The sequence below is a fragment of the Vagococcus fluvialis genome, from assembly GCF_003337315.1.
Taxonomy (GTDB): Bacteria; Bacillota; Bacilli; order Lactobacillales; family Vagococcaceae; genus Vagococcus; species Vagococcus fluvialis.
The window spans coordinates 115,343-170,775 of the sequence record NZ_QPJV01000006.1; the positions used below are offsets into that span (position 1 = coordinate 115,343).

Sequence of the window (55,433 nt, forward strand, 5' to 3'; positions counted from 1 at the left end):
CCATGAAGGGTTAATGAAATAGAAGTGAATCAAAAAGTTGAGATGAAAAAATCTCAACTTTTTTTCTGTTTTGTTTTAATAAATGACAAAAGCTTGATACAATAGGGAAGAATATGATTACTATTTAATAGTTATTTAAATTAAAATATAGAGAAAAGTAGGATTAAAATGGAACTACAATTTTTAGGGACTGGTGCTGGTGTACCGTCAAAACAAAGAAACGTAACAAGTATTGCATTAAAATTATTAGATGAGAGAAATGAAATTTGGTTATTTGATTGCGGGGAAGGAACACAACAACAAATTTTAGAAACAACTATCAAACCTCGAAAAATAGAGAAAATTTTTATTACCCACTTACATGGTGACCATATTTTTGGTTTACCTGGTTTACTTAGCAGTCGTTCATTTCAAGGGGGAGAAACTACTTTAGAAGTATACGGTCCAAAAGGAATTAAAAATTTTATCCAAACAAGTTTAAAAGTTTCAGAAAGTCATTTGAAATATCAATTAAATGTTATTGAAATTGAAGAAACTGGACTTATTTTAGAAGATGGTGGCTTTAAAGTTTATTGTGAAGAGCTAGATCACCGTATTAAATGCTACGGTTACCGAGTGGAAGAGCCAAATTTCCAAGGTGAGTTGCAAGTTGAGAAATTAAAAGAGTTAAATATTCCAGCTGGACCTGTTTATAAAAAAATCAAAGACGGTGAAATAGTAACGTTAAATGATGGTCGTGTGATTGATGGCAAAGATTTTATTGGTGAATCTAGAAAGGGACGCATTGTAACTATTTTAGGTGATACAAGATTCCATCCAAATAGTCAAAAATTAGCAAAAAATGCAGATGTTTTAGTTCATGAAAGTACATTTAGTGCTGATGAAGGGAAAATGGCTAAAAGTTATTTCCACAGTACATCAACTCAAGCAGGAACAGTTGCTAAGGAAGCTGGTGCTAAAAAATTAGTCTTAACTCATATTAGTGCAAGATATCTAGGGAAGGCTGTCTATGAGCTTGAAAAAGAAGCTAAATCTGTTTTTAAAAATACAAGAGTGGTCAAAGATTTTGATATTGTTGATATTCCTTTAAAGAAAGATGAGGTCGATTAATTCATGAGCAAGGTATTTTCTGATTTATCTGGTAAAACTGTCTTGATCACCGGTGCCTCTAGTGGCTTAGGAGAAAGTATTGCTTACGAAGTTTCTCGAAAAGGAGCTCGTGTTATATTGTGTTCAAGACGAGAAGAAGAACTTCTAGCTTGCTTAAAAAAATGTGAATCTATCTCGAATCAAAAAGGTGCTTTTTACCCAATGGATATTTCTAACTATGATGAAGTAGAGTTAGTTTTAGAAAAAATAAAGTCTGACTTTGAAGAAATTGATGTACTGGTTAACTGTGCAGGCATGGGATTGTTCCAACCCTTTTTAGAATCGAACTTTAAAGACACAGAAAAAATGTTTTCTGTTAACGTACTTGGGTTAATTTATTTAACACAGCGAATTGCGTTAATGATGGCTGAAAAAAATAGAGGTCATATTATTAATATTGCTTCTCAAGCTGGTAAAATGGCAACACCAAAATCTAGTATTTATGCCGCAACTAAATTTGCAGTGATTGGTTTTTCAAATAGTTTACGATTAGAAATGAAACCCTTAGGTATTTCTGTAACTACTGTTAATCCAGGGCCAATTAAAACACCTTTCTTTGATTTAGCAGATCCAACAGGTAATTACTTAGAGTCAGTTGGTAAGTTTGTTTTAGATCCAGAAGTGTTAGCTAAAAAAATAGTTAAAAGTATGGGAACTTATAAGCGAGAAATTAATTCACCTTATATAATGGAATTAGGTAGCAAATGTTATCACTTATTCCCTCACGTAGGAGATTATTTAGCAACCCATGTTTTTGATAAAAAATAGGAGTGAAATCGAATGAAAAACACAACTAAAATGTTCATCATTTTAATATTAGCCTTTATTGTTGTTTTATTTTCAGTTATTAATGCTCAACCAATTGATGTTAACTTTTTAGTAACAAAAGTATCATTACCACTTGCGGTTATTTTAATAGCAGCAGTTTTAGTTGGAGCTTTAATTGTCTTTATTGTTATGGCTAGTAGTATTTGGCAAAAGAAACGCCAGATTAAAGAATTAAACCAAAGTCTATACAACAAAAACAGTGAATTAGAAGAAGGACAAGCCACTGAAGTCATTGCTTTAAAAGAAGAATTAAGACAAAAAGAATTAGAATTATCAGATTTAAAACATCGATTAGTTAATGATATGATGTCAGATGATACTTTAAAAGTTAGTGATTGGTCTGATTTAATTGATGAAGATTAATAAAAATTAAATAAAAAAATAAAGGACTGTGACATAAGTATGGCCACAGTCCTTTATTTACAAACTAAACGATGTCACAGAAGTAGCTTCTTCGGAAATAAGCCGAAAATCACAAAAATTTGAAGAACAATTTTCGTGATTTCCTTCTTATTTCTTGAAGCTGAATACTTCTGTCACAACCTCTTTTTAAGAAATCGTAAGGATATAAGAAATCAAATTCAAATTGCTATACTAAGAGGTAAAATTTATTGTATAATGTTAGTTATATTTGAAAACACGTTAGAAAAGAGAGGAAACATGGAACGAATAAAAAAGCGACAAATTAAACAAATTGATTATGGTATTTTACTTCCTGTCTTTTTATTATCCGTCATTGGTATGATGTCTTTGTATGTGGCTCTTGATAAAGATGCTGGAGTAAAATCTATGGTCTCTCAAATGCTTCAACAAGGGTTGTGGTATGTTCTTGGAGGAGTGGCGATTTTTGTAGTTATGCAGTTTAAACCAAAAACACTGTGGAAATTAACACCATTTGGTTATGTATTAGGTTTAGGTGTAATGACGGCACTACTCTTTTTTTATGATGTCACTTTAGCCACAAGAACAGGTTCTAAAAACTGGTTTAGATTTGGTAGTTTAACCTTTCAACCAGCAGAACTAATGAAAATTGCTTATATATTAATTCTTGCCTATATTGTCACCAGTCATAATTTGAAAAACAAAAACCGAACCTTGAAGACAGACGGCATGCTAATCTTGAAATTATTTTTAGTTACTATACCTGTTGGTGTGTTGTTACAATTACAAAATGATTTTGGAACAATGTTAGTGTTTATCGCTATTTTAGGTGGCGTATTTATTATGTCAGGTATCTCTTGGCGTATTATTGTACCTGTAACAATTTCTTTTGTTGTACTTGGAGCGCTCGTTTTATACTTAGTTACAACAGATATGGGAAGAGAGTTGTTAAGTAAGATTGGTGTTGAAAGCTATCAATTTGCTCGAATTGATTCTTGGTTAGATCCTTTCCACGATGCAACAGGAAATTCTTACCAACAAGCTCAAGCCTTAAAAGCCATAGGTACAGGTGGCATTGCAGGTAAAGGGTTTAATGTTTCTGATGTGTATGTCCCTGTTAGAGAATCAGATATGATATTCTCAGTTATTGCGGAAAATTTTGGTTTTATTGGTAGTACATTTGTTATTATCTTGTACTTCATTTTGATTTACCGTATGATTCGTGTGTGTTTTGATACTAATAATGAATTTTTATCATATATTGCAACAGGTGTTATTATGATGATTTTGTTCCATGTTTTTGAAAACATTGGTGCAAACATTGGGTTACTTCCTCTAACAGGTATTCCGCTTCCTTTTATCAGCCAAGGAGGTTCGGCCTTAATGGGGAATATGATTGGTGTTGGATTAGTGATGTCAATGAGGTATCAGTACCAACCTGAAAGTAACTTTGAATATGAATTAAGCTATTAAAAAAATCTCGAAAGAATTACTTCTTTCGAGATTTTTTTTAATATGAAAAGATAATTTGTGCTTGTTTAAAGCTAATGTGATGGGTGTCAGTTTTATCGTTAATTGTAAATAACATTAACTCATTAAAATCATCAACTTCCGTAATATGAATCGTATCACCAATGTTCAAATCAATGGTGCTCATATAATTTAAAATACTTGTATCATCCATCACACGGCGAACTTCTGGAGATTCACCTTGTTTAAATTGAGCAATAGGTTTAACTGCTTTTTCAATAAATACCTCATCATTTGGAATAATACCTCCATGAGGACAAGTTTCTGGTTCACCTAAAAACTTATATAATCTTGCGAAAAAGACAGGGTCTTTCACATGCTCTAATTCTTCTGAGAGATTGTGTAAGTCATGTAATGAATAGTCTAATTTATCATATAAAAAGGTTTCAACAATGCGGTGGTTTCTAATGATGCCAGCAGTAATGTTGATGCCAGCTTCGGTTAATTTCACGCCAGTGTATGGTTTGTAATCAATTAAACCGTCATTTTGTAATTTTTCAACCATTTCAGTTACTGAGGCAGGAGAAAACCCTAAATGAGTTGCTAATGTTTTATTTGAGACAAACTCATCAATGCCATTATTTTCATAAATTGCCTTTAAATAGTCTTCTTTGTTGCTTGATGATTTTTTCATTGTTTTCCTCCTACAAATAATCAAGGGAAAAAATTTCCTTCTAACTAATATATTTTACCACATTTTTACCAATTTATAAAAAAAATTGCCAAACACTTTTTTTAAGGTATGCTATACTAAGAAAAGCATAATTGAAAGTGAGGCAAAATAATGGCAACTTTTTATTGGTACCCAAAATGTTCAACATGTAAGAAAGCGAAAATCTGGCTTGATGAGAACAATATTAGTTACGATATGATTGATATGATTAAAGAGCCACCAGCAAAAGATCTATTAATAACTTGGATGGAAAATAATGATTATCCAATTCGCCGTTTCTTCAATACAAGTGGAATTCGTTATAGAGAACAGGGACTAAAAGATTTAGTTGGAGAGTTCTCAATGGATGAAGCCGCAACTAGATTAACTGCTGATGGTATGTTAATCAAACGACCTATTATGGTTGTAGACAATAAAGTTTTATTAGGATTTAAAGAGGCTGAATACGTAGAGCTCTTTTTATAGGAGGAAATGAAAATGGCTGAAGAAAATTTATGGCTTAAAGAAGAAGATGGAGTTGTGACTGTAGGTTTAACAGCAGTTGCTCAAGATGATTTAGGCAGTATTAGTTTTGCTATGCTACCTAAAGTCGGAACAGTTGTTACAAAAGGTGACAGTGTAGTAGAACTTGAAGCTGAAAAAGCTGTAGTTGAATATGAAACACCTGTTTCTGGAACAGTTTCTGAAATTAATGAAGCTGGACAAAAAGATACTAAAATTTTAGATGAACCAGATGCTTGGTTATTTAAAGTAACGAAATAAAGAAAGATGTCATTATGGCATCTTTTTTATTTTGTTTTTAATTTATTAATAAATAACATTAAATCTTTTATATTTTTTTCACATTTTTACTAATAAGAGTTCATATTATATTAGTTTTATGTTAAAATCTAGATAAAATAATTTGTGAAAAATTTTATAAATTGAAAGATTAGGTGAATAAATAATGGCTTTAGCGAAAATAGTTTATGCAAGTATGACTGGAAATACTGAGGAAATATCAGATATTATTGAAGAAAAATTAGAAGATGAAGGTTTTGAAATAGAACGTGAAGAATGTTCAGATGTAGATTCCGATTTTTTTGAAGATGCAGATGTTTGTATTGTAGCAACTTACACATATGGTGATGGAGAACTACCATTTGAATTTGAAGATTTCTTTGAAGATTTAAAAGATGAAGATTTAAGTGGTAAATTATTTGGTGTTGTAGGCTCTGGTGATAAAGAATATGGTGAATATTACTGTCAATCGGCGAGAGATTTTGTGGAACAATTCAAGAAAACTGGTGCAATTCAAGGTGCAGAGTTAGTTTGTATTGAAAACAATGCTGAGGACGAAGATATTGATTTGCTACAAACATTTGTTGAAGAATTAAAATCAAATCTAGCTTAGTAAAGAGTTGTGACTTAACTTTGTCACAGCTCCTTTTAGTTACAAATTCAATATATAAAAGAGGGAAAATAAATGAGTAAGCAATATGTGACAATGGATGGAAATACAGCAGCAGCTTATATATCATATGCTTTTAGTGAAGTATCAGCTGTTTTTCCAATTACACCCAGTTCAACTATGGCAGAAGTAGTTGAAGAATGGTCAAGTAAATCAAGAAAAAATATGTTTGGTGAGCCACTTAAAGTAATTAACATGCAATCAGAAGCAGGAGCTGCAGGAGCAGTACACGGCTCTTTAAAATCTGGTGCTTTAACAACAACTTATACTGCCTCTCAAGGTCTATTATTAATGATTCCAAATATGTATAAAATAGCTGGCGAGTTATTGCCCACTGTTTTCCATGTGGCTTCACGTGCTGTAACTACGAATGCTTTAAGTATTTTTGGAGATCACGGGGACGTTATGGCAGCCAGACAAACTGGTTTTTGTATGTTAGCTGAAAGTTCAGTACAAGAGGTTATGGATTTATCCGCTGTTGCTCATTTAGCGTCATTAAAAGCAAGTTTACCATTTATGAATTTCTTTGATGGTTTTAGAACAAGCCATGAGTTACAAAAAATTGAATTAATTCCTTATGAAACACTAAAAGAATTAGTGCCTTTAAAAGAATTAGAGGCTTTTAGAAATAGAAGTATGAATCCAAATCATCCGACAGTATCTGGAACGGCTCAAAATCCAGATATTCATTTCCAACAGCGAGAAACAATTAATAGTCATTATGAACTTGTTCCAGAAATTGTTCAGTCTTATATGAAAGAGATTAATGAAATAAGAGGCACAGATTATGATTTAACTAATTATTATGGTGATAAAGAGGCAACAGAAGTTATTATTTCTATGGGGTCAGTTTCTCCAACAATAAGACAAACTGTTGATTACTTAAATCAAAATGGTCGTAAAGTAGGGCATATTAATATTCACTTGTATCGTCCTTTCCCAGTAAAAAATTTGTTGGAAAAATTACCTGAAACAGTTGAAAAAGTGGCTGTATTAGACAGAACTAAAGAACCAGGGGCAAATGGAGAACCATTATTATTAGATGTTCAAAGTGCCTTGTATCGTCATAAAAACCGACCTATTATCATTGGTGGAAGATACGGATTAGGTTCAAAAGATGTGCCACCAAATCAAATTAAAGCTATTTTTGATCATCTATTACTTGATGAGGAAGATCTTAAAGAACGTTTTACAGTCGGAATTATTGATGATGTAACTCATTTATCATTACCTGTGACTGAAGTTCTTGACTTAACACCAAGTTCAACATACCAAGCAAAATTTTGGGGTTTTGGTTCTGATGGAACAGTAGGTGCTAATAAACAAGCTATTAAAATTATTGGGAATCATACAGACATGTATGCCCAAGCTTATTTTTCTTATGATTCTAAAAAATCAGGTGGTTTAACTAACTCTCATTTAAGATTTGGTAAGGAACCCATTGATTCAACATATTTAATTGAACAAGCTGATTTTATCGGTTGTCATAATGCGTCTTATATTCATCAGTATGATTTATTAAAAGGCATTAAACCAAAGGGAATCTTTTTATTAAATACAACTTGGAATAAGGATCGTGTTTTAAAATTACTTCCTAAACATTTGAAAAAAGAATTAGCTCGTAAACAAGTAAAATTTTATATTATTAATGCTATGGAAATTGCTCAAGAAGTAGGATTAGGTCGTCGAATTAATACAGTTATGTCTACTGCCTTTTTTGAGTTGACAACTCTTTTAAAACGTGAAGAATTTGTAACTTATTTAAAAGAAGAAGTTTCAGCAGCATACGGGAAAAAATCTCAAGAAATTGTTAAAAGAAATCATCTAGCAATTGATCAAACATTTGATCATTTAATAGAAGTAGAGGTTCCAGCAGAGTGGGCAGAACTTGAATTAAAAGATAAAAAAGTTGATTTATCAAAACCACAATATGTTAGAGAAATTTTAGAACCAATTAATCGTCAAGAAGGAGACAGTTTAACTGTTAAAAATCTTGTTGATAATCAAATGACAGATGGTTCAGTCCCACTTGGAACAACAGCTTATGAAAAACGTGGTATTGCTCTTGAAGTTCCTGAGTGGCAAATGGATGCCTGTACAATGTGTAATGAGTGTGCTTTTGTTTGTCCACACGCAGCTATTAGACCGTTTTTAGCAGATTCAGAAGAATTGGAAAATGCACCAGAAGGTTATTTAGTAAGAGAAATGAAAGGTGCAGATGGTTTGATGTACCGTATTCAAGTATCATTAGAGGACTGTACTGGATGTGGTCTTTGTGTAGATGTTTGTCCTGCTAAAGAAAAAGCTTTGATTATGAAACCTTATGAAGAGCAAAAAGAGGAAGCTCTAAATTGGGCATTTGCTATGACACTAAAACAAAAAGTCAATCCAATTAAGAAAAAAGAAAGTATAAAAGGTTCACAATTTGAGAAACCATTACTTGAATTCTCAGGTGCTTGTTCAGGTTGCGGCGAAACTCCTTATATTAAGCTGCTAACTCAACTTTACGGAGACCGAATGTTAATTGCCAATGCAACAGGTTGTGCCTCAATTTGGGGTGGTTCTGCTCCGTCAACTCCTTATACAACAAATGAGGAAGGACAAGGGCCAGCTTGGAGTAACTCTTTATTTGAAGATAATGCTGAATTTGGATTTGGTATGTATTTAGCAAATCAAACGAAAAGAGAACACCTAGCTCATTTAATTGAAAAAGCTATTACAGATAAAATCGGTAGTTCAGACTTACAAGAATTAATGAAAGATTGGCTTGAAACTAAAGAAGTAGGAGAAGGCTCAAGACAACGTTCAACAAAACTTGAAGCGTTACTAAAAGAAGAAGCAACTACGAATTCTTTACTTGAAAGTATTTTAAGAGAAAAAGATTTATTTGTTAAACCAAGTCAATGGATCATTGGTGGTGATGGTTGGGCTTATGATATCGGATTTGGTGGAATTGACCATGTGTTATCAAGCGGAGAAGATGTTAATATTTTTGTTATGGATAACGAAGTATACTCTAATACAGGTGGACAAACATCAAAAGCAACACCAACTGCAGCTATTGCTAAATTTTCATCTAATGGTAAAAGAACAGCTAAAAAAGATTTAGGTTTGATTGCTATGACATATGGCAATGTTTACGTTGCACAAGTAGCGTTAAATGCTAACCCAATGCAAACAATCAAGGCTTTAGATGAAGCTGAAAAATTCCCTGGTCCCTCATTAATTATTGGTTACGTCCCTTGTATTAATCACGGGATTAAAGGTGGTATGAGCCAAGCTGTCCAAGTGACAAAAGAAGCTGTGGAATCTGGTTATTGGCCGCTTTATCGCTTTGACCCAAGATTAACTGAAAAACGAAAAGAACCACTTCGAATGGATTATAAAAAATCTGATTTTGATAAATTGCCAGAGTTCTTTAAAAATCAAACTCGTTTTTCTGCATTAGAAAATGTGTTAGAGGAAGAAGAAGCAAGTAGTTTGCTTGAAAAATCAGCTGATGAAATCATTGAAAAAGCTCAAACATATAAAGAGTTATCAGGAAAATAAAAAACATCGTTGACTAGGATTAAATCTAGTTAGCGATGTTTTTTACCATTGGAATAGCATAAGATTTTTGTATAATTTGATTCTTTCCATTTCTTTTGGCTTCATAAAGGGCTTCATCAGTGATTTTAAATAACTCTTTAACAGTTATAGCATTATTTTTTAAATTATCATCAAAAATTGGTTTGAAGTCAATAAGTCCGATTGAGAGACTCAGATAAGGTAATAAATCTTCTGGAACTTTTTCTTGACGTAATGTTGAGTAAAAAGTTTGAAACAAAAGAGAAGTATTATAATCATCATGTTTGAAAACAACTGCAAATTCATCTCCACCAAATCGACAAATCCTAGTTCGTGATTCGGGAGTTAGTGTTTCCTTTAGAGCGTTTGCTGTTTTTTCTAAAACTTTATCTCCAACTAGATGACCAAATGTATCATTTATACTTTTGAAGTCATCAATATCAATGATAGCAAGTGAAAAATGATTGCCTTCATAAATAGCTTCATTATAAGCTAAGTCAAGAAAAAAATAAAAAGATTCTTTATTATAAAGACCAGTTAAATTATCAAAAATAGAGGCTGTCTGATAGATCCGAATTTCTTGAGAAATTTTAATGACCCGATGAATTAACCATCCAGTAAATAAAAAGAAAACAGAGAAAATAGCAAAATTTATTAAAATTTGAATGATTAGTAACCAATCAAAAATTGAATGAAAAGCAATAATAAAGAATATACTTCGAATAATAATTGTTGAAATTAAACAGATGATAACTGAATTTCTTGCAGGAAACTTCTTTTTATAAATTATAATACTGACTGTAAGAATTAAAAGAGTTATGAATATATTGTTCATATATTCAGTAATTGAAGCTCCTCGTAGTTGATATTCTATACATTTCAGAATTATTAGAGACGAAGCAGAGAAGACACCAGTTAAAGGAGAACCATAGAAAACTGAAAAGAAGACTGGTAGATATCTAACATCAACTGGCCTAAAATTATAAATTGGTATACCATGTTTTGAAATAATAAATGACATAATACCAATAAAAATTCCTGCTCCAAATTCTGCTGATTTACTTAATTTGATGTTATTAGTAACAATTAGATGGTTTGAGTCAGTATCATTTTTTGATAGTGAATGTTTTAAAGAATAAAAATATAAACCTAAAGTAACAGCAACAATAATAGATAAATTAATAACAACAGCATTGATTGTTTGAAGTATCATAGTGTGTTCCTTTTCATGTTCATATTTTTAGAGAATCTAGAGACTTTGGATCAATACGATTAATATTGTTAATTGCTTTTCTTAAAATACCCCAATCGCCACTAGAAGGAATATCATCAATTACAACTAGTTTTTCAGTTGGTAATAACTCTGAGTTAAAGTTTGTTACTAGAATATCATAGTCATTCAAATTATCAGGCTTTTCTTCATCTAATAAAACAATAGAACCTTTGAAATAATCAATAGTTGCTTTACTACCAAAATTATTATGAATCATTTTAGCTAAAAACTCAGAATGTTCTTTACCAATATCGCTTAAAACAAATAGCTTAGCCTTTTCTTTTTTTTCTTGTAATATTGCTGGGAGATCACTCCATTTAATCATTAACCAATAAAGAATAACGTTATGATATGTATCCTCCCAAGGAAAGGCTGTTGCTTTTTGCATTTGAGTTAAAGAATGTTCCACTACTGTATTAAGAATTGGATAATCTTTTTTAATGGCATTACCATTATAGAAGTAACTATCATAAATAATATGATTTCTAAAAGGATAGATTCGATGGTACAAATAAAGTTGTTTCATTGTTCCTTCGATTTTATTAGAAATATCGTTACTTAACGTAATGTCAAAAAAATCCCGTAAATTTTTAATAAATTGATTAATTTCTTTAGTAACAAGTAGCTGCTCCTCAGCATCTTGCCAATTACTTTGATGAGCAAAAATAGTGAAAATTAAATCATTTAACATGTTGTCATCAACAGTCATTTTGTACTGAAATGCAATTTTTTCTAAGTCTTTTTTGTTTTGAGTAAGTTTATTATAGATTGGTTGTAAAAGCTCATCTTTAATTGTATGGCTCATATGGAAGCCTTGACTCTGTCTAATCATGCTAACATTAAAGATATAGTTCATATGAATCAGTTGATTATCATCTAATTCAAAATCAAAGTTTTCTGCTAGTTTTCGAATGAACATAACAGAATCTTTTTTATTAACTGGAAAAGGCCATTCTGTTGCGTTATAAGCTTCTCTAAAGAAACTAGTATAGAAACATCTAACAAAAAATTCGTTAGTGCCTACGACTCGACAAGGTTTTTTTTCAAGTATGAGTCCGTATTTAGCTAAGGATTCTGACATGGCACTTGTAATTCTATATAGGGAAGATTCACTTATAAAAAGTTTTTCTCCCCACTTCTCAATACTTAATGAAGTATCAAAAAACATAGACTCAAGTAATCTAAAGGCTTCAGAATTCTTTAGAACATAGCGATAAACAATTTCCACATGGCTACTTGGTTGGGTTCTAAGTCTAACGCCATTTTTTTTAGAAGTCTCAATTAGTAGATGGGGATACCAATTATCTTTTAAATAGCTAACATCATTATTAATGGTTCTTAGGGATGCATTATTTTCTTGGGCTAATTCATTAGAGCTAATCCAGTCAGAAACTTCATTTAAATGCTCTAAAATTTTTAAGCGTCTTTGGGTAGGGGTATCAAGCAGTTCTCTCAATCCTCTTACCTCCTTTATCTATTAATTCTATTAAAATTATTACGTTTTAAAAAACGTAGGTCATGAATGTTCAAATATCCTTACTTATTAAGATACATCATTTAGTCTAATAAATCTACCGAATTAAACAACAACTTTTTTTTATCGAACTTTTTAAAAATAAGGTTCTATTTTCGAAAATTCATAAAAGTTTCAAAATAAAAAGATACTTCTTATGAATATTTTTGTTAAACTAGAGTTAGAATAATTTAGGAGGAATGAATATGTTTATGCCGTATATGTTTTTTGACAAAACTTATATACTTGTTGTTATCGGCGTTTTAATCTCTGGTTGGGCGTCTAGTTACATTAATAGCACATACCGTAAATATGAAAAAGTCAGAAATAAAAAAGGATTAATGGCCTCAGATGTGGCGCGTTTAATTTTAAGAGATGCAGGTATTAATGATGTAGGAGTAACGCAGATTTCAGGAGATTTAACAGATAATTATAATTCGAAAACAAAAGTTTTAAGTTTATCTGAAAGAGTGTCAGAATCAAGATCAGTTTCTGCTATTGGAGTTGCTGCTCATGAGTGTGGTCACGCCATTCAAGATAAAGAAGGGTACGCTCCCTTAAAATTAAGATCTGCATTAGTACCTGTTGTTAATTTTGGAGCAAGTATTTCAATCCCACTAATTTTAATAGGGGCAATATTCTTCAGTAGTACACCTTGGTTAGTTACATTAGGTATATGGTGTTTTGCCTTAACTTTCATTTTCCAAATCGTAACACTACCAGTTGAATTTAATGCTTCAAGAAGAGCGTTAGCTGTGTTACAAGAAAATCAAGCTCTTGATTCAGAAGAATTAGTTATGGCTCGTAAAGTGCTAACAGCAGCAGCCTTAACTTATGTAGCTGCTGCTATCGCCTCATTATTACAATTAATTCGTTTAGTTATTCTTTTTGGTAATAGAAGAGATTAATCAATTAATAAGTAACAAAGAGTTAAATTTTTCATTTCTTTTAAAGATAAGCCGTAACGCTCGTAAAACTTATCTAGTCGATATTGTAGTGTGTTACGATGAATATAAAGCTCCTTAGAAGTTGAGGTAATATTACCTTGATTGAGCCATAATGTTTTGATGATTTCTTTGATTTCTTGATCTAAATCAAAAGCTTCTTTTAATGACGTCATAATCGGACTTTGACTGATTTTATCTTTAGTCAAATAATCTAGAGCAACATCTTGAAAAGAAAAGACTTTACGTTGTTCTTCATAGTAATCAGAAAAGATTTGTTTTTCTTCTGCAAAAAAAGAAGTAAAGTCATAAGATGATTCATTAAAGTTGCCAATATAAGCATTGGACTGAATTAAAAAATCATTCTCTAAGGTCAGTAACATTCCTTCAAGATCATCTTTTTGAGGAATAATTTTTGTTTTTTGTTCTATTAATAGAGCTGTCGTTTTATCAATGAAGAAAAAATCTTCCACTTGATTAAATAATCGAGATAAGTGAGTTAACCAATCCTTAGCATTGGTTGACTCTTTTTTTAATTTTAATTGAATAACTCGGTATGAGTGCTCAGTTGAAACAAGTGGTTTATGTTGAAATAAATACTGATACCAAAGATGTTTTTCCATAGATTGTCTTTCTTCAAAATCAGGAAAAAGAGATGTTAGTAATTTAATTTCAGACATTGCTAAATTATTTTTTGGTAAAAGAAACCAATTATTTTCAATAGGTAATGAAAGAATCTCTTCATCAATTGAGGCATGAGTTGAAAAAATACCTTGAGGGTAAATCTTAGTTAGTTGTTCCTTGTTCACAAAACATCCTATCCTCTCTAAAATAAAGCTATCTGTATTTTATCATAAGTATGACAGAAACTAATGAATTATGTTAAGATAAGCACAAATAATTAAACAATTAAGAGGTAGATTATGATAAATGATTCTGTCAAACTAACAGATGAAGAAAAAGAATATTTTATGAAAGAGGCTTTACTGGAAGCAAAAAAAGCTGAGATTATGGGAGAAGTCCCAATTGGTGCTGTAGTAGTCTTAGATGGTCGTATAATAGGTAGAGGACATAATGTGAGAGAATACTCTCAGGACGCGACAACTCATGCTGAAATGATTGCTATCAGGGAGGCAAATCGTCATGTTGAAAGTTGGCGACTTGAAAAGGCACAGCTCTTTGTCACTTTAGAGCCTTGTCCAATGTGTTGTGGTGGTATTATTTTATCTAGAGTAGAAGAAGTCTACTATGGTGCAAAAGATCCAAAAGGTGGAACAGCCGGGAGCTTACTTAATTTACTTGAAGACACAAGATTTAATCATACTTGTTATGTAGAAACAGGCATTCTAGAAGAAGAATGTGGTCAAATTTTAACTAGCTTTTTTAGAAATATTCGTCAAAAAAAGAAAGACGCAAAAAAGGCTAGCAATTTTAATTCGTTTGAAGTATAATAAATATTGCCGCAAGGCTAGGACAATGACGGGCGCACGAAGCGTGTCAGATCTGGAAGGAAGCAGCACTAAGTACGTGCCGTCATGTGTCTGATTAAATGTTGTAACATCAAGGCTTAGAGCCTTATTTTTTTTTGCTTAAAATTAAAAAGTAGTACAAAAAGACACCTGTTTAGAATGTTATTTCTAATAAACAGGTGTCTTTCATTAATCTCTTATCTTTTTTAGTTCAACTAAAACTTGTGCTACGACTTCTTTAGCCGCTTCGGGATTTTCGATAAAATCAAATTTATCTCCATCGATTTGCATCTTAGGGCTCTCATTATAATCTTCATACCATTTTTCATAACGAGAATTTAATTCTTTATAGTAGTCATAAAGACTAGAATCATAAGTAATTTGCTCAAAAGGTCGATTTCTTTTTTCAATTCGTTTTAGCATCGTTTCAAAAGAAACTTTAATATGAACCAATAAATCAGGTTGTTTTTTATGTGCTGCAAAGGGAAGTTCTTCCATCATATTATCTAAAAGTTCTTCATAAACAGTTACTTCTTGTGCAGTTGCACGACCAAGATCTGCATTTAAATGAAATAATAATGAATCCTCGTAAATCGAGCGGTCTAAAACATTATTATCATGAGCAAGAGCTTCTTTAATACTCTTAAAACGTTTATTTAAAAAATATATTTGTAACAGAAAAGCATATTTTTCTGGATCCTCATAAAATAAAGGTAAAATTTCATTATTATCAACACTTTCATAAAATACATCACTACCTAATTCCTCAGCAATCATTTTTGAAAGACTTGTTTTTCCTGCACCAATTGTTCCAGCTAATACTATCACACTCATATCCTCCTTAAACTCCTTAACTATATATAGTATTTTATTTTGTACTTATATATATTAATACACAATATATAGTTATTCAAGTCTGAAACTGAAAGTTGTTATTAAAAATAAATTTTAGTATAATGATTTCAAGCAATTAAGGGAGGAACAAGTAAATGAAGACAAAAGAAGAATGGATTAAAGAACTTAATTTAGAAGCTCATCCTGAAGGTGGTTTCTATTTAAGAACAGAAGAATCAGAAGAAACGATTACTCGTCAAAATAAAACGAGAAAACTATATACAAGTATTTATTTTGTTTTAACAGAAGAAAGTCCTTCTCATTTTCACCAGTTAACAGCAGATGAAATTTGGTATTACCATGACGGAGAACCATTGACAGTTCACTGTATATATGAAGATGGCACTTATGAGGCAGTTAAAGTTGGTAAAGATACTCAAAAAGGTGAGAGACTTCATTTTAATGTTCCAGCTGGTACTATCTTTGGGTCAACTGTAGAAAAAGATTACTCATTAGTAAGTTGCGTGGTTGTACCAGGATTTGATTTTGAGGATTTCAAACTTTTTACAAAAGAAGAACTACTAAAAGATTATCCAAAACATGAAGAAATTATTACAAGGTTAACTATTAAATAAAAAAAGTAGTGTGACTTGAACAAGTCACACTACTTTAATTACGAATAAACGATGTCACAGAAGTTGCTTCGGCGGAAATAAGCTGAACACTTTTGTGACAATCTTCTTTTTTATCAATTGTTTTGTTTAACTTCTTCAAATGATTTAAGTCCAGCATAAACCTCATCTTTAAGAACGTTTTTCTTCTGAGTTTTAATACGGTAAATATGATAAATGAAGACCGCTACGTTAATAGCTAAAGCTAAAAAGCTTAATGTGAATAGTGCTGTACTACTGTGAGAGCTTTGAACAGCAAATTTAGATTCACCAACAAATGCTGGGAATGTCATTGTAAACATCATCCAAAATGCTAGTGTTTGAGCTCTATGTTGTAACCAAGCACCTTTTTTAATGAAGAATGCAGGGATTGTACATGACATTAATAAACCAAGACCAGCATAGAATGAGTGGTCAGACACACAGTTGTAAACATAAGCAAAGTTCCAAACGTCATAAGCAATAATCCAGAACCACATTTGGTCAGCCCAAACCATGTCTTTTTGTTTGTCTTTACTAATTTGAATACCCATCCAACCAGAAATAGTTAAGATGTTTAAAATACCGGCTACACCGTTCATAATGTTCCAAACGCCACCGTTCATGAATACACCATCAACCATACCATGTAGTGAATAGACTTGGAAATCACGAATAACAGCTTCTAAAATGTTAAGTGCTAAAATAAAAGCAGGGAAAGCCATCATCCATTTTTTATCTTGAGCTCCTTTAATAAATCTTAAAGCTAAGAAACCTAAACAGCCGGCAAGAGCTGAATAAACTTTCACCCAGTGGAACCAAGTTCCTGTACTACTTCCAGCACCTGCTGTTGTAGGCCAGATGAAGATTGTTAAAAATACTGGTAAAACTGTAAATAAAATAAGTGCAACCCATTTATTTGCGCGGGCAAGTTCGTTCATTAACATTAAACCACCTACGACAACAAACCACATGACGATGGAATACCAGGGCATGCTTTCAAAGAAAAACATAAAAATACCTCCTATAAAGTGTTTAAATAATACATCCTTATCATACGAAGTTTAGAAAAAAATCATATAAACAAATGTGAGTATTTGCACAAAATTTGGGCATTTTTAATATTTTGTCCAAAGAATCAGTGGTTTTTAATAATTAATTCAATTGTTCCTTTTGTCACACCCTCAATTCTCTCAATTAACATATCTTTTGGTTCCTCTAATCTAGTAGTTAACCAATGAGTAACTTGAGCCACAATGGCACGTCCATAAAAGTCAGCAATCTCCATTTTTAATTTTTTAGAAAGAATTTTTTCATCATATGATTGGTCCATTATCGAGACTAGCATATGGTAAGTAATATTGTATAAAAAGATTTCAAGTCGATCTCGGTTAATCGAATGGAAAGTATTTAAACAAAATTTTCTATTTTCTTCGGTGTAGTTTAAAACACTTAATAAGCCGTTTTTCCAAGTATCTAAATCTTCATATGACTCTAAACCTTTAACAATTTCGTTATCAAAAGTCCATTCAAGTAGCTCATTAATATCTGAAAAATGATAATAAAAAGTATTTCTTGAAACACCAGCTGTTTGAGTTACATCATTAATAGTTATTTTTTCAAAAGGAATTGAAGCCATTAACTCTTTCAATGCTTGAGAGAGGGCTTTTTTGGTTAAATTCATCATTTAGCCTCCTATTATTAGTCATCCTCTATTATAATATAAAAGAGAGTAAATCACAGATAATATAATAAATAAATTAAAGGAGAGATGATAGCTGTGGCAACAATCAAAGACATTGCTAAATATACTGGTGTGAGTCCAACAACAGTTTCAAATGTAATTCACGGAAGAGATAGTAAAGTCTCTCAAGAAACGAAAGAGAAAGTAAAAAAGGCCTTAAAAGAATTAGACTACACAGCTAATATGGGAGGTAGACTCTTAGCAAAACATGGCTCTAAAATAATTGGCATGATTATCCAGGACACTGAAGCTGAAAAAGAAAGTTTTTATGACAATCCTTACTACGGAGAATTAATTCAAGCAGTTGAATCTCAAATTAAACAAATGGGATATTTTATGATGTTTCACCGAGTATCTGATTTTGAAGAAGGAGCCAAATTAGCTGAGATGTGGCATTTAGAAGGTCTAATCGTTTCAGGAGCTTCAAGTATGGAAATTTCAAAATGGGAAAAAAAAGTAACTGTTCCGATTGTGTTTGTTGATACGTATGGTTCGAAAAATCAGCAGCCAAAATTAAATGTAGGAATTGAGGATGCCAAAGGAGCTTACGAATTAACAACCTATTTACTAAATAAAAACCATAGAAAAATAATCTTTCTTGCTAAGGGTGAGGATAGTGAAAAATGGGTAGGAGCTGATTTTGAAAGAGCAAAAGGTGTTAAAGCTGCTATGAAAAAATGGGAGTTATCCCCATTATTGATGGGTATGCCAACAACTTATAAAAATTATCAACCATTTGTTCATGAGGTACTAGAGGATAAAATAAAAAACTATACTGCTATTTTTTGTGCATCCGATCTATTAGCTGTTCAAATTATTTCTGAGCTTTATAAAAGTAATATTCAAGTTCCAAGGGATATTTCTGTTGTTAGTTTTGATGGAACACTTTTATCCCAATATGCTATTCCACGTCTAACTACTATGTCCCAAGACATTTCAAAAAAAGCAACTATGATTGTTGAGTTAATAATTGAAGGAATTAAATCTAAAAATCAGTTAGAAAAAAAATTAATAATTCCGACTAAATTGATTGAAGGAGAGTCTGTTAAATTTATTGAATAGTTATTGGAACCGTTTTTATTTTTATTGACTACAAAAAGAATAAATGCTATATTTTATCCAAGGTGTGACGGAACACTTAGGTGGATAGCTTTTATTTTTTTGATTATAGGTGTTACGTAACACCTGAAAGGGGAATAACTAATGGTAAAGTTAAAAAGTGTGGGGTGCTTGATTTTAACACTTAGTTTGTTGAGCTTAAGTGGTTGTGGTACTGAAAAAGATAATACTCAAACAACTATTGAAGTTTTCAATAATAAATCTGAAAACCAACAAATTATGAAAACGTTTATTAAAGAATATGAGGAACTAAATCCAAATGTAAAAGTTGTCTTTAGTTCTCCGCCAGATGCAGGAACTGTACTTAGAACTAGATTAGTAAAAAATGATATCCCAAATATAATTTCCTTTGGTGGAGATATTACTTATACAGAACTTGCTGATGTTGGAATGTTAGAAGATTTATCAAATGAAACTTTTATTGAAAATATTGTTCCAGCATATAAAGATATGACAGTTGATTTACAGAAAGATAAAAATAAATTATTTGGTGTTCCTTACGCAACGAATGCCTCAGGTGTTATTTATAATGAAGAAATCTTTAAAAAACTAAATTTGGGAATTCCAAAAACATGGGATGAATTTGTAACTATCTGCCAAATTTTAGAAGAAAATAATATAACACCTATAGAAGCTACATATAAAGATGCTTGGACTTTAACAGCTGTATTTAATCCTTTAGCAGGAATTTTGGCAAAAGATAATTTAATGGTAGATCGAAAAAGTGGGAAGCAAAAATTTGAAGAAGGTTGGATAAAACCGCTAGAGCAATTATCTGAAGTGATGACATTTACTCAGAAAGATGCAATGGGGACAGGCTATGCAGATGGTGTACAGAATTTTGCTAAAGGAAAATCAGCTATGCTAATAAATGGTACATGGGCGATACCAGAAGTGCAAAAAGCTAATCCTGATATAAAAGTAAGTCTATTTGCCTTACCTGCAAGTAATGATGTCACTTCAAATAAAGTTACAAGTGGTGTTGATGTTATGTTTATGATAGGGAAAGACACTAAAAATCAGAAAGAATCTAAAGATTTTATTGAATTTTTACTTCAGAAAGAACAATCAGAGCGTTACGTAGAAGATCAATTTGCTTTCTCAGCTCAAAAAGGAGTTAAACAAGATAATCCATCTTTAGTTAATGTAAGCCCAATGATTGAATCTGGCCAAGTAAATGATTTTATTGATCATTTTTTACCAAATGGTTATGATTTAGCAGCATTATTATCAGAATTTGCTTTAGAGCAAAACAAAGAAAATGTAGATACTAATAAAAATATAAATCGAATTCTAAAAAAAATGGATAAAGCTTATGATGCTTCAAATATGGATTAAGGGGAGTTAATATGAAAAAAGTGAGAAAAATTCATCCAGCATTTTATGCAATGGTTATCCCAGTAGCTATTTTATTTTTTATCTTTCATACAATACCGTTCTTACAAGGGATTTTTTATAGCTTTACAGATTGGCGTGGATACGGGGAATGGAATTTTGTTGGGTTACGAAATTATTTACATATGTTTCAAGATGAAGATATTTTAAATAGTTATCTCTTTACGTTTAAGTTCGCTATTATATCGACCCTATTAGTGAATGTAATTGGCTTATTTTTAGCGATTGGTTTAAATGCTAAAATTAAATTTCAAAAATTTTTAAAAGCAGTTTATTTTTTACCTTACATGCTTGGAACATTGATAATTGGTTTTATTTTCAATTTTATCTTTGCTCATTTAGTACCAGAATTTGGAATAGGAGCAGGTATTGAAGCGTTAAGTGTTAATATATTAGGAACTGAATATGCTTGGGTAGGTATTGTTATTGTGACTGTTTGGCAGTCATTAGCATTTACGACTTTAATTTATTTATCAGGGTTACAAACAGTAGATCAAGATATTTATGAAGCCGCTGATATAGATGGAGCAAGAGGATTTACTCTTTTTAGAAAAGTGACTTTTCCTTTATTAGCCCCTTTCTTTACAATTAACATGGTATTATCGGCTAAAGGGTTCTTGATGGCCTTTGACCAAATTGTTGCTATGACAGGTGGAGGTCCAGGGACTTCAACAACTTCTATTTCCCTGCTTATCTATAAAAAAGGATTTACAGGTGGCCAATTTGCATATCAATCAGCTAACTCAGTTATTCTCTTTTTAGTTGTGGTGACTATTTCAATTCTACAATTAAGGATATTAGAGAAAAGGGAGGCTAATGTATAATGTTAGGTAAAAAAAATATATTTAAACGTTCAAACGGCTCAGTTAATTGGCCACTAACTATTCTATTGATGGGATTAGCGATATTTACTATTTTTGGACCACTTTATATGACATTAATGATTGCGGTAAAAGACCCAAGTCAAATGGATAGTATATTATCATGGCCTCAAACTTTTCATTGGAGTAATTTCAAAGAAGCGTGGGAATTAACTAACTATCCAGAAAAATTTAAAAATACTCTTATTATAACTAGTATAAACTTGGTATTTACAATCTTTACAAATAGTTTAGCGGCTTACGCTATTACTAGAAAAAGAGGATCATCTAAACTTTTTAATGCCCTATATTATTACTTTATAAGTGCTATGTTTATACCTTTCAATGTGATTATGTTACCACTTGTTAAACAGGCATCAATATTTAATTTAGATAATTTAGCGGGAATTACTTTTCTTTATATTATTTTTGGTTTACCGATGAATACATTTTTATATACTGGTTTTATTAAAAAGATTCCAGAGGCAATGGATGAAGCAGCTGAAATTGATGGAGCTAGTCCTTTACAAGTGTTTTATTATATTATTTTTCCAATGTTAAAACCTGTTCATGCAACTGTTGCAATTTTGAGCTTCATGTGGACTTGGAATGATTTCTTAATGCCTTTAATTTTTTTAAGTAAACCAGAGCAACAAACGTTGCAGTTATCACAATATATTTTTCAAGGACAATTTTCAACACAGTACAATTTAGCATTTGCTTCGTATTTACTGGTTATATTACCTGTTTTACTTATTTATATCTTTTTCCAAAAATGGATTATTGCAGGAGTAACTGACGGAGCAGTTAAATAGAAGACGGAGGAATTTCAATGACAATTAAACAAAATAAATGGTGGCAATCAGCAGTTCTATATCAAATTTATCCACGTAGTTTCCAAGACACAACAGGAACTGGAGTTGGTGACTTAAGAGGAATTATTAATCGTTTAGATTATTTAAATACATTGGGTATTAATGCAATTTGGTTAAGTCCAGTCTACAAATCGCCAAATGATGATAATGGTTACGATATTAGTGATTATGAAGATATTATGGATGAGTTTGGTACTATGGCTGATATGGATGAGTTAATAGCAGAAGCTAAAAAACGAGATATTCGTATTATTATGGATTTAGTGGTTAACCATACATCAGATGAACATGCCTGGTTTATTGAAGCTAAAAAAGGAAAAGATAATCCATATCGAGATTTTTACATTTGGCGTGATCCAGTTAACGGCGAAGCTCCAAATGATTTAGAATCAACATTTAGTGGAAGTGCTTGGGAATTTGATGAAGCAAGTGGACAATATTATTTACATTTATTTAGTAAAAAACAACCAGATTTAAACTGGGAAAATGAAACTGTCCGTCAAAAAGTTAATGAGATGATGAATTTTTGGCTTGAAAAAGGTGTTGGTGGTTTCCGTATGGATGTGATTGATTTAGTTGGTAAAATTCCAGATCAAAAAATTACAGGCAATGGACCTAAGCTACATGATTATTTAAAAGAAATGAATCAAGCAACTTTCGGTAATTATGATGTTATGACAGTTGGTGAGACATGGGGAGCGACGCCTGAAATTGCTAAATTATATTCAAATCCAGAAAGAGAAGAGTTATCTATGGTCTTTCAATTTGAACATGTTGGTTTAGATGAACAAGCAGGAAAACAAAAATGGGATTTAAAAAAGCTAGAAATGGAAGAGTTAAAGCAAGTTCTTTCAAAATGGCAAACCTCATTAGGTAATGAAGGCTGGAATAGTTTATTCTGGAATAACCATGACTTGCCACGTATTGTGTCGCGTTGGGGAAATGATAAAGAGTACCGTGTAGAAAGTGCTAAAGCATTTGCTATACTACTTCATATGATGAAAGGGACACCATATATCTATCAAGGTGAAGAAATAGGAATGACTAATTATCCTATTTCAACTATTGACGAAGTAGAGGATATTGAAAGTGTTAATATGTATCATGATCGTCTATCTCAAGGTTACTCTAAAGAAGAGATTATTAAGTCTATCAATACAAAGGGACGAGATAATGCGAGAACTCCGATGCAGTGGGACACAAGTCTTAATGCAGGATTTACAACAGGTAAACCTTGGCTACATGTTAACCCGAACTATACAGAAATTAATGTGGAAATAGCCTTAGAAGATAAAAATTCAATTTTTTATACGTATCAAAAATTGATTCAATTAAGAAAAGACAACCCACTAGTTATTTGGGGAGAATATGAATTACAAGAAACAGTAGCTAATATATTCTCTTATATTAGAGAGTATGAAGGTAAAAAATGGTTAGTAGTTGCGAACTTATCAGATGAAAAACAAAAATATTCAAGTGATGCAACAATTAAAGATATATTGATTGAAAATATGCCTACACCAAATGATTTAAAAGAGACAGAATTACTGCCTTGGCAAGCATTTGTTGTAGAAATTTAAAAAGATATAAAAAGTATTCAAAAATTTTTTGGATACTTTTTTATTTTTATCCTTTAAAAAACCTTATTCTGTAAGGGTTTTCTTATCCTATTAAAAAAACTAATAGATTGGATAATTTTTGTTAAGTTGAGTTAGGAAAAAAAGTGGCTTATGATTTGTTTGTAAATAAAAACGTTGAGGAGAGATTTTAAAATGGAAAGAACTCAAGAATTAAAAGATTTTTATCCTTTAGACCTATTCGCATATTCAAATGGATTAACAGAGGGTGAATTAACTGTCTTAAAAAACTTACGTGAAGTTTTAGAAACTAAAGTGAAACCTGTTGTTAATGAACACTGGGTAAAAGGTGAATTTCCTTTTGAAGCATTTGGAGAAGTTGCTAAAGTTGGTATTATGAATAGTCCATTATTATTTGAAGGGCGCGAAGGCGCAACAAAGCCAAGTGAATTATACAATGCTTTCCTATACTTAGAGTTAGCTAAATTAGATGCATCAATTGCAACATTCTACACAGTTCATGGTGGTTTATGTTACAACACAATTTTATTAGGTGGTAGTGAAGAGCAAATTGCTAAGTATGCACCAAAGATTGCTTCATTTGAATGGCAAGGTTGCTTTGGTTTAACTGAACCAGATCATGGATCAGATATTGCTGGTGGACTAGCTACAACTGCTGAGAAAAAAGGCGACAAATGGATTCTAAACGGGGAAAAACGTTGGATTGGTGGAGCTGATACTGCTGATGTGTTACCAATTTTTGCTCGTGATACAGAAGATGGTAAAATCAAATGTTTCATCGTTAAAGGTGGATCAGAAGGGCTTCATGTAGACGTTATTCAAGAAAAAATGTCATTACGTGCCATCCATAACGGTCATATCACATTAACAAACGTTGAAGTAGCTGATGAAGACCGCTTAGCAAACGTTAATGGATTTAAAGATGTAGCAAGAATTTTACGTTCTACAAGAGCTGACATCGCTCATTTAGCAATGGGAATGACTTATGGTTCATTAGAAGCTGCTGTAGCATATGTTAAACAACGTGATCAATTTGGTAAAAAATTATCTTCATTCCAATTAGTTCAAGAAAAATTAGCTCGTATGGAAGCAAACGTTGTCGCAACATTATCTTACTCAGTACAATTAGCAAATCTTCAAGAAGGTGAAAGTTTCCAAGAAGAAAACTCTGCTTTAGCTAAAATGCATAACGCTATGAAAATGCGTGAAACAGTTGCATTAGGACGTGAAGTTTGTGGAGGTAACGGAATTACTTTAGGTACTGATGTTGGTCGTTTCTTTGCTGATGGAGAAGCTATTTACTCTTATGAAGGAACTCATGAAATCAACGCACTTATTGTTGGTCGTTACTTAACTGGTGTAGGTGCTTTTGTTTAAAATTAATTAAACCTAAGATAGGGCTTGTTTCTATGGAAACAAGCTCCTATTTTGCATTTGTTTGGCTCTAAATCAGTATCTTATGATATGATTATTAAAAATAAAAAAAGAAATGAGTGTAACGATGGATATTCAGCAGTTGTATTATTTTATGAATATTGTAGAGTGTGGTTGTAACTTATCATTAGCAGCAAAAAAAATACATATTACTCAATCAGCCTTGAGTCAATTGATTATTAATTTTGAAACTAATGAGGAGTTAACACTATTTTATCGTAAAAATGGAAGACTTGATTCGTTAACATCAAGTGGAGAAAAGTTGTATACTTATGCCCAAGAAATTACAAAACTCCACGAACAAATGAACGAGATGGTTAGGAAAGAAGCAGCCAAACAAAAAGGAACTATTCGTATCGGCTTACCTTCACTAATTCTAAGAATTTTCTTTTCATCATTTTTCCCTAAATTTATGATGGATAACCCTAATATTCAAATTGAAATCGTAGAAGGCGGAAGTAACTATTTAAGAAAAATGTTATTTCAAAATGACTTAGATATGGCAATTTTAATTGAACCTACTAGTTTAGATACAAAAAGCTTTGAAGAACATGTGATTCAAATTGATGAGATGACTGCTTTTGTTTACCACGATCACCCTCTGAGTAAATATAAGATACTAGATTGGCATGATATAGAGCCGTACCCACTAGCTACATTTAATGAAAGTTATACAACAAATGAGTTAGTGAAAAACAAATTAAAAGAAGTAGATACAACAGCTAAAATTAAGTTCCAATCATCATCTTGGGATTATTTAGTAGAAGCTACTCAGGAATCTAAAATTGTTACTATTTTACCATCTCCAATTGAGCGAACTATGGATAAATCTTTATTCTCAGAGATTCCATTTAAAGATCCAATTCCTTTTAATGTGTTACTCTGTCGACCAATTAAGCCAAAGTATAGTGACATTGAAAGTTTAGTTTATGAGTCAATTTTGAGTTATTTTTATCAACCGATTATTTAAGGTAGCTTGTGGGCTATCTTTTTTTATTTGTTAAGTTTGTTTAAAGATATAAAATGAAACGTTGATATAACAAGGTTTTTAAATGTATTAGTTTAGCTAATAGATTAAATTACTATTACTTGTTAGATTTTTAAGATTTTAAGAAGTAGAATAAGAATGTAAAGATAAGGGTTTAAAATATATAGGAGGTTTTGTAAGTGAGAGAAGTCGTAATTGTATCTGCCAAACGTACTGCATTAGGAAGTTTTGGCGGAAGTTTAAAAGGTGTATCAGCAGTTGAGTTAGGAACTACAGTGGTGAGAGAATCTCTTAAAGGGATTAACTTAGACCCATCATTAGTTGACGAAGTTATTATGGGGAATGTTTTATCAGCAGGATTAGGTCAAAACGTTTCAAGACAAATAGCTATCAATGCTGGTGTTCCAAAAGAAGCTTCAGCATTTACAATTAATAAAGTCTGTGGATCAGGTTTAAAATCTGTTATCTTAGCAGCTCAATCTATTATGTTAGGTGATAATGAAATCGTTGTCGCTGGTGGTTCAGAAAGCATGAGTCAATCAGCTTACGTGTTACCAGATTACCGCTTTGGTGGGAAAATGGGAAATGGAACGATTGTTGATACAATGATGAAAGATGGCCTAACTGACGCCTTCGATGATATTGCAATGGGAATTACAGCAGAAAATATTGCTGAGTTATACAACTTTTCAAGAGAAGAGCAAGATGCATTTGCAGCAGGTAGTCAACAAAAAGCTGAAGCAGCCATTAAAGCTGGTAAATTTAAAGATGAGATTATTCCAGTTGAAATACCTCAAAGAAAAGGTGAACCAGTTATCTTTGATACAGATGAGTTCCCACGCTTTGGCTCAACAACTGAAAGTTTATCTAAATTACGTCCAGCCTTTAAAAAGGATGGTTCTGTAACAGCTGGAAATGCTTCAGGAATTAATGATGGAGCTGCAGCTTTAGTCTTAATGACTAGAGAAAAAGCTGAAGAATTAGGATTAGAAGTTTTAGGAAGCATTTCTTCATATGCAACAGGTGGAGTAGATCCAAAAATCATGGGAACAGGTCCAATTCCTTCAACTAAAAAAGCATTGAAAAAAGCTAATATTGAAGCAAAAGACTTAGACTTGATTGAAGCAAATGAAGCATTTGCAGCACAAGCTATGAGCGTGATGAAAGACTTAGAGCTAGATCCAGAAATTACTAACGTAAATGGTGGAGCTATTGCTTTAGGACATCCAATTGGAGCAAGTGGTGCTCGTGTGCTAGTTACCTTAATTAATGAGATGAGAAAAAGAGATGCTAAAAACGGCTTGGCTACACTATGTATTGGTGGGGGACAAGGAATTTCTGTTATAATTAAACGTGACTAATAAGGACAGGTGGTAATAAATATGAATAAACCAAATGAGTTAATTGAATGGATTTCTAATTACTCTGATACAGAATTAAGATCAGCGGCAGCCTATTATGATCGAATGGAAACTTTTCCAGACAATCACGTAAAAACATTATTTGAGTTAGATTTATTTAAAAAGCTTTACTCAGATAATCACGACTTACCGTACAAAGATTATTTAAGCGTTATCAGAAAAATTAGTAAAAATTTTCCAGCTTTAGGAAGTATCCTTTTAACTCAGGAAAGTCATTCTATTTGGCCACTTGTTACGTTTGGAACAACTAAACAAAAGGATAAGTACCTTGAAAAATTAATTTCTGGTGATATTTATGGTTCATTTGCTTTAAATGAACCAATCACTGGAAGTGAAGTATCTGACATGGATACATTAGCAATTGAAACTGAAACTGGCTGGTTGTTAAACGGGAAAAAAGAATACATTTCTAATTCACCAATTGCCTCTGTTTTTTTAGTGGCTGCTAAAATCCAAAGATTAGATAAAAGTGAGAGTGTGGGCATTTTTGTCATTGATAAAGAAATTGAAGGTTTAGCTGTTGGTGAAACAGAAAAGAAAATGGGAATTAAATCTCTTCCTGTAGCGGGAATAGATTTGACTGCAGTTTCCCTACCTAAAGATGCTTTATTAGGTGATAAAGACTCAGGACTTGAACAAATCCAATCAATTTTAAATAGAAATCGTTTATCAGTAGCTGCCCAATCTTTAGGGATTGCAGGAGGTGCTCTAGAAAGAGGTCTTCAATATGTTTCTTATGACCGAAACCTAGGTAAGCGCTTAATTGATATGCAATCAACTCAATTTAAGCTAGCAGAAATCGAAACAAATATATACGCTTCAAGAGCTTTATTGCTCTCAGTAATTGATGAAAATCAATTCGATTCAAGGTTTGTAGCTATGGCAAAATTAGCTGCTTCTGATTTGGCTATCGAAACAGCTGAAAGTGTGATTCAGATGACAGGTGGTTATGGTTATATGCGAAATAATGATATTGAACGATTTGTTAGAGATGCTAAAATCACTGCGATTTATGGTAGTTCCTCTAGTCGTTTGAAACGTGTTATTGCTGAACCTTGGGTGAATAATGTGAAAAAGGAAGAAAAATAATGACAATTAAAAACGTAATGGTAGTAGGATCTGGACAAATGGGTGGAGGAATTGTACAAGTTCTAGCCACTTCAGGTTATACAGTTTATATGAATGATATCAAACAAGAATTTGTTGATAAAGGCTTAGAGAAAATTAAAACATTTTTAGCAAAAGATATTAGCCGTAAGACAAAAACAGAAGAAGAAGTCGCTGCAATTTTAGAGCGAATTATTCCTTCTACAACTTATGAAGATGCTAAAAAGGTAGATTTAGTCATCGAAGCAGCAACAGAAAATAAAAAAATTAAACTATCAATCTTTGAACAATTAGATGAAATTGCTCCAGAGCACACAATTCTAGCTACAAATACATCATCACTTTCAATTACAGAAATTGCAACAGCAACAAATCGTCCTGATAAAGTAATTGGTATGCATTTCTTTAATCCAGTTCCTTTAATGAAATTAGTTGAAATCAATCATGGTTTAGCTACTTCAAAAGAAACAGCAGATAAAATTGTAGAAGTGTCAGAAAGTATTAGAAAAGTATCGATTGATATTAAAGATTCACCAGGTTTTGCCGTTAACCGTATTTTAATCCCAATGATTAATGAAGCTATCTTTGTTTTAGACGAAGGTGTTGCAACAGCAGAAGAGATTGATCAATCAATGATGCTTGGAGCAAATCACCCTATGGGACCACTAGCTTTAGCTGATTATATTGGTTTAGATACTGTTTTAGCGATTATGAATGTTTTATATGACGGCTTTAAAGATCCTAAATATCGTCCTGCATTATTACTAAAAAAATATGTTGAAGCAGGTTGGTTAGGTAATAAAACTGGTAGAGGATTCTACGAGCACAATAAAAAATAAATAGATACCATTGGAGGAAATCTCATGACTTATGAATTTTTAAGTTTGGATGTTCAAAGTGGTATCGGAACAATCACTATTGAACGACCAAAAATGTTAAATGCACTTAGCTCAGACGTTTTACTAGAGTTAGGAAGTTTATTAAGAGAAGTTGAAAAAAGTAACACAATTGATGTTTTAATGATTACAGGTTCTGGTGAGAAAGCTTTTGTCGCTGGTGCTGATATTTCTGAAATGAAAGATAAAAATGCTATTTCAGGTAAAAAATTCTCTCAAGAAGGAAATAATGTTTTTGCTCAATTAGCTAATTTAACACAACCGACAATTGCTTGTATTAACGGTTTTGCTTTAGGTGGCGGCTGTGAGCTTGCTTTAGCTTGTGATATTCGTTTAGCTTCAACTAATGCTAAATTTGGTCAACCAGAAGTTGGTTTAGGAATTGTTCCAGGATTTGGTGGAACTCAAAGATTACCGCGTTTAGTAGGAGCAGGAATCGCAAAAGAATTAATTTTTACAGGAAAAGTTATTGGAACAGACGAAGCTCACCGTATTGGGTTAGTCAATCATGTTTATAATCAAGATGAGTTACTTGAAGAAGGAATGAAGCTAGCTAAAAGTATTCAAAAAAATGCTTATCTAGCAGTTACAAGTAGCAAGGCAGTTATTGATAGTGGTTTAGATATGTCATTAGAAAATGGTTTAAAATACGAAGCTGAAGTCTTTGGTGCTTTGTTTGCAACTAATGACCAAAAAGAAGGCATGGATGCTTTCGTTAATAAGCGTAAACCTAACTTTACAAAAGACTGAAAATTCAGAATTTTCAGATAATATAATAAGAGAAGAGGCGTTAATAAATGAGTATTCAAGAAATGTATCAAGCTAAATTAACTACAGCAAACGAGGCAGTTAAAGTGATTCAACCAGGAGATGGTATTATTTTTCCGATTATGCCAGGAGAACCGGAAAGTTTACTAGATGGTATTCGCGTATTAGGTACTTTAGAAGATAACCGTTTATACCGTATGTTACCAAGTTTTCCAATAGTTGATGCACCAAAAGAGAAATTAAAACAAATTTCAATTTTCTTATCTGGAATGGATCGTAAACAAATGAATTCAGGATTAGTTGATTTATTGCCTAATAACTTTTCTGATATTCCAAGTATCTTAAAACAAAGAGAAGAAGGTCGCTATGTCATTATGGCAACAGTTTCTCCAATGGATGCAGCGGGAAACTTCTCCTTAGGAACTTCTCCTTCATACGTGGCATCACTAATTAAAGATGCTAAAGCTATTGTTTTAGAAGTTAACGAAAATATGCCAAGAACTTTTGGGAAAAATAATAATATCCATATTAGTCAAGTTGCGGCTCTTGTTGAAAATAATGTTGATTTACCAGAGCTTGGAAACCCAACTTTAAATGATAATGACTTAGCGATTGGTAAAGAAATCGCTGCAAAAGTTAAAGATGGAGATACACTTCAAATTGGTTTTGGAGCAATGCCAAATGCTGTTATGGAATATTTAGTAGATAAAAAGGATTTAGGATTACATACTGAAATGTTACCAGAAAGATTAGTTGATTTAACTGAGAAAAATGTGATTACAAACAGTAAAAAAGAAATTGATACTGGAAAATCAGTAGCAACCTTTGCGATTGGAAGTAAACGTTTATATGAGTTTATGAATAACAATACAAGTATTTTAATGGAGCCTTGTGATTACACTAATAACTTTGAAGTTGTTAATAAACTAGATAATTTAGTTGCAATTAACTCAACGGTTGAGGTAGACTTTTTAGGTCAATGTAATTCAGAATCTGTTAAAGGAATGTATTACTCATCAACTGGTGGACAAGCTGATTTTATGAAAGGTGTTCGCCTAACTAAAAATGGAACTGGAATTATCTGTCTTTATTCAACAGCTAAAAAAGGAACAGTTTCTACAATTGTGCCATCACTTTTCACAGGAGCACCTGTTTCAACATCTAAAAATGATATTGACACAATAGTGACAGAATACGGTTCAGCAGTTTTAAAAGGAGCAACAATTTCTGAAAGAACAGAAAGATTAATCAATATTGCTCACCCTGATTTTAGAGATGAGTTACTAACAGCAGCTAAAGAAAAAAACTATTTATAATTAGTTATTAGGAGGAATTCAAATGGATACTTTTCAATTTAAAGAAATGAGATTAACTTGGCTTGAAGGAGGAACTACTAGACTAGATGGTGGTGCCATGTTTGGAGTTGTTCCCAAACCTGTTTGGCAAAGGAAATATCCATTTAATGAAAAGAACCAAATTGAATTACCAACTGATCCTATTTTAATCCAGTACCAAGGCATGAACTTTTTAGTTGATGCCGGTATTGGTAATAATAAACTATCTGAAAAAGAAAAAATGATTTTTGGTGTTGAAAGAGAGTCAGAAATTGTTGAGAGTTTGGCAGAATTAGGTCTAACTACAGATGATATTAACGGTGTTTTAATGACTCATATGCATTTTGATCATGCAACAGGATTAACAGTGCCTTCCGAAAATGGAGAATTTGAATCAGTCTTTAAAAAAGCAACCATCTATGTTCAAGAAATTGAATGGGATGAAATGCGTCATCCAAATATCAGGTCTAAAAGTACTTATTGGGCAAGAAATTGGGAAGCAATTGAAAGTCAAGTGAAAACTTTTACTGATCAAATTGAAATTTTACCATGTATCAGAATGGTGCATACTGGTGGACATAGCGAAGGGCACTCTGTTATTCTATTAGAGCAAGATGGGGAGGTTATGGTTCATATGGCAGACCTTATGCCAACCCATGCTCATCAAAATCCGTTATGGGTACTTGCATATGATGACTATCCTATGACATCAATCTTTAAAAAGGATGAGTTGTTGAAAAAAGGTTATGAAAATAACTATACATTTTTCTTCTATCATGATGCTTTTTATCGAGTGATTCAGTGGGATAAAGAAGGAAAAGAAAAAGTTAAGGTTCTTGAAAGAGGAAGAGAACCATATATTAACTTGAAGTAAATTGGAGGATACACATGTTTAAAAAAGGTTTAGCCGAAGTATTAGGAACATTTTTCCTTGTATTTATCGGTACAGGTACAGCAGTTTTAGTCGGTGACACAGTAGGTGTTTTAGGAATCGGTTTAGCGTTTGGTTTATCAATTATGGTTTCTGCCAATACAGTAGGTACTGTTTCAGGAGCTCATTTAAACCCAGCAGTAAGTTTAGCAATGTTTATTAATAAGAGAATGTCTTTACAAGAGATGTTAACTTATTTTGCAGCTCAATTAGTAGGAGCTATTTTAGGATCAGGTTTATTAAGAATGTTATTATCAATGACTGATCTAGGAACTGATAATTTAGCACAAACAACTTATTCAGATATTAGTACAGCAGGCGCATTTATTGTAGAGGCATTATTAACATTTATTTTAGTGTTTGTTGTTTTATCAGTAACAAGTAAAAAAGGTGAAACTAGCTATAACGGATTAGCAATTGGTTTAACTTTAACAATGTTACATTTTATTGGTGTTCCTTTAACAGGAATGTCAGTTAACCCTGTTCGTAGTATCTCACCAGCTATTTTTGTAGGTGGAGACGCTATGAGTCAATTATGGTTATATATTTTAGCACCTTTAGTAGGTGGTATTATCGCTGCATTTGTAGCAAAATTCTTACTTAATACAGAAGAAAATTAATAAGTAAAAGACACATGATTGCCAGTCATGTGTCTTTTTTATTTCTCTAATTTCAATAAGTGAGATAAAGTTTGATGGATAGCTAATTCTGCAGTTAAAAAGGCAGCTACATTTTCTGATGTATTAAACGAATAAAAAGAATCTCCATTATATAGAAGGAAGTTGTCACTAAAGTTTTTTACAGGGAATACAAGTGCAGTCATTTCTTTTTGAAATAACCTTTTAGCAGACTCTTTTGAATCATCCAAAGTTTCTGTTAAAACAACGATTGGATGAAGCTCCTTAATGGTTGTTTGGTTAATCTCTTGTTCTAAATCTTTAAGAGGTGTTTCTAAAATAAGATAGGGTACGTGATATTCTTCTACAAATTCTTTAATTAAAATGGGAGTTTCTAATGAATGTAGATTTGCTAATTTAATACTATCTATTTGACCTAATGCAAAAACCGATTCAAATTGTCTTTTTATAGTTAAATCATCAACAACTTCAAGTACTTGTTCCTGATTAATATTTATACTTGTAATAACGGTGAAACCAAAAACATCTAATTCTTGGAAAGAACCTAAATCATTTTGAATGCCAGTTTTTCCAGTAGAATCTGAATGGTTAATGGATAAGACTTTTTTTACCATAGTAACCTCCAAAAATTAATTTCTTTTACTAGTATACTATAAAGATAAGTATTTTTTTATTAATAGCAGAGTATTAATAAAATATTGGTTTAATTTTGGTAAAGGTTTGATTTTGCATTATAAAAAAGTTACAGTGGAATAGAGAGATATCTTGTCTTCTAAATAAATTAGAAAACAATTATTTAGTTGAAATCTTTTGGAATAACTAATTTGTATTTTCCGCAAAGGGTTTTAGAAAAATTATGGGGTGGTATGAATGAAAAAGACTGTATCTAATTTAAGTAAAGATCAAGAATTAAGAAAGTATTCAAAACTTTCCGATAGAGAACTGATGATGGAGTTTAGAACATCAGAAAAAGGACTTTCTTTTGAGGACGCCGAACAGCGACTTGAGGAGTTTGGTGAAAATAAAGTAGACATACAAAAGCCAGATGCGTGGTATGTTGTACTTGTTAAATCTTTTATGGATCCTTTTATTTATGTGTTAGCTGGCCTTTTATTTGTATCAGCTTTAACTAAAGATTATGAAGCAGTTGTAGTAATGAGTATTATGATTGTAGTTAGTGCAGTTATAAGGTTTATTCAAGATTTCAAAGCGCAACAAGAATCTCTTGCACTTCAAGATTTAGTAAAGCATACTTGTGCGGTTAAAAGAGAAGGGGAGACAAAGGAGCGACCTATGGAGGAAGTTGTTCCAGGTGACATTGTCTACCTATCAGCAGGAGATATGATTCCAGCAGATAGTGTTTTGATTTGGACAAAGGACTTATTTGTTAATCAATCTTCTTTAACAGGTGAATCTATGCCAGTTGAAAAATACGAAGCTAGTAAACAAGAAAATTTATCAAGTGATGACTCCTCAGCAATAGATTTGTCAAACTTAATCTTTATGGGAACAGATGTATTAAGTGGGCAAGGTGAAGCCATTATTTTAAAAACTGGGCAACAAACATTCTTTGGTGATATAGCTAAGCAGGCTAGTGGTAAACGTGAGTTAACTAATTTTGATAGAGATTTAAATCACATTAGTAAATTACTATTAAGAATGGTTATGGTCCTTTTCCCAATTGTCTTTTTAATTAATGGAGTAATGAAAGGCGATTGGACGCAAGCATTCTTCTTTGCGATAGCAGTTGCAGTTGGTTTAACGCCTGAGATGTTACCCATGATCGTAACAAGTAACTTAGCAAAAGGCTCTCAAACTTTAGCTAAGAAAAAAGTAATCGTTAAAGAACTAAATGCCATTCAAAATTTAGGTGCCATGAATGTTCTTTGTACAGATAAAACAGGAACTATTACAGAAGATAGAGTAGTTCTTGTGGAACATGTTAGCCCACTAGGTGATGATGATCCACGTGTATTAGACTTAGCTTTTTTAAATTCTAATTATCAAACAGGTTGGAAAAATTTGATGGACCACGCCATTATTAATTATTACGAAACACACCCAGAAAAAATCACTCATGATAATGTAGAAAAAATAGATGAAATTCCTTTTGATTTTTCAAGAAGACGTTTAACCATTGCTCTAAAAAGAGATGGTCATCATTTAATGATTACTAAGGGAGCTGTTGAAGAAATGGCCTTAGTTTGTTCTCATGTTGAAATTGATGGTGAGATTTTACCATTAACAGATGAATTGTTAAATCAGATGAATGATGTAAACCGTAAGATGAACGAGCAAGGGATGCGCGTTATTACAGTAGCTTATAAAAGAGATGTTCATGATGATGCTACTTATGAAATAGCAGATGAGAAGGACATGATTTTAGCTGGTTTTGTAGGGTTTTTAGATCCTGCGAAACAATCGGCTGTTACAGCTATTTCTTCACTACATCACCACGGTGTAACAGTTAAAGTATTGACTGGAGATAATGAAGTAGTGTCACGTAAGGTCTGTGGAGATGTAGGAATCGAAGTAGATAAGGCTTATATTGGAACTGACTTAGATAAAATGAGTGAAGAGGAGTTTGAAAAAGCTGTTAATGAAACGAATCTTTTTGCTAAGCTAAATCCTATGCAAAAAGCAAGAATTATTCAAACTCTGCAAAAACAAGGTAACACAGTTGGATTTATGGGAGACGGGATTAACGATGCACCTGCTCTTAGAACAGCAGATGTTGGAATCTCAGTAGATACAGCTGCGGATATTACTAAAGAAGCAAGTTCCATTATTTTACTAGAAAAAAGCTTAACAGTTTTAGAAGATGGTGTTATAGAAGGAAGAAAAGTATTCAAGAATATGATGAAATATATTCTTATTACAATTAGCTCAAACTTCGGTAATGTCTTCTCTGTCCTTATTGCTAGTGCTTTCTTACCATTTTTACCAATGTTATCACTTCAGTTATTAGTTCAAAACTTAGTTTATGATATCTCTCAGCTTGCAATGCCTTGGGATAATGTTGATGAAAGTCAAATTATGAAGCCAGTAAAATTTGACAATAAAAATTTATTTAGATTTACAGTCTTTATTGGGCCGATTAGTAGTATTTTTGATATTGTGACCTTTGGCGTGATGTGGTACATCATAGGAGCTAATACAGTCGCACAGCAAAGTTTATTCCAAACAGGATGGTTCTTAGTAGGCTTAATTAGTCAAACTTTAGTTGTATATATGGTGCGAACAGAGAAAGTTCCATTCATTCAAAGCCGTGCAAGTGCTCCAATGGTGATTATGAGTCTATTAGCTGTACTTACAGGTATTGTAATTGTTTTAGTAGAGCCACTTAGAGATGCTTTTGACTTTACAGCGCTCCCTAGTTCATATTGGGGATGGCTAATTGGCATTGTTTTTGTCTATATGTTATTAGTTCAGCTAATAAAAAATATCTACATCAAAAAATACAAAGAGTGGATATAAAACAAGTTATTTTTTTCACTATCTTGTTTAATAAACAAATTAATTTTTGTGAAATATAAAAGGAGAAGCCTTTAAATATTATAGGAGCTTCTCTCTTTTTTTTAACTTTACCTTATTTAAACCTTTGAAAAAGTTATAAATAATAGAAAAATGAGATAACTAATACTGTATTACTAAGTTTTCAGAAAGTTGATGTATAACAGTAGCTATTTATATGTGTCACAGAATAGTACAGATGCTACAGATAACAACAAGTTTTAAATAAAATAGGTTTTAAATAAAGTGAACTTTATCACTAACGATAAAAACAAGGATAAACAGTTGTTTCATCCTGAAAAAAATGAGTGTATCGCTTGCATTACTTATTTTCTCGTGGTAACTTATAGGTGTTGAAACAAAAGAAAATGATACAGTTTTTCTTTCTGTTTGAGAACAAAATGAAATTGTAATAAGAGAGGATTGTGCAACAGCATGGCTAAGAAAAAAGTAAACCCACTTGATTTTGCAGCATTTCTGGAAGGCATCAACGAAAGTTTTCCAACTGTTCAAGTTTTAGACGTGAACGGAAAAGTAGTAAACGAAGATTTAGTACCTGATTTATCTGATGATGAGTTAGTAGAATTAATGACTAGAATGGTATGGTCACGTGTACTTGATCAACGTTCAACAGCATTAAACCGTCAAGGTCGTTTAGGTTTCTATGCACCAACAGCTGGGCAAGAAGCAAGTCAATTAGCAAGTCATTTTGCAATGGAAAAAGAAGACGTATTATTACCAGGTTACCGTGATGTACCTCAATTAATCCAACATGGTTTACCATTAAAAGAAGCTTTCCTTTGGTCTAAAGGTCATGCAGCTGGTAATGAATACCCAGAAGATTTAAAAGCTTTACCACCACAAATTATTATTGGTGCACAATACGTGCAAGCAGCTGGTGTTGCTTTAGGTCTTAAAAAACGTAACAAACCAAACGTTGCATTTACTTACACTGGTGACGGCGGTTCTTCACAAGGGGACTTCTACGAAGGTATTAACTTTGCAGGAGCTATGAAAGCAAACGCAGTATTCTTTATTCAAAATAACGGATACGCAATCTCAACTCCACGTGAATTACAAACAGCAGCTACAACATTAGCTCAAAAAGGTATTGCAGCAGGAATTCCAAGTATTCAAGTAGACGGAATGGATGCTTTAGCAGTATACCAAGTAACTAAAGCAGCTCGTGATTGGGCAATTGCAGGAAATGGTCCTGTTTTAATTGAAACATTAACTTACCGTTATGGTCCACATACATTATCAGGGGATGACCCAACAAGATACCGTTCACAAGAAACAGAAGATGAGTGGGCAGCAAAAGATCCATTGAACCGTTTCCGTACTTACTTAACTGAAAAAGGTTTATGGTCAGAAGAAAAAGAAGAAGCTGTTATTGAACAAACTAAAGAAGAAATCAAAGAAGCTATCAAAGCGACAGATTCAGTACCAAAACAAAAAGTATCTGATTTCTTAAAAAATATGTTTGAAGTAGCACCACAAAGCATTCAAGAACAAATTGATATTTACGAAGCAAAGGAGTCGAAATAAATCATGGCACAAAAAACAATGATTCAAGCAATTACAGATGCTCTAGCTTTAGAACTTGAAAATAATAAAGACGTATTAGTATTTGGTGAAGACGTAGGTAACAACGGTGGAGTTTTCCGTGCTACTGAAGGATTACAAGCACAATTTGGCGAAGACCGTGTATTTGATGCACCTTTAGCAGAATCTGCAATCGGTGGTTTAGCATTTGGTTTAGCTTTAGAAGGTTTCCGTCCAGTTCCTGAAATTCAATTCTTCGGATTTGTATTTGAAGTAATGGATGAAATCGTAGCACAAATGGCACGTACTCGTTACCGTATGAGTGGTACTAGAACAATGCCAATCACAATCCGCGCGCCATTTGGTGGTGGTGTACATACACCTGAATTACATGCTGATAACTTAGAAGGATTGATTGCTCAATCTCCTGGTATCCGTGTTGTTATTCCAAGTAACCCATATGATGCAAAAGGATTATTAATTTCTGCTATTAGAGATAACGACCCAGTTGTTTTCTTAGAGCACATGAAATTATATCGTTCATTCCGTGAGGAAGTTCCAGAGGAAGCATATACTGTACCTTTAGATAAAGCAGCAGTAACTCGCGAAGGATCAGATGTATCTATCATTACTTATGGTGCAATGGTTCGTGAAGCAATTAAAGCAGCTGACAATTTAGAAAAAGAAGGTATTTCAGTAGAAATTATCGACTTACGTACTGTAGCTCCTTTAGATGTAGCAACAATTATCGCTTCTGTTGAAAAAACAGGACGTGTTGTAGTTGTTCAAGAAGCTCAAAAACAAGCTGGTGTTGGTGCACAAGTTGTTTCAGAAATTTCTGAAAGAGCTGTTCTTTCATTAGAAGCTCCTATCGGCCGTGTTTCAGCTCCTGATACTATTTTCCCATTCGGTATGGCAGAAAATGCTTGGTTACCAAATGCATCTGATATCGAAGCTAAAGTTAAAGAAATTCACGCATTTTAATCAGCGTTTCAGACAAGTATAGAAGGAGAGAATACTAGATGGCTTTTAAATTTAAATTACCAGATATTGGTGAAGGTATTGCAGAAGGCGAAATCGTAAAATGGTTCGTTAAAGAAGGTGATACAATTAACGAAGATGATACAATGTTAGAAGTACAAAACGACAAATCAGTAGAAGAAATTCCTTCTCCTGTAACAGGTAAAGTTCTTAAGGTAGTTGTACCAGAGGGAACAGTAGCAAACGTAGGTGATGTCTTAGTAGAAATCGATGCACCTGGACATGAAGATGCTGAAGAAGAAGCTCCAGCAGTAGAGGCAGCACCAGTAGCAGCGGCTCCTGCAGCAGCATCTGGCGGAGTATTCCAATTCAAATTACCAGATATTGGTGAAGGTATTGCAGAAGGCGAAATCGTAAAATGGTTTGTTAAAGCTGGTGATACAATTAACGAAGACGATACAATGTTAGAAGTACAAAATGACAAATCAGTAGAAGAAATTCCTTCTCCTGTAACAGGTACAGTAGTAAAGGTTGTCGTACCAGAAGGAACAGTAGCAAACGTAGGTGATGTCTTAGTAGAAATCGATGCACCTGGACATAACGATGCAGCTCCTGTAGCACAAGCATCTGCACCAGTAGCAGCGGCAACGCCTGCAGCAGCACCTGCTTCAACTGAACCAACAGGTAAACCTGGAACTCGCGTTTTAGCTATGCCTTCAGTACGTCAATATGCACGTGAAAAAGGTGTAGATATTACTTTAGTAACACCAACTGGAAAAGGTGGACGTGTTGTTAAATCTGATATTGATAACTTTGGTGGAGCACCAGTAGCAGCAACTCCAGCAGTAGAAGCAACAGTTTCTGCTCCAGCTGAAAAAGCAGCAGCTCCTAAAGCAGCGCAACCATTTGTTGGAACAGCTGAATTAGAAACTCGCGAAAAAATGACTCCAACACGTAAAGCAATTGCTAAAGCAATGGTAAATAGTAAACACACTGCTCCTCATGTAACTCTACATGACGATGTGGAAGTTTCAGCTTTATGGGATCACCGTAAGAAATTTAAAGATGTTGCAGCAGCAAGAAATACTAAATTAACATTCTTACCATACGTAGTTAAAGCTTTAACTGCAACTATGAAAGAATTCCCAATTATGAATGCATCAATTGATGATACAACTGATGAAGTTGTTTACAAAAACTACTTCAACATCGGTATCGCAACTGATACAGATCATGGTTTATATGTACCAAATGTTAAAGATGCAAACACTAAGAGTATGTTTGATATCGCTGATGAAATTAACGAAAAAGCAGCTCTTGCAATTGAAGGTAAATTAACTGCAGCTGATATGCGTGGTGGTACTGTGACAATCAGTAACATCGGTTCTGTTGGTGGTGGTTGGTTCACACCAGTAATTAACTACCCTGAAGTAGCTATTTTAGGTGTAGGTACAATTACTCAACAACCAGTTGTTAATTCAGATGGTGAATTAGCTGTTGGCCGTATGATGAAATTATCATTAAGTTTTGATCACCGTATTGTCGATGGAGCAACTGCTCAAAAAGCTATGAATAACATTAAACGTTTATTAGCTGATCCAGAATTATTATTAATGGAAGGATAAGGTGAATCAAGCATGGTAGTAGGAGATTTCGCAGTAGAATTAGATACAGTTGTTATTGGAGCTGGACCTGGTGGTTATGTAGCAGCAATCCGTGCTGCTCAAATGGGTCAAAAAGTTGCTATTATTGAACGTGAATACATTGGCGGCGTTTGTTTAAACGTCGGCTGTATTCCATCAAAAGCTTTAATTAGCGCTGGACACAGATTCCATGAAGCAAAACATTCAGAAATTTTTGGTGTAACAGCTGAAAATGTATCTTTAGATTTTGCTAAAACTCAAGAGTGGAAAAATAACGGAGTTGTTAATAAATTAACAACAGGTGTTAAATTCTTACTTAAAAAGAATAAAGTAGAAGTTATTGAAGGGGAAGCATTCTTTGTAGATGCTAACACATTACGTGTTATCACTGAAGAAAGTGCTCAAACATACTCATTCAATAATGCAATCGTGGCTACAGGATCTCGTCCAATCGAAATCGGTGGATTCAAATTTGGTAACCGCGTAATCGATTCAACAGGTGGATTAAACTTAACAGAAGTTCCTAAAAAACTTGTCATCGTAGGTGGTGGTGTTATTGGAGCTGAATTAGGTGGAGCATATGCTAACTTAGGAGCAAACGTGACTATTTTAGAAGGTTCACCACAAATTTTACCTACTTTTGAAAAAGATATGGTTAAATTAGTTGAAAAAGATTTCAAAGAAAAAGGTATTACTGTTGTAACTAAAGCAATGGCTAAAGAAGCTATTGACAATGGTGACAGCGTAACAGTTAAATATGAAGCAAATGGCAAAGAAGAAGCAATCGAAGCTGATTACGTAATGGTAACAGTTGGTCGTCGTCCAAACACTGATGACTTAGGTTTAGAAATTGCTGGAGTTGAAATGACTGAACGTGGTTTAGTTAAAGTAGATAACCAAGGACGTACAAATGTACCAAGTATTTGGGCAATTGGAGATATCGTTCCTGGTGCTGCATTAGCTCATAAAGCAAGTTATGAAGCTAAAATTGCTGCTGAAGCTATTTCAGGTAAAGCAGTTGCTATTGACTATATCGGTATGCCAGCAGTGGCTTTCACTGATCCAGAATTAGCAACAGTGGGTTATACTGAAAAAGAAGCTAAAGAAGCTGGCTTAGAAGTGAAAGTATCTAAATTCCCATTAGGTGGAAATGGCCGTGCTATCTCTTTAGATAAAATGGATGGATTCGTTCGTCTAGTAACAACTAAAGAAGACAATGTTTTAGTTGGTGCTCAAGTTGCTGGTGTTAGTGCTAGTGATGTGATTGCTGAATTAGGACTTGCAGTAGAATCTGGTATGAACGCAGAAGATATCGCATTAACAATTCACTCTCATCCTTCATTAGCTGAAGTAACAATGGATGCTGCTGAATTAGCATTAGGTTTACCAATTCATATGTAATTTAGAAAACGACATTCTTATGAGTGTCGTTTTTTTGGTCTTTAGACTGATGTGAAAAGGGATAAATTTTGCTAAAATTAAGGTATTAAAAGTTTGAAGGAGTGGTGTAGTTGAGTATTGGTTTGTTGGTTATTACCTTAAAATTTAGTGTAGGATTTTTACTAGCTATTATTTTAGGTGTTGTTTTTAGAGAAAAGGGAGAACCATTTAAGAAAAATGCCTTAACAGGATTAAAGGTCTCACTTGTTTATGTCTTAGTATCATTTATTTATATTTACTTTGTCTTACCTTCCCAGTCATTGAATCAATTATTGTTTTATAATTTAATTGGTTTAATTTTAGGGAGTTTATTTACGTTTGCAACCTCTTTTACTGAGAAAGTAGTTATCAATCAAGGAAGTGAGAGAAAGAAAAGGGAATTTACTTTTCAAAAAAGCAAACAAAAATTATTGATTTTTTCTGTTTTAGCAATGATTATTTTTTTAATTGGAACACCGATTATGAGAATTTTTAGTATTGATGAAATTTATGAAACAATTCCTGTTAAAAAAGTGGAACAAACTGAAGAGTTAAAATCAACGAAAGAAACCCCGATTGCTATGTCTACAAAAAGCGCTCGAAATAAAATGCAAAAGATGATGAGTAGTGTACCTAATTATAGTGGTTACCAATTGGGAACAACAACAGCACAATTAATTGATGGAGAGTATGTTTATATAGCAGGTCTAGAATATCGTGGTTTTTGGAAATGGAATAAATACAAAAAAGTACCTGGTTATTTCAAAGTAAGCGCAACAGATATCAATGCCCAACCAGAGTTTGTTGAAAAAGAAATGGCCTATGTACCAAGTAGTTATTTATGGCAAGATGCTGAAAGAAAAATCTACGCTAAATCATCTAACTTAACACGAATTGGTGCTGTTAACCTTGAAATTGGTGATGACGGAACACCTTACTATGTTCAAAGTTTGTATAAAGAATACGGATTAAGTGGTAAGAAAAGGTATGATGAATTTAAAGTAGCTGTTTTAAATAGTGTAACTGGTGAAACTAAAGTTTATGATTTAAAAGATACACCAGCAGAAATTGACGCGCCGTTAACAAGTGCTGTAGCTAGTAGCATGAATCGTTATTACGGTAAATATGGTAAGGGTTGGCTTAATAGCTTATTTTCTAAAGATGATGTTAAAGTGCCAACAACAAATGGCATTTATTCATCAGGAGCTGTAACACCTTTAGTATCTAAAAATGGAGAGCTACTTTATTTCACTGATTTTACCAGTGATGATGAAAAACAAGATAGTGCCTTAGGTTACAGTTTAATTAATGCAAGAACAGGTACAATGGAGTTTTATCGTGACACTAAGGGAATGATGGATAGTGATGGTGCGATTGCGATTTCAGAGAAAATCTATCCTGAAAAAAAATGGGAAGCTAAGATGCCAATTTTATATAATATTGAAGGAGTTCCGACTTGGATTATTTCCTTATTAGATACAAATGGTATTTTTAAAGGTTATGTTTACATTTCGGCAACGGATAGTGATATTTTAGTTGATGGAGATGATGCTGAAAAAACACTTCAAGCCTATAAAATGAAGTTAAGTTTAAAAGGCAGCAATAATAAAAATACTGAAATTGGGGATCTAACTCCGATTACAGGTACTGTCACAAGAGTGAATCAGGTAGTAGTTGATGGCAATCAAACAATTTCATTTATGTTAGAGGCAGATGAAAATATTTACCGAATTAGCGCAAGTAACAATGTTTATAGTATGTTTTTAAAAGAGGGAGATAAAGTTTCTTTTGAAGCGAATATTCAAGAAGACGACTTGATTACCACACTTGAAGATATGACTATTGAAACAGTAACACCTAAATAAAAAAGTAGAGGTTGTGACTTATAATGTCATAATCTCTTTTTATGTTTAAATGGTCATTTTTTCTTCTTTTTTAAATATACATATTGAAAGCCTTACCAAAGAAAGCTAAGATGTAGTGAAGGAAATAAGAAAGAAGGTTTCTCTAGATGAAATAACCTAATATTTTATTTATTTTAACGGGTCAACAAAGAAAAGATACTTTATCAACTTATGGTGACTTAGTTAGCCAAACACCTCACTTAGATCAGTTGTCTGAGGAAAGTGTAGTTTTTGAAAATGCTTATATGACTTGTCCAATTTGCACACCAGCTCGTGCAACTATTCAAACGGGGCTATATCCGATTCATCATGGTATGATTACCAATTCTTATAATTATGGCAATATGGTTCAAGAATTAGCTGACATAGTTACTTTATTAAGTCGCAGATTAGAAAAAATTGGCTACAGACCTGGTTATACTGGAAAGTGGCATTTAGGTAGTGGAGTGGAGAATGTCAAAAATGATTGGTACATTCAAAAATATATGGGAGATATTGAATTTCCAGAGTATACCCTTAAAAATGATTCCGTTCCAACAAAACATGGCTATGTAGGAGATGATTTTCCGGGGCATGGGTTTGGTGGTTATGTTTATGAAGAATATAAAGAATATCTAAAAGAAAAAGATTTAACATTAGAATTTGGAGATGTTTTAAAAGGCCATTACGAAGAACATCAAGCTGCTGCCATATTAAGTGGAATTGAAACATCTATTGAGCATTTTTTAATTGAAAGAACTAAACAGATTATTGATTCTTTTAGTGAAGACAAGCCTTGGTATTTCCAACTTAACTTTTGGGGGCCACATGATCCTTACTTTGCTCCTCAGGAATTTGTTGATTTATATCAAGAGGAAAAAATTGAACCTTGGAAAAATTTTACGGGAGATAGTGCTAATAAACCTAAAATTCATTTAGTTAAAAAAGGAAATATTACTACTTTTGAAGATGTAGAACCTTTTGTTAAGTATTATTTTTCTTGTGTAACTCATATTGATTATCAAGTTGGTAGATTGTTAGAATACTTAAAAGAAAAAGAAATATATGATGAAACGTTAATTATATTTAGTGCTGATCACGGAGAATCATTAGGAATTCATGGTGGACTCTGTGACAAAGCTTTATTTATGTATGAAGAAACCTGTAGTATCCCATTATTTATTAAAAAACCATTCCAAGAATCTAGTGAACGAGTGTATGAATTAGTTTCCAATGTGGATTTGTATTCGACAATTTTAAATTATGCCGGCTATAGTTTTGAAGAAAGTAAGCGTGATGGGATGTCTTTAAAACCACTTCTAGAAAAAGAGCCAATTGATTGGCGAGATGTTGTTGTGACTGAATGTTCTGGTATTAGGAGTATTCTTCATTCTCAGCGGATGATTCGAAAAGGTGATTTAAAATATGTCTTTAATGCTAGTGATACAGATGAGTTATATGATTTATCTGAGGACCCTTATGAATTAATTAATCAAATTGATAATCTGAGTTATAAAGAGGCAGTAGTTGATATGAAAAAAGGTCTACTTAACTGGATGGAAGAAAATAACGATAATTTAATTAATGAATACCGATTACTAGCTTTAAGATAACGAAGGTTATAAATAAAAAAATATTGACTTTTTTTTCTTAGGGATGTAAAGTATTTGTTGGGCACCCTTTGAAAAGGGTCAGAAGTGAACGGAAATAATCGCTCCCTTATTCTTGAATTAGAATAGGGGAGTTTTTTGTTTTTCTAAGTTTCTCCAAATTAGAAAGAAAGAGGGAAAGATTCATGACAAAATACATTTTCGTAACAGGCGGCGTTGTTTCTTCAATAGGTAAGGGGATTGTGGCTGCGTCATTAGGAAGACTACTAAAAAATAGAGGGTTGAATGTAACCATTCAAAAATTTGATCCTTACATTAATGTAGACCCAGGGACAATGAGTCCTTATCAACACGGAGAAGTATTTGTCACAGATGATGGAGCAGAGACAGATTTAGATCTTGGTCATTATGAGCGTTTTATTGATATTAATTTAAATCAATATTCTAATGTAACAACTGGTAAAATCTACTCAGAAGTTATTAGAAAAGAACGTAAGGGAGAATATTTAGGGGGAACGGTTCAAGTAATTCCTCATATTACTAATGAAATTAAAGAAAAAATGATGCGTGCTGCTAGTACAACGGATTCAGATATTATTATCACAGAAGTTGGGGGGACTGTTGGTGATATTGAATCATTACCCTTTTTAGAGGCACTTAGACAAATGAAAGCTGACGTTGGTAGTGATAACGTGATGTATATTCATACAACCTTAATACCATACTTAAAGGCAGCTGGTGAAATGAAAACAAAACCAACACAACATAGTGTTAAAGAGTTGAGAAGTTTAGGTATTCAACCAAATTTACTTGTTTTACGAACTGAGCAGCCATTAAGTGAGGGAACTAAAGAAAAATTAGCACAATTTTGTGATGTTTCAAAAGAATCAGTGATTGAATCTTTAGATGTAGATACTCTGTATTCTATTCCGCTAAATTTACAGGCTCAACAGATGGACCAAATTGTCTGTGATCATTTAAAAATTGATGCACCAGTAGCGGATATGACAGAGTGGAAAACTTTAGAGAAAAAAGTATTAAGTTTAAAGAAAAAAACAAAAATCGCCTTAGTCGGAAAATATGTTGAGTTACCAGATGCGTACCTCTCAGTTGTGGAAGCTTTAAAACATGCTGGTTTTGCATATGATAGTGATATTGAGATTGATTTTATTCAAGCAGAAGATGTGAATAAAGATAATGTAGCTGAAAAATTAAAGTCAGCATCAGGCATTTTAGTGCCGGGAGGTTTTGGTGACCGTGGTTTATCAGGAAAAATAGAAGCTATTAAATATGCCAGAGAAAATGACGTTCCATTTTTAGGTATTTGTTTAGGGATGCAACTAGCTTGTGTTGAGTTCGCTAGAAACGTGATTGGTTTAGAAGGGGCGGACTCAGGTGAAACTAATCCAGAAGCAGAACATAAAATTATAGATTTAATGCTAGAACAGGAAGCAGTTGAAAATTTAGGTGGCACTTTAAGATTAGGTGCTTATCCTTGTCATTTGAAAAAGGGAACAAAGGCTTTTGAAGCTTATGAAGGCCAAGATGTTGTTTCAGAAAGACACCGTCATCGTTATGAATTTAATAATGATTACCGTGATATCTTTGAAGAAGCCGGCTGGACATTCTCAGGTTTATCACCAGATGGTTCTTTAGTAGAAATTGTTGAGTTAAGTCAAAATAAATTTTTCGTAGCAGCTCAATTTCACCCAGAATTAATCTCACGACCTAATAGACCGCAAGCATTATTTAATTCCTTTATTAAGGCTTCATTATAGGAATGAAAGGGTTTCTATTTTAAGACCATTTTTATTAGAATTCAGTTCTTTTTATCAAATCGAAGATGAAAAAATGATATACTAGATTTATTAATAATCAGGGGGTATTAGTTTATGAGTTTTATGAGTCCAAAACTGGAAGAGTTTTTAGATGAAGGATTAGATGGGTTAAAAGAAAAAGGGTTGTATTCAACAATTGATGTACTTGATGGTGCTAATGGACCTGAAATTACAATTAACGGTCAAAAGAAAATAAACTTAGCTTCAAATAACTATCTAGGATTTGCGACACATCCTGATTTAATCGAAGCTTCAAATAAAGCAACTGAGGAATACGGAGTTGGAGCTGGAGCTGTTAGAACGATTAATGGAACTTTAGCGATTCACCGTGAATTAGAAGAACGTATTGCTAAATTTAAAGGAACTGAAGCAGCGATTGCCTTTCAATCAGGTTTTAACTGTAATATGGGAGCTATCTCAGCTGTTATGAATAAAGATGATGCTATTCTTTCAGATAGCTTAAATCACGCCTCAATTATTGATGGTTGTCGTCTATCAAGAGCTAAAATTATTCGTGTTGAGCACTCAGATATGAAAGATTTAGAAGAAAAAGCTAAAGCAGCTGTTGAAAGTGGACTTTACAAAAAAGTTATGTATATTACTGATGGTGTTTTCTCAATGGATGGCGATGTTGCCAAAATGCCTGAAATTATGGAGATTGCTGAAAAATACAATTTAATTGTTTATGTAGATGATGCTCATGGTTCTGGTGTGTTAGGTGGCGGAGCTGGAACAGTTAAAGAATTTGGTTTATCTGATAAAGTTGATTTCCAAATGGGGACTTTATCTAAAGCAATTGGTGTTGTTGGAGGATATGTAGCAGGCTCTCAAAAATTAATTGATTGGCTAAAATCCCAAGCGCGCCCATTCCTGTTCTCAACATCATTAACACCAGGGGCTGCAGCCGCAGTTATTAAATCAATTGAACTAATGGAACAGGACCCAAGCCATGTTGAAAAGCTATGGGATAATGCCAACTACTTTAAAGAAAAATTAAAAGGAATCGGTTATGATGTTGGTCAGTCTGAAACACCTATTACACCAGTAATCTTAGGTGATGAAAAATTAGCTCAACGCTTTGCTCAGCGTTTAATCGAAGAAGGGGTTTATGTTAAGCCAATTGTTTTCCCAACAGTTCCTTTAGGTACGGGACGAGTTAGAAATATGCCAACAGCAGCTCATACAAAAGAGATGCTTGATGAAGCAATTAGTATTTACGAAAAAGTCGGAAAAGAAATGGGAATAATTTAGTTTATTGTAAAGGTGGAAAATTATGAAACGAATTATTGTAACGGGCTGTTTAGGACAAATTGGTTCAGAGTTAGTTTATCGATTACGACAAGAAAAAGGTAACGACAATGTTCTAGCTACAGATATTAGAAGACCAAAAGGCCATCCAGTTGTTGAAAATGGCTTGTTTGAAACCTTAGATGTATTAGATGAAGAGAGAATGTTTGAATTAGCAAGTGAATTTAAAGCTGATACGATGATTCATTTAGCTTCTCTTTTATCTTCAGTAGCAGAGGATAAACCACAAATTGCATGGCATATAAATATGACTGGTTTAACTAATGCACTTGAAGTAGCCAGAAAATTAAACTTACAATTCTTTACTCCTAGTTCAATTGGTGCTTTTGGTACAGAAACACCAAAAATCAATACACCACAAGACACTCTACAACGTCCAAAAACAATGTATGGTATTACCAAAGTAGCAGGTGAGTTACTTTGTGATTATTATTATTCTAAGTTTGGTGTTGATACAAGAGGTGTTCGTTTCCCTGGTTTGATTTCTTATGATACCTTACCAGGTGGAGGTACAACAGATTATGCGGTTGAAATATATTATGAAGCTTTAAAAACTGGCAGCTATGTTTGCCCAATTGGAGCAGGAACAGTTATGGATATGATGTATATGCCTGATGCCATTGATGCTATTATTGATTTAATGGGAGCTCCAGCTGAAAAATTAATTCACCGAAATGCTTTTAATATTTCTGCCATGTCTTTTGACCCAGAAGGTATTAAAAGAAGTATTCAAAAAGTTTTACCCGACTTTACAATGACTTACGATGTTAATCCTAAATTACAAGGTATTGCAGATTCTTGGCCAGATACATTAGACTGTAACTGTGCTAAATCTGAGTGGTCATTCTCACCTAAATATGATTTAGATAAGATGACTGAGGATATGTTAGAAAAACTAAAACTAAAATTAGAACTATAAAATTAGTTTAAGGGACTGTGAACGTAAGTACTTACTTATGTTTGCAGTCCCTTTAATAATTAATAAATGAATTTATTGTTTTTTTATGATAAGCTATTTAAGGATAAATAAAAGAGTAAATTTCAAGTTGGTATAAAAGTTAATTTGATTTATAATTACTACTTGAATAATTTTATGGAGGGATCATCGTGAAAAAAATTGGATTTGATTCTCAAAAATACATTGAAGAGCAATCGAAATATATTCTAGAGAGAGTAAATGATTACGATAAGCTATATCTTGAGTTTGGTGGGAAGCTAATTGGAGATAAGCATGCTAAACGAGTTTTACCAGGGTTTGATGAAGATTCAAAAATAAAGATCCTTCAAAAATTAAAAGATAAAGCAGAAGTTATTATCTGTGCTTACGCAGGTGATATTGAGCGCAATAAAATCCGTGGTGACTACGGTATAACTTATGACATGGATATTTTAAAATCAATCGATGAATTTACTGAGTATGGCTTAAAAGTAAATAGTGTTCTTATTACACGTTACAGTGGACAACCTGCTACTAAAGTATTTATTAACAAGCTAGAAAAAAGAAATATTAAAGTCTATACTCATGAGGCGATAGAGGGATATCCTTATAATATTGATCAAATTGTTAGTGATGAAGGATTTGGAAAAAATCCTTATATTCCAACCACTAAACCAATTGTAGTAGTTACAGCACCAGGAGCTGGAAGTGGTAAATTAGCAACAAGTTTAAGCCAAATTTATCATGAGAGTAAACTTGGAAGAATTGCTGGTTACTCTAAGTTTGAAACTTTCCCAGTGTGGAATGTGCCACTTAAACATCCTCTAAATATCGCTTATGAGGCTGCTACAGTGGACTTAAAAGATGTTAATATGATTGACTCATATCACTATGAAGCTTACGGAGAAGTAGCTGTAAACTATAATCGTGATATTGAAACTTTCCCAGTTATCAAAAGAATTATTGAAAGAATTACGAATAAAGAATCAGTCTTCAAATCTCCAACTGATATGGGAGTTAACCGTGTTGGTTTTGGTATTATTGATGATGAAGTTATCAAAGAAGCATCTCGTGAAGAGATTATTCGTCGTTGTTTTGATACAGAATGTTTCCATAAACGTGGAATGGTTGATGACGATGTTGTTAATCGTATCCAAGTAATTATGGAAGAGATGGAGCTTAAAAAAGAGGACCGTCACCCAGTTGTTCCAGCAAGAGATTACGCAGCTAAATTAAAACAAGAGAAAAATTTACTAGGATTAACTCCTGTTTCAGTTATGGCTTTTGAGTTACCTGATGGTCAAATAATAACAGGTCGTTCAACTGATTTAATGGATTCATCAGCGGCAGCTATCCTTAATTCTATTAAATATCTAGCTAATATTTCAGATGAGATTCTATTATTATCGCCAGTTATTTTAGAAACTATTCGTAAAATGAAAGACGTTGATTTAAGAAGTAAGATTACGGCTTTAAATGCTAACGAAGTGCTGATTGCTTTATCAATTAGTGCTGTAACAAATCCAACAGCTCAAATTGCATATGAAAAATTATCTGCATTAGAAGGAACTCAAGCTCATTCGACAGTTATGTTAAACAAAGATGATGAGCAAATTTTAAAACGATTAGGGATGGATATTACAAGTGATCCAGTCTTTTCATCAGAAAATTTATTTTATATTTAGAAATATAGGAAATAGAGGGCTCACCACCTAAAAGGGTGAGCCCTCTATTTTATTTGGTGAGAGCAGAGAGATAGAGTCTTAATTTAGATAAGCAACTAAAGAATGGCTAAAAGATAGCTAAGATAGTCTAAAAGTTAAAATAAAAACTATAATAATTAATTTAACGGGTTTGTCAATTATAGTTTTATTTGGCAATATTTCAATAATTAAATGGCATTCTCTAAATTAGTAGAAAATGCCATTCTTTTTTTATATACCTATCACTAAACTATCCCTTGCAGCTTCAACTACATCAACGGTAATAACATCCAAATTATTAATCTTCAGTATTCTATCAATTTGAGCAAACAGTCGGTGAATTAACCTGAAATTCCCCTTAGTTATTTTTATAATAGTAGTAATAGCTTCATAATCAGAAAAATCTTCTAATTTTAAATCAATTCCTAAATCACTCGATTTTCTGCACACTCATACTATTATTATTTTAAATATTTATTTGTAGTTACTACGTTAGAAAAATTAGTTAATGCTGATAAAAAAGAAAGTTGTACATTTTCAGCGTTGATCTCATGATTTTTAAACGTTAAAGATTTTGTTGCTGTTGCGTCAGAAATCAGTATTGGATCATAGCCATATTCTTTACTAGCCCTTGTCGTAGAATCTATACACATGTGAGTCATCATACCAGTGATAATTACTTGTTGAATATCTAAGGTTTCTAAAACTTCTTTTAAATTCGTTTTAAAAAATGAATTTGGAAACTGCTTTTCTATAATAATTGAAGAACTATTTATCTTCAATTTCTCATGTAGAAGCACACCTTTTGTTCCTCGTTCGAAAAAATCAGCACTACCTTGTTCTTTAATATGTTGAACATAGATAATTGGTTGCTTTTTTTCGATAAAATAGTCTTCTAATTTATTTATTTTCATAAGAGCCTCTTCTGGTAAATGAAGTTCCATCTTACCATGTTTAAAGTAGTCATTTTGCACATCTATAATTAGTAGAGCTTTTTTCATATGATCACCATTTCTTTTCTTTTTTGTTATAATTTAATATAAAGAAACAAGATGTCAAAATAAATAGTCTATTGAAAAAGAAAAGTACAATTTACTTTCATTGTGAAGAAAGGAATACTTATGGATATTACAGATGAAAAAATTCTAAATCTACTAAAACAAAACAGTAAACTAACAAATAAAGAAATAGGCGAAGTTGTTCACATGACAGGTCAAGCAGTTGGGAGTAGGATATTAAAATTACAAGATGAGGGTATTATTCAAGGATTTAGTATTGCTATAAGGTATCAGCACACTCAATATATTAGATTTTTTATGGACTCAAATAAATATGTAGATTTTGAAAAATTTGTAAATCAGCATAAAGAAATTGAAACATTTCATAAAGTTTCAGGACAAGCCTGTTACATGCTAATTAGTCATTTTACAGAAAAAACATTACCTATATTCATAGAAGATATATCAAAATGGGGACGTTATAATGTAGAAACATTTGTTGCTGATAAAATAAATTAGAGTATTTCTTAGTGCCATTTATTAGCTAAAATATTGCTAAATAAAACTAAAATTGACACCCTGATAGTGTGTATAAAAAAATAAATATGAATCTTTATTAGAGTGTATATATTTCTAAATTAAGAAATATGTTTAAAAAGTAGTTAAAAAATCAAAAAAAATATTAAAAATTTTTTGTTATTAAAAACAAGTAAAACCTTTTACTTGTTTTTTTAATACTTCCATTTATTAAAATTTGAATAGTAAAAAAATGCAAAAAAAAGAAATAAGGGACTGAACTTAGAATGAACTCGATAGAACTGCTGTTAATCATTAGTTTTGGCTTGTCTTTATTTCTGATGTTAACAGGAATAACATTACTGGGTTGTAGTTACTATTACCAACAAAAAAGTCGTCTTTTAGTGTCTGGTAAACGCATTAAAAATAAAAGAAAAAAACGTCAATTAGAAGCATACCGCTTCTATAGCCAAAAATTATTATTATGTGGTGGTATTTCTGATTATGTTATGTATAATCAGCAAATGACTATGTCTAAAGAAGATCAAAATGCTCTTGTTGACGGGTATTATTTAACTGCCGATTTTGAAAAAGAACTTCAAACTATCTTAGAAAAGGACATTGATGAAACTAAGTCGATTCAAAATATTCAGAGTTTAGGTAGTTTAATGGCTAGTTATAGTAGTAAAAAGGCCAATCATTTAACTCAGCAAAAGGGCCAGCAAAAATTTAATAAATACTATCAAACCATTAAAGAGTTAGGAATTAATGCCACAACACAATCTCAGGAGATGGTTACTAATAAAGAAATATTGGATAACTATTTAGTAGACGTCAAAAAAGTTGAAGGTATTCAAAAAGATATATTTAAATTTTATAAAGTAGATGAAACAGAGTTAGAAAAAAATTAGTTTAGGTGATATTATTGGTAAAAAAAAAGAAAGATACCTAATAAATCTTATCAAAAAAGAAAAAATAACAAACTAAATAAGTCTAAAGTAAGTGTTTGGGATATCTTGTTAGCTACAGTAATAAGTGTATTTATTTTTACTAGTCTGTTCACTTTATTTTTTCCAATTAGAGTCGTCAAAGGAATTTCTATGAGCCCTATAATTAGGTCTAAGGAAAAAATAATAGTGTCTAGATTTTATAGAAATATTAATCGCTTTGATGTGGTCTCAATTAAAGCAGGAAATCAGTGTGAATCTAAACGAGTTATTGGTTTACCAGGGGAGCGGGTGAGATATTCTGATAACATTCTTTATATAAATGAAGAAGTGGTTGAAGAAACTTATTTAAGAGATCAATTAAATGAATACCATCAACGTGGTGAAGTATTAACACAATCAGTAGGTGAGGAGAACAGTTTTGAATCTGGGGTGATTCCTAAAGGATACTACTTTGTTTTAAGTGATAATCGTTCAGATGCCAGTGATAGTCGTCAGTTTGGTTTTGTGTCAGGATCAGACATTAAGGGAAAAATTTTCTACTCATTGTTATCTTTTAATCCAATTCGTTAAAAGAAATATTATATATTTACCTATTGTTATATTATTCTAAAAAAAGATATCCCTATAGGCTATCTCAGATTGAAGACAAACCAGTTACTCATAAAGAGTAATTGGTTTGTTTTTTGTATCTTATCATTATTTTTGATAAAATTCCCAAAATAGATAAAAAAATAGAGCCCTTCAGGTCTGTTAATATAAGCATTTTCGCTAATTTTTTAATGTTAAGGCATGCGAAAGTGAGCCCAATTTTCATGTGCATTTTTTCTTTCCCAATTAAATTAGTGTAACGTAAGCTATGTCTTCACAACGTTCCATATCATTTTCCCATAAATGTCGTTGAATTAATTTCCTCTTTTCTTTCGACTCGGTACAATAGGCAATCAAAGGGCATTGACTACAATCAGTCATATTACTTTTGTATTCACGATATCCGTCTCTGTTAGTTGTTGTATAGCTTAAAATTTTCATAGTAGGGCAGATATATTGATCGTAGTATTCATCGTAAACATAATCATATTTTTTATTATTTGCATGTGCTTTTATATGAGTACCATCAATAAATATTTCAGAAGTATCCACTAATTCAGCTTCAATACACTGTTCTAATATGCCGTAAAATATTTGTTCAAAGATATCTGTACCACGAAATCTTCTAGAAT

General features: G+C 32.5%; 49 protein-coding genes, 1 other RNA gene and 2 pseudogenes (1 of these 52 cut by a window edge). 41 read left to right on the plus strand and 11 right to left on the minus strand.

The window, feature by feature from the left end; all coding sequences use genetic code 11:
- From efaA to DFR54_RS07730, 5 genes are all read left to right on the plus strand, one after another.
- Window positions 1-22: the 3' end of an Mn/Fe ABC transporter substrate-binding lipoprotein EfaA gene (gene efaA, locus DFR54_RS07710; protein WP_167798930.1), read on the plus strand. 941 nt of this gene lie to the left of the window's left edge; only the last 22 of its 963 coding nucleotides appear in the window; its start codon lies beyond the left edge, outside the window; it ends in the stop codon at window positions 20-22.
- 146 nt (window positions 23-168) lie between these two features.
- A complete protein-coding gene (gene rnz / locus DFR54_RS07715) occupies window positions 169-1,110 on the plus strand; it encodes a ribonuclease Z (protein WP_114289727.1) in 942 nt (313 codons plus the stop codon).
- Between the two features lie 3 nt (window positions 1,111-1,113).
- Window positions 1,114-1,917: an SDR family NAD(P)-dependent oxidoreductase gene (locus DFR54_RS07720; RefSeq protein WP_114289728.1), complete on the plus strand. Its 804-nt coding sequence runs from the start codon at window positions 1,114-1,116 to the stop codon at window positions 1,915-1,917.
- Between the two features lie 12 nt (window positions 1,918-1,929).
- Window positions 1,930-2,340, plus strand: coding sequence for a LapA family protein (locus DFR54_RS07725; protein ID WP_086342437.1), 411 nt, complete (start codon window positions 1,930-1,932; stop codon window positions 2,338-2,340).
- Window positions 2,341-2,637: 297 nt separating this feature from the next.
- The gene (locus DFR54_RS07730; RefSeq protein WP_086342438.1) at window positions 2,638-3,831 is read left to right on the plus strand and encodes an FtsW/RodA/SpoVE family cell cycle protein; all 1,194 of its coding nucleotides are present in this window, start codon (window positions 2,638-2,640) and stop codon (window positions 3,829-3,831) included.
- Between the two features lie 37 nt (window positions 3,832-3,868).
- On the opposite strand, the gene DFR54_RS07735 is transcribed toward DFR54_RS07730, so the two are convergent.
- Complete coding sequence (locus tag DFR54_RS07735) at window positions 3,869-4,522, minus strand: metal-dependent transcriptional regulator (protein ID WP_086342439.1); 654 nt, start codon at window positions 4,520-4,522, stop codon at window positions 3,869-3,871.
- Between the two features lie 150 nt (window positions 4,523-4,672).
- Here DFR54_RS07735 and DFR54_RS07740 point away from each other — a divergent pair, with 150 nt between their 5' ends.
- From DFR54_RS07740 to nifJ, 4 genes are all read left to right on the plus strand, one after another.
- Window positions 4,673-5,026: an arsenate reductase family protein gene (locus DFR54_RS07740; protein ID WP_114289729.1), complete on the plus strand. Its 354-nt coding sequence runs from the start codon at window positions 4,673-4,675 to the stop codon at window positions 5,024-5,026.
- A gap of 12 nt (window positions 5,027-5,038) precedes the next feature.
- On the plus strand, window positions 5,039-5,323 hold the full coding sequence (locus DFR54_RS07745) for a glycine cleavage system protein H (protein ID WP_282957100.1): 285 nt from the start codon (window positions 5,039-5,041) through the stop codon (window positions 5,321-5,323).
- 184 nt (window positions 5,324-5,507) lie between these two features.
- The gene (locus tag DFR54_RS07750; RefSeq protein ID WP_114289731.1) at window positions 5,508-5,954 is read left to right on the plus strand and encodes a flavodoxin; all 447 of its coding nucleotides are present in this window, start codon (window positions 5,508-5,510) and stop codon (window positions 5,952-5,954) included.
- A gap of 72 nt (window positions 5,955-6,026) precedes the next feature.
- Entirely contained in the window at window positions 6,027-9,560 is a 3,534-nt protein-coding gene (gene nifJ / locus DFR54_RS07755; protein WP_227289194.1) for a pyruvate:ferredoxin (flavodoxin) oxidoreductase, read from the plus strand.
- A 25-nt stretch (window positions 9,561-9,585) separates the two neighbouring features.
- Here nifJ and DFR54_RS07760 read toward each other — a convergent pair whose 3' ends face one another.
- Window positions 9,586-10,791, minus strand: a complete 1,206-nt coding sequence (locus DFR54_RS07760) for a GGDEF domain-containing protein (protein WP_114289732.1) — start codon at window positions 10,789-10,791, stop codon at window positions 9,586-9,588.
- A gap of 19 nt (window positions 10,792-10,810) precedes the next feature.
- On the minus strand, window positions 10,811-12,307 hold the full coding sequence (locus tag DFR54_RS07765) for an AcpB/EbpR/MafR family transcriptional regulator (protein WP_114289733.1): 1,497 nt from the start codon (window positions 12,305-12,307) through the stop codon (window positions 10,811-10,813).
- Between the two features lie 269 nt (window positions 12,308-12,576).
- On the opposite strand from DFR54_RS07765, the gene DFR54_RS07770 reads away from it, so the two are divergent.
- Window positions 12,577-13,272, plus strand: coding sequence for a zinc metallopeptidase (locus DFR54_RS07770; RefSeq protein WP_114289767.1), 696 nt, complete (start codon window positions 12,577-12,579; stop codon window positions 13,270-13,272).
- On the opposite strand, the gene DFR54_RS07775 is transcribed toward DFR54_RS07770, so the two are convergent.
- Window positions 13,269-14,117, minus strand: coding sequence for a helix-turn-helix domain-containing protein (locus DFR54_RS07775; RefSeq protein ID WP_114289734.1), 849 nt, complete (start codon window positions 14,115-14,117; stop codon window positions 13,269-13,271). The genes DFR54_RS07770 and DFR54_RS07775 overlap by 4 nt on opposite strands.
- A 114-nt stretch (window positions 14,118-14,231) precedes the next feature.
- On the opposite strand from DFR54_RS07775, the gene tadA reads away from it, so the two are divergent.
- Window positions 14,232-14,759: a tRNA adenosine(34) deaminase TadA gene (gene tadA, locus DFR54_RS07780; protein ID WP_114289735.1), complete on the plus strand. Its 528-nt coding sequence runs from the start codon at window positions 14,232-14,234 to the stop codon at window positions 14,757-14,759.
- A 15-nt stretch (window positions 14,760-14,774) separates the two neighbouring features.
- Window positions 14,775-14,859, plus strand: an RNA gene (gene ffs, locus DFR54_RS07785) — signal recognition particle sRNA small type.
- 107 nt (window positions 14,860-14,966) lie between these two features.
- Here the strand turns inward: ffs and DFR54_RS07790 are convergent.
- Window positions 14,967-15,611, minus strand: a complete 645-nt coding sequence (locus DFR54_RS07790) for a deoxynucleoside kinase (protein ID WP_114289736.1) — start codon at window positions 15,609-15,611, stop codon at window positions 14,967-14,969.
- Between the two features lie 155 nt (window positions 15,612-15,766).
- On the opposite strand from DFR54_RS07790, the gene DFR54_RS07795 reads away from it, so the two are divergent.
- The gene (locus DFR54_RS07795; RefSeq protein ID WP_114289737.1) at window positions 15,767-16,246 is read left to right on the plus strand and encodes a cupin domain-containing protein; all 480 of its coding nucleotides are present in this window, start codon (window positions 15,767-15,769) and stop codon (window positions 16,244-16,246) included.
- 113 nt (window positions 16,247-16,359) lie between these two features.
- On the opposite strand, the gene DFR54_RS07800 is transcribed toward DFR54_RS07795, so the two are convergent.
- Window positions 16,360-17,274: a DUF5692 family protein gene (locus DFR54_RS07800; RefSeq protein WP_086342447.1), complete on the minus strand. Its 915-nt coding sequence runs from the start codon at window positions 17,272-17,274 to the stop codon at window positions 16,360-16,362.
- 125 nt (window positions 17,275-17,399) lie between these two features.
- Complete coding sequence (locus tag DFR54_RS07805) at window positions 17,400-17,945, minus strand: TetR/AcrR family transcriptional regulator C-terminal domain-containing protein (protein ID WP_170126940.1); 546 nt, start codon at window positions 17,943-17,945, stop codon at window positions 17,400-17,402.
- Between the two features lie 87 nt (window positions 17,946-18,032).
- Here DFR54_RS07805 and DFR54_RS07810 point away from each other — a divergent pair, with 87 nt between their 5' ends.
- The 14 genes from DFR54_RS07810 (at window position 18,033) to DFR54_RS07875 (ending at window position 33,351) form a co-directional block, all read left to right on the plus strand.
- Window positions 18,033-19,067, plus strand: coding sequence for a LacI family DNA-binding transcriptional regulator (locus tag DFR54_RS07810; RefSeq protein ID WP_206172059.1), 1,035 nt, complete (start codon window positions 18,033-18,035; stop codon window positions 19,065-19,067).
- A 141-nt stretch (window positions 19,068-19,208) separates the two neighbouring features.
- Window positions 19,209-20,462: an ABC transporter substrate-binding protein gene (locus DFR54_RS07815; protein ID WP_114289739.1), complete on the plus strand. Its 1,254-nt coding sequence runs from the start codon at window positions 19,209-19,211 to the stop codon at window positions 20,460-20,462.
- Between the two features lie 11 nt (window positions 20,463-20,473).
- On the plus strand, window positions 20,474-21,343 hold the full coding sequence (locus DFR54_RS07820; protein WP_114289740.1) for a carbohydrate ABC transporter permease: 870 nt from the start codon (window positions 20,474-20,476) through the stop codon (window positions 21,341-21,343).
- The gene (locus tag DFR54_RS07825) at window positions 21,343-22,194 is read left to right on the plus strand and encodes a carbohydrate ABC transporter permease (RefSeq protein WP_086342452.1); all 852 of its coding nucleotides are present in this window, start codon (window positions 21,343-21,345) and stop codon (window positions 22,192-22,194) included. Before DFR54_RS07820 ends, DFR54_RS07825 begins: the two co-directional genes overlap by 1 nt.
- 17 nt (window positions 22,195-22,211) lie before the next feature.
- Window positions 22,212-23,834: a glycoside hydrolase family 13 protein gene (locus DFR54_RS07830; RefSeq protein ID WP_126809055.1), complete on the plus strand. Its 1,623-nt coding sequence runs from the start codon at window positions 22,212-22,214 to the stop codon at window positions 23,832-23,834.
- A 192-nt stretch (window positions 23,835-24,026) separates the two neighbouring features.
- The gene (gene fadE / locus DFR54_RS07835) at window positions 24,027-25,229 is read left to right on the plus strand and encodes an acyl-CoA dehydrogenase FadE (RefSeq protein ID WP_114289741.1); all 1,203 of its coding nucleotides are present in this window, start codon (window positions 24,027-24,029) and stop codon (window positions 25,227-25,229) included.
- A 124-nt stretch (window positions 25,230-25,353) separates the two neighbouring features.
- Window positions 25,354-26,256 (plus strand): LysR family transcriptional regulator, encoded by a 903-nt coding sequence (locus DFR54_RS07840; RefSeq protein WP_086342454.1) that lies wholly within the window; start codon window positions 25,354-25,356, stop codon window positions 26,254-26,256.
- Window positions 26,257-26,453: 197 nt separating this feature from the next.
- Window positions 26,454-27,635 carry an acetyl-CoA C-acetyltransferase gene (locus tag DFR54_RS07845; protein ID WP_114289742.1) on the plus strand — a complete coding sequence of 394 codons (1,182 nt, stop codon included), beginning with the start codon at window positions 26,454-26,456 and terminating at the stop codon, window positions 27,633-27,635.
- Between the two features lie 21 nt (window positions 27,636-27,656).
- Window positions 27,657-28,784 (plus strand): acyl-CoA dehydrogenase family protein, encoded by a 1,128-nt coding sequence (locus DFR54_RS07850; RefSeq protein ID WP_114289743.1) that lies wholly within the window; start codon window positions 27,657-27,659, stop codon window positions 28,782-28,784.
- On the plus strand, window positions 28,784-29,641 hold the full coding sequence (locus tag DFR54_RS07855; RefSeq protein WP_114289744.1) for a 3-hydroxybutyryl-CoA dehydrogenase: 858 nt from the start codon (window positions 28,784-28,786) through the stop codon (window positions 29,639-29,641). Before DFR54_RS07850 ends, DFR54_RS07855 begins: the two co-directional genes overlap by 1 nt.
- Before the next feature lie 24 nt (window positions 29,642-29,665).
- Complete coding sequence (locus DFR54_RS07860; RefSeq protein ID WP_114289745.1) at window positions 29,666-30,448, plus strand: enoyl-CoA hydratase-related protein; 783 nt, start codon at window positions 29,666-29,668, stop codon at window positions 30,446-30,448.
- A gap of 47 nt (window positions 30,449-30,495) precedes the next feature.
- Window positions 30,496-31,782, plus strand: a complete 1,287-nt coding sequence (locus DFR54_RS07865) for an acetyl-CoA hydrolase/transferase family protein (protein ID WP_227276698.1) — start codon at window positions 30,496-30,498, stop codon at window positions 31,780-31,782.
- 22 nt (window positions 31,783-31,804) lie between these two features.
- The gene (locus tag DFR54_RS07870) at window positions 31,805-32,674 is read left to right on the plus strand and encodes a YtnP family quorum-quenching lactonase (protein ID WP_086342459.1); all 870 of its coding nucleotides are present in this window, start codon (window positions 31,805-31,807) and stop codon (window positions 32,672-32,674) included.
- 14 nt (window positions 32,675-32,688) lie between these two features.
- Complete coding sequence (locus DFR54_RS07875; RefSeq protein WP_114289746.1) at window positions 32,689-33,351, plus strand: MIP/aquaporin family protein; 663 nt, start codon at window positions 32,689-32,691, stop codon at window positions 33,349-33,351.
- Between the two features lie 38 nt (window positions 33,352-33,389).
- Here the strand turns inward: DFR54_RS07875 and DFR54_RS07880 are convergent, their stop codons facing one another.
- Window positions 33,390-33,983 (minus strand): bifunctional hydroxymethylpyrimidine kinase/phosphomethylpyrimidine kinase, encoded by a 594-nt coding sequence (locus DFR54_RS07880; RefSeq protein ID WP_114289747.1) that lies wholly within the window; start codon window positions 33,981-33,983, stop codon window positions 33,390-33,392.
- 256 nt (window positions 33,984-34,239) lie between these two features.
- Between DFR54_RS07880 and mgtA the strand changes: the two genes are divergently transcribed.
- From mgtA to DFR54_RS07935, 11 genes are all read left to right on the plus strand, one after another.
- Window positions 34,240-36,846 (plus strand): magnesium-translocating P-type ATPase, encoded by a 2,607-nt coding sequence (gene mgtA / locus DFR54_RS07885; protein WP_114289748.1) that lies wholly within the window; start codon window positions 34,240-34,242, stop codon window positions 36,844-36,846.
- Window positions 36,847-37,317: 471 nt separating this feature from the next.
- Window positions 37,318-38,430, plus strand: a complete 1,113-nt coding sequence (gene pdhA / locus DFR54_RS07890) for a pyruvate dehydrogenase (acetyl-transferring) E1 component subunit alpha (protein ID WP_086342463.1) — start codon at window positions 37,318-37,320, stop codon at window positions 38,428-38,430.
- A 3-nt stretch (window positions 38,431-38,433) separates the two neighbouring features.
- Window positions 38,434-39,411 carry an alpha-ketoacid dehydrogenase subunit beta gene (locus DFR54_RS07895; RefSeq protein WP_086342464.1) on the plus strand — a complete coding sequence of 326 codons (978 nt, stop codon included), beginning with the start codon at window positions 38,434-38,436 and terminating at the stop codon, window positions 39,409-39,411.
- 38 nt (window positions 39,412-39,449) lie between these two features.
- Complete coding sequence (locus DFR54_RS07900) at window positions 39,450-41,033, plus strand: dihydrolipoyllysine-residue acetyltransferase (protein WP_114289749.1); 1,584 nt, start codon at window positions 39,450-39,452, stop codon at window positions 41,031-41,033.
- Between the two features lie 12 nt (window positions 41,034-41,045).
- Entirely contained in the window at window positions 41,046-42,452 is a 1,407-nt protein-coding gene (lpdA, locus tag DFR54_RS07905) for a dihydrolipoyl dehydrogenase (RefSeq protein ID WP_114289750.1), read from the plus strand.
- A gap of 110 nt (window positions 42,453-42,562) precedes the next feature.
- Entirely contained in the window at window positions 42,563-44,335 is a 1,773-nt protein-coding gene (locus DFR54_RS07910) for an MFS transporter (protein WP_114289751.1), read from the plus strand.
- A 161-nt stretch (window positions 44,336-44,496) separates the two neighbouring features.
- Window positions 44,497-45,966, plus strand: a complete 1,470-nt coding sequence (locus DFR54_RS07915) for a sulfatase-like hydrolase/transferase (RefSeq protein ID WP_114289752.1) — start codon at window positions 44,497-44,499, stop codon at window positions 45,964-45,966.
- Window positions 45,967-46,148: 182 nt separating this feature from the next.
- Window positions 46,149-47,741, plus strand: coding sequence for a CTP synthase (gene pyrG / locus DFR54_RS07920; protein ID WP_114289753.1), 1,593 nt, complete (start codon window positions 46,149-46,151; stop codon window positions 47,739-47,741).
- 123 nt (window positions 47,742-47,864) lie between these two features.
- A complete protein-coding gene (locus tag DFR54_RS07925; protein ID WP_114289770.1) occupies window positions 47,865-49,052 on the plus strand; it encodes a glycine C-acetyltransferase in 1,188 nt (395 codons plus the stop codon).
- A gap of 22 nt (window positions 49,053-49,074) precedes the next feature.
- A complete protein-coding gene (locus DFR54_RS07930; RefSeq protein WP_114289754.1) occupies window positions 49,075-50,028 on the plus strand; it encodes an L-threonine 3-dehydrogenase in 954 nt (317 codons plus the stop codon).
- A gap of 188 nt (window positions 50,029-50,216) precedes the next feature.
- A complete protein-coding gene (locus tag DFR54_RS07935; RefSeq protein WP_086342471.1) occupies window positions 50,217-51,731 on the plus strand; it encodes a DUF1846 domain-containing protein in 1,515 nt (504 codons plus the stop codon).
- A 249-nt stretch (window positions 51,732-51,980) separates the two neighbouring features.
- Here DFR54_RS07935 and DFR54_RS07940 read toward each other — a convergent pair.
- Together DFR54_RS07940 and DFR54_RS07945 are read right to left on the minus strand one after the other, a co-directional pair.
- Window positions 51,981-52,190 (minus strand): annotated as a pseudogene (locus tag DFR54_RS07940) (AAA family ATPase); the annotation flags it as partial.
- Window positions 52,191-52,210: 20 nt separating this feature from the next.
- Window positions 52,211-52,750: a cysteine hydrolase family protein gene (locus tag DFR54_RS07945; protein WP_114289755.1), complete on the minus strand. Its 540-nt coding sequence runs from the start codon at window positions 52,748-52,750 to the stop codon at window positions 52,211-52,213.
- Window positions 52,751-52,870: 120 nt separating this feature from the next.
- Between DFR54_RS07945 and DFR54_RS07950 the strand changes: the two genes are divergently transcribed.
- From DFR54_RS07950 to lepB, 3 genes are all read left to right on the plus strand, one after another.
- The gene (locus tag DFR54_RS07950) at window positions 52,871-53,266 is read left to right on the plus strand and encodes a winged helix-turn-helix transcriptional regulator (RefSeq protein ID WP_170126941.1); all 396 of its coding nucleotides are present in this window, start codon (window positions 52,871-52,873) and stop codon (window positions 53,264-53,266) included.
- 284 nt (window positions 53,267-53,550) lie between these two features.
- The gene (locus DFR54_RS07955; RefSeq protein ID WP_114289757.1) at window positions 53,551-54,174 is read left to right on the plus strand and encodes a hypothetical protein; all 624 of its coding nucleotides are present in this window, start codon (window positions 53,551-53,553) and stop codon (window positions 54,172-54,174) included.
- A gap of 105 nt (window positions 54,175-54,279) precedes the next feature.
- Window positions 54,280-54,783, plus strand: coding sequence for a signal peptidase I (gene lepB, locus DFR54_RS07960; RefSeq protein ID WP_167798959.1), 504 nt, complete (start codon window positions 54,280-54,282; stop codon window positions 54,781-54,783).
- Between the two features lie 279 nt (window positions 54,784-55,062).
- Here the strand turns inward: lepB and DFR54_RS13540 are convergent.
- Window positions 55,063-55,287: pseudogene (locus DFR54_RS13540) on the minus strand (transposase); the annotation flags it as partial.
- Window positions 55,288-55,433 lie beyond the last annotated feature (146 nt).

Excerpts from the sequence above, each read along its gene's own strand:
- rnz (WP_114289727.1), top strand. The coding sequence starts at position 169 with ATGGAACTACAATTTTTAGGGACTGGTGCTGGTGTACCGTCAAAACAA.
- DFR54_RS07720 (WP_114289728.1), top strand. The coding sequence starts at position 1,114 with ATGAGCAAGGTATTTTCTGATTTATCTGGTAAAACTGTCTTGATCACC.
- DFR54_RS07725 (WP_086342437.1), top strand. The coding sequence starts at position 1,930 with ATGAAAAACACAACTAAAATGTTCATCATTTTAATATTAGCCTTTATT.
- DFR54_RS07730 (WP_086342438.1), top strand. The coding sequence starts at position 2,638 with ATGGAACGAATAAAAAAGCGACAAATTAAACAAATTGATTATGGTATT.
- DFR54_RS07735 (WP_086342439.1), bottom strand. The coding sequence starts at position 4,522 with ATGAAAAAATCATCAAGCAACAAAGAAGACTATTTAAAGGCAATTTAT.
- DFR54_RS07740 (WP_114289729.1), top strand. The coding sequence starts at position 4,673 with ATGGCAACTTTTTATTGGTACCCAAAATGTTCAACATGTAAGAAAGCG.
- DFR54_RS07745 (WP_282957100.1), top strand. The coding sequence starts at position 5,039 with ATGGCTGAAGAAAATTTATGGCTTAAAGAAGAAGATGGAGTTGTGACT.
- DFR54_RS07750 (WP_114289731.1), top strand. The coding sequence starts at position 5,508 with ATGGCTTTAGCGAAAATAGTTTATGCAAGTATGACTGGAAATACTGAG.
- nifJ (WP_227289194.1), top strand. The coding sequence starts at position 6,027 with ATGAGTAAGCAATATGTGACAATGGATGGAAATACAGCAGCAGCTTAT.
- DFR54_RS07760 (WP_114289732.1), bottom strand. The coding sequence starts at position 10,791 with ATGATACTTCAAACAATCAATGCTGTTGTTATTAATTTATCTATTATT.
- DFR54_RS07770 (WP_114289767.1), top strand. The coding sequence starts at position 12,577 with ATGCCGTATATGTTTTTTGACAAAACTTATATACTTGTTGTTATCGGC.
- tadA (WP_114289735.1), top strand. The coding sequence starts at position 14,232 with ATGATAAATGATTCTGTCAAACTAACAGATGAAGAAAAAGAATATTTT.
- DFR54_RS07790 (WP_114289736.1), bottom strand. The coding sequence starts at position 15,611 with ATGAGTGTGATAGTATTAGCTGGAACAATTGGTGCAGGAAAAACAAGT.
- DFR54_RS07795 (WP_114289737.1), top strand. The coding sequence starts at position 15,767 with ATGAAGACAAAAGAAGAATGGATTAAAGAACTTAATTTAGAAGCTCAT.
- DFR54_RS07800 (WP_086342447.1), bottom strand. The coding sequence starts at position 17,274 with ATGTTTTTCTTTGAAAGCATGCCCTGGTATTCCATCGTCATGTGGTTT.
- DFR54_RS07805 (WP_170126940.1), bottom strand. The coding sequence starts at position 17,945 with ATGAATTTAACCAAAAAAGCCCTCTCTCAAGCATTGAAAGAGTTAATG.
- DFR54_RS07810 (WP_206172059.1), top strand. The coding sequence starts at position 18,033 with ATGATAGCTGTGGCAACAATCAAAGACATTGCTAAATATACTGGTGTG.
- DFR54_RS07815 (WP_114289739.1), top strand. The coding sequence starts at position 19,209 with ATGGTAAAGTTAAAAAGTGTGGGGTGCTTGATTTTAACACTTAGTTTG.
- DFR54_RS07820 (WP_114289740.1), top strand. The coding sequence starts at position 20,474 with ATGAAAAAAGTGAGAAAAATTCATCCAGCATTTTATGCAATGGTTATC.
- DFR54_RS07825 (WP_086342452.1), top strand. The coding sequence starts at position 21,343 with ATGTTAGGTAAAAAAAATATATTTAAACGTTCAAACGGCTCAGTTAAT.
- DFR54_RS07830 (WP_126809055.1), top strand. The coding sequence starts at position 22,212 with ATGACAATTAAACAAAATAAATGGTGGCAATCAGCAGTTCTATATCAA.
- fadE (WP_114289741.1), top strand. The coding sequence starts at position 24,027 with ATGGAAAGAACTCAAGAATTAAAAGATTTTTATCCTTTAGACCTATTC.
- DFR54_RS07840 (WP_086342454.1), top strand. The coding sequence starts at position 25,354 with ATGGATATTCAGCAGTTGTATTATTTTATGAATATTGTAGAGTGTGGT.
- DFR54_RS07850 (WP_114289743.1), top strand. The coding sequence starts at position 27,657 with ATGAATAAACCAAATGAGTTAATTGAATGGATTTCTAATTACTCTGAT.
- DFR54_RS07855 (WP_114289744.1), top strand. The coding sequence starts at position 28,784 with ATGACAATTAAAAACGTAATGGTAGTAGGATCTGGACAAATGGGTGGA.
- DFR54_RS07860 (WP_114289745.1), top strand. The coding sequence starts at position 29,666 with ATGACTTATGAATTTTTAAGTTTGGATGTTCAAAGTGGTATCGGAACA.
- DFR54_RS07865 (WP_227276698.1), top strand. The coding sequence starts at position 30,496 with ATGAGTATTCAAGAAATGTATCAAGCTAAATTAACTACAGCAAACGAG.
- DFR54_RS07870 (WP_086342459.1), top strand. The coding sequence starts at position 31,805 with ATGGATACTTTTCAATTTAAAGAAATGAGATTAACTTGGCTTGAAGGA.
- DFR54_RS07875 (WP_114289746.1), top strand. The coding sequence starts at position 32,689 with ATGTTTAAAAAAGGTTTAGCCGAAGTATTAGGAACATTTTTCCTTGTA.
- DFR54_RS07880 (WP_114289747.1), bottom strand. The coding sequence starts at position 33,983 with ATGGTAAAAAAAGTCTTATCCATTAACCATTCAGATTCTACTGGAAAA.
- mgtA (WP_114289748.1), top strand. The coding sequence starts at position 34,240 with ATGAAAAAGACTGTATCTAATTTAAGTAAAGATCAAGAATTAAGAAAG.
- pdhA (WP_086342463.1), top strand. The coding sequence starts at position 37,318 with ATGGCTAAGAAAAAAGTAAACCCACTTGATTTTGCAGCATTTCTGGAA.
- DFR54_RS07895 (WP_086342464.1), top strand. The coding sequence starts at position 38,434 with ATGGCACAAAAAACAATGATTCAAGCAATTACAGATGCTCTAGCTTTA.
- DFR54_RS07900 (WP_114289749.1), top strand. The coding sequence starts at position 39,450 with ATGGCTTTTAAATTTAAATTACCAGATATTGGTGAAGGTATTGCAGAA.
- lpdA (WP_114289750.1), top strand. The coding sequence starts at position 41,046 with ATGGTAGTAGGAGATTTCGCAGTAGAATTAGATACAGTTGTTATTGGA.
- pyrG (WP_114289753.1), top strand. The coding sequence starts at position 46,149 with ATGACAAAATACATTTTCGTAACAGGCGGCGTTGTTTCTTCAATAGGT.
- DFR54_RS07925 (WP_114289770.1), top strand. The coding sequence starts at position 47,865 with ATGAGTCCAAAACTGGAAGAGTTTTTAGATGAAGGATTAGATGGGTTA.
- DFR54_RS07930 (WP_114289754.1), top strand. The coding sequence starts at position 49,075 with ATGAAACGAATTATTGTAACGGGCTGTTTAGGACAAATTGGTTCAGAG.
- DFR54_RS07945 (WP_114289755.1), bottom strand. The coding sequence starts at position 52,750 with ATGAAAAAAGCTCTACTAATTATAGATGTGCAAAATGACTACTTTAAA.
- DFR54_RS07950 (WP_170126941.1), top strand. The coding sequence starts at position 52,871 with ATGGATATTACAGATGAAAAAATTCTAAATCTACTAAAACAAAACAGT.
- DFR54_RS07955 (WP_114289757.1), top strand. The coding sequence starts at position 53,551 with ATGAACTCGATAGAACTGCTGTTAATCATTAGTTTTGGCTTGTCTTTA.